At 62.1% G+C, this 57,671-nt stretch carries 54 protein-coding genes (1 of these 54 running past the window's edge); 35 read left to right on the top strand and 19 right to left on the bottom strand.

Annotated features, from left to right (window positions below; genetic code table 11):
- On the top strand, window positions 1-1,109 hold the 3' portion of the coding sequence (locus R4P64_RS26380) for a cytochrome P450 (RefSeq protein WP_172935398.1). Its footprint begins 262 nt before the window's first position; only the last 1,109 of its 1,371 coding nucleotides appear in the window; its start codon lies off the left edge, out of view; it ends in the stop codon at window positions 1,107-1,109.
- A gap of 6 nt (window positions 1,110-1,115) precedes the next feature.
- On the opposite strand, the gene adhP is transcribed toward R4P64_RS26380, so the two are convergent.
- Complete coding sequence (adhP, locus tag R4P64_RS26375) at window positions 1,116-2,156, bottom strand: alcohol dehydrogenase AdhP (RefSeq protein WP_172935399.1); 1,041 nt, start codon at window positions 2,154-2,156, stop codon at window positions 1,116-1,118.
- Between the two features lie 329 nt (window positions 2,157-2,485).
- Here adhP and R4P64_RS26370 point away from each other — a divergent pair, with 329 nt between their 5' ends.
- From R4P64_RS26370 to R4P64_RS26340, 7 genes are all read left to right on the top strand, one after another.
- Window positions 2,486-3,280: an SDR family NAD(P)-dependent oxidoreductase gene (locus R4P64_RS26370; protein ID WP_233365949.1), complete on the top strand. Its 795-nt coding sequence runs from the start codon at window positions 2,486-2,488 to the stop codon at window positions 3,278-3,280.
- A gap of 52 nt (window positions 3,281-3,332) precedes the next feature.
- A complete protein-coding gene (locus R4P64_RS26365) occupies window positions 3,333-4,250 on the top strand; it encodes a tyrosine-protein phosphatase (RefSeq protein WP_233365950.1) in 918 nt (305 codons plus the stop codon).
- Window positions 4,251-4,396: 146 nt separating this feature from the next.
- Window positions 4,397-4,981, top strand: a complete 585-nt coding sequence (locus R4P64_RS26360; RefSeq protein WP_172935402.1) for a biotin transporter BioY — start codon at window positions 4,397-4,399, stop codon at window positions 4,979-4,981.
- Complete coding sequence (locus R4P64_RS26355; protein WP_317823284.1) at window positions 4,978-6,084, top strand: AMP-binding enzyme; 1,107 nt, start codon at window positions 4,978-4,980, stop codon at window positions 6,082-6,084. The genes R4P64_RS26360 and R4P64_RS26355 overlap by 4 nt, the downstream gene beginning before the upstream one ends.
- Window positions 6,081-7,208, top strand: coding sequence for a thiolase family protein (locus tag R4P64_RS26350; protein ID WP_317823283.1), 1,128 nt, complete (start codon window positions 6,081-6,083; stop codon window positions 7,206-7,208). Before R4P64_RS26355 ends, R4P64_RS26350 begins: the two co-directional genes overlap by 4 nt.
- Window positions 7,209-7,218: 10 nt before the next feature.
- On the top strand, window positions 7,219-8,601 hold the full coding sequence (locus R4P64_RS26345) for an AMP-binding protein (RefSeq protein WP_317823282.1): 1,383 nt from the start codon (window positions 7,219-7,221) through the stop codon (window positions 8,599-8,601).
- Window positions 8,602-8,838: 237 nt separating this feature from the next.
- Window positions 8,839-9,660 (top strand): alpha/beta hydrolase, encoded by an 822-nt coding sequence (locus tag R4P64_RS26340; RefSeq protein WP_317823281.1) that lies wholly within the window; start codon window positions 8,839-8,841, stop codon window positions 9,658-9,660.
- 121 nt (window positions 9,661-9,781) lie between these two features.
- Here R4P64_RS26340 and murJ read toward each other — a convergent pair whose 3' ends face one another.
- Complete coding sequence (gene murJ / locus R4P64_RS26335) at window positions 9,782-11,368, bottom strand: murein biosynthesis integral membrane protein MurJ (protein ID WP_317823280.1); 1,587 nt, start codon at window positions 11,366-11,368, stop codon at window positions 9,782-9,784.
- Window positions 11,369-11,450: 82 nt separating this feature from the next.
- On the opposite strand from murJ, the gene R4P64_RS26330 reads away from it, so the two are divergent.
- Complete coding sequence (locus R4P64_RS26330; RefSeq protein ID WP_317823279.1) at window positions 11,451-11,822, top strand: hypothetical protein; 372 nt, start codon at window positions 11,451-11,453, stop codon at window positions 11,820-11,822.
- A gap of 93 nt (window positions 11,823-11,915) precedes the next feature.
- On the opposite strand, the gene R4P64_RS26325 is transcribed toward R4P64_RS26330, so the two are convergent.
- Genes R4P64_RS26325 through R4P64_RS26315 form a run of 3 tightly spaced genes read right to left on the bottom strand, consistent with a single transcriptional unit; the run spans window position 11,916 to window position 14,814 of the window.
- Window positions 11,916-12,605 carry a TetR/AcrR family transcriptional regulator gene (locus R4P64_RS26325; RefSeq protein WP_317823278.1) on the bottom strand — a complete coding sequence of 230 codons (690 nt, stop codon included), beginning with the start codon at window positions 12,603-12,605 and terminating at the stop codon, window positions 11,916-11,918.
- Window positions 12,605-13,423, bottom strand: a complete 819-nt coding sequence (locus tag R4P64_RS26320) for a Fic family protein (RefSeq protein WP_317823277.1) — start codon at window positions 13,421-13,423, stop codon at window positions 12,605-12,607. The genes R4P64_RS26325 and R4P64_RS26320 overlap by 1 nt, the downstream gene beginning before the upstream one ends.
- A complete protein-coding gene (locus R4P64_RS26315) occupies window positions 13,420-14,814 on the bottom strand; it encodes a putative nucleotidyltransferase substrate binding domain-containing protein (RefSeq protein WP_317823276.1) in 1,395 nt (464 codons plus the stop codon). The genes R4P64_RS26320 and R4P64_RS26315 overlap by 4 nt, the downstream gene beginning before the upstream one ends.
- A 199-nt stretch (window positions 14,815-15,013) precedes the next feature.
- On the opposite strand from R4P64_RS26315, the gene R4P64_RS26310 reads away from it, so the two are divergent.
- The 5 genes from R4P64_RS26310 to atzF are packed head-to-tail and all read left to right on the top strand — an operon-like array spanning window position 15,014 to window position 21,771.
- A complete protein-coding gene (locus R4P64_RS26310) occupies window positions 15,014-16,537 on the top strand; it encodes an amino acid permease (protein WP_317823275.1) in 1,524 nt (507 codons plus the stop codon).
- Entirely contained in the window at window positions 16,534-17,439 is a 906-nt protein-coding gene (locus R4P64_RS26305; RefSeq protein WP_317823274.1) for an urea amidolyase associated protein UAAP1, read from the top strand. Before R4P64_RS26310 ends, R4P64_RS26305 begins: the two co-directional genes overlap by 4 nt.
- On the top strand, window positions 17,436-18,089 hold the full coding sequence (locus tag R4P64_RS26300) for an urea amidolyase associated protein UAAP2 (protein WP_033234682.1): 654 nt from the start codon (window positions 17,436-17,438) through the stop codon (window positions 18,087-18,089). Before R4P64_RS26305 ends, R4P64_RS26300 begins: the two co-directional genes overlap by 4 nt.
- A complete protein-coding gene (locus tag R4P64_RS26295) occupies window positions 18,086-20,098 on the top strand; it encodes a 5-oxoprolinase/urea amidolyase family protein (protein ID WP_317823273.1) in 2,013 nt (670 codons plus the stop codon). Before R4P64_RS26300 ends, R4P64_RS26295 begins: the two co-directional genes overlap by 4 nt.
- A complete protein-coding gene (gene atzF, locus R4P64_RS26290; protein ID WP_317823272.1) occupies window positions 20,095-21,771 on the top strand; it encodes an allophanate hydrolase in 1,677 nt (558 codons plus the stop codon). Before R4P64_RS26295 ends, atzF begins: the two co-directional genes overlap by 4 nt.
- Window positions 21,772-21,799: 28 nt before the next feature.
- Here atzF and R4P64_RS26285 read toward each other — a convergent pair whose 3' ends face one another.
- Both R4P64_RS26285 and R4P64_RS26280 read right to left on the bottom strand, forming a co-directional pair.
- Window positions 21,800-22,228: a pyridoxamine 5'-phosphate oxidase family protein gene (locus R4P64_RS26285; protein ID WP_095886160.1), complete on the bottom strand. Its 429-nt coding sequence runs from the start codon at window positions 22,226-22,228 to the stop codon at window positions 21,800-21,802.
- Between the two features lie 57 nt (window positions 22,229-22,285).
- Complete coding sequence (locus R4P64_RS26280; protein ID WP_317823270.1) at window positions 22,286-23,584, bottom strand: serine hydrolase domain-containing protein; 1,299 nt, start codon at window positions 23,582-23,584, stop codon at window positions 22,286-22,288.
- Between the two features lie 175 nt (window positions 23,585-23,759).
- On the opposite strand from R4P64_RS26280, the gene R4P64_RS26275 reads away from it, so the two are divergent.
- Window positions 23,760-24,581 carry an acyl-CoA thioesterase gene (locus tag R4P64_RS26275; protein WP_033234679.1) on the top strand — a complete coding sequence of 274 codons (822 nt, stop codon included), beginning with the start codon at window positions 23,760-23,762 and terminating at the stop codon, window positions 24,579-24,581.
- Here the strand turns inward: R4P64_RS26275 and R4P64_RS26270 are convergent.
- Entirely contained in the window at window positions 24,575-25,186 is a 612-nt protein-coding gene (locus R4P64_RS26270) for a hypothetical protein (RefSeq protein WP_261984576.1), read from the bottom strand. The genes R4P64_RS26275 and R4P64_RS26270 overlap by 7 nt on opposite strands.
- 89 nt (window positions 25,187-25,275) lie before the next feature.
- Between R4P64_RS26270 and R4P64_RS26265 the strand changes: the two genes are divergently transcribed.
- Window positions 25,276-26,148, top strand: coding sequence for an acyl-CoA thioesterase (locus tag R4P64_RS26265; RefSeq protein ID WP_033234959.1), 873 nt, complete (start codon window positions 25,276-25,278; stop codon window positions 26,146-26,148).
- Complete coding sequence (pdxT, locus tag R4P64_RS26260) at window positions 26,145-26,750, top strand: pyridoxal 5'-phosphate synthase glutaminase subunit PdxT (RefSeq protein WP_033234677.1); 606 nt, start codon at window positions 26,145-26,147, stop codon at window positions 26,748-26,750. The genes R4P64_RS26265 and pdxT overlap by 4 nt, the downstream gene beginning before the upstream one ends.
- Here pdxT and R4P64_RS26255 read toward each other — a convergent pair.
- A complete protein-coding gene (locus R4P64_RS26255) occupies window positions 26,747-27,682 on the bottom strand; it encodes a hypothetical protein (protein WP_317823269.1) in 936 nt (311 codons plus the stop codon). The genes pdxT and R4P64_RS26255 overlap by 4 nt on opposite strands.
- Window positions 27,679-28,035 (bottom strand): GntR family transcriptional regulator, encoded by a 357-nt coding sequence (locus R4P64_RS26250; RefSeq protein ID WP_033234675.1) that lies wholly within the window; start codon window positions 28,033-28,035, stop codon window positions 27,679-27,681. The genes R4P64_RS26255 and R4P64_RS26250 overlap by 4 nt, the downstream gene beginning before the upstream one ends.
- Before the next feature lie 146 nt (window positions 28,036-28,181).
- On the opposite strand from R4P64_RS26250, the gene R4P64_RS26245 reads away from it, so the two are divergent.
- The 10 genes from R4P64_RS26245 (at window position 28,182) to R4P64_RS26200 (ending at window position 39,739) form a co-directional block, all read left to right on the top strand.
- On the top strand, window positions 28,182-28,937 hold the full coding sequence (locus R4P64_RS26245) for a YebC/PmpR family DNA-binding transcriptional regulator (RefSeq protein ID WP_045067518.1): 756 nt from the start codon (window positions 28,182-28,184) through the stop codon (window positions 28,935-28,937).
- 146 nt (window positions 28,938-29,083) lie between these two features.
- On the top strand, window positions 29,084-29,656 hold the full coding sequence (gene ruvC, locus R4P64_RS26240; RefSeq protein ID WP_033234673.1) for a crossover junction endodeoxyribonuclease RuvC: 573 nt from the start codon (window positions 29,084-29,086) through the stop codon (window positions 29,654-29,656).
- Window positions 29,653-30,249 (top strand): Holliday junction branch migration protein RuvA, encoded by a 597-nt coding sequence (gene ruvA, locus R4P64_RS26235; protein WP_033234672.1) that lies wholly within the window; start codon window positions 29,653-29,655, stop codon window positions 30,247-30,249. Before ruvC ends, ruvA begins: the two co-directional genes overlap by 4 nt.
- Window positions 30,246-31,343 (top strand): Holliday junction branch migration DNA helicase RuvB, encoded by a 1,098-nt coding sequence (gene ruvB, locus R4P64_RS26230; RefSeq protein WP_033234671.1) that lies wholly within the window; start codon window positions 30,246-30,248, stop codon window positions 31,341-31,343. Before ruvA ends, ruvB begins: the two co-directional genes overlap by 4 nt.
- A 138-nt stretch (window positions 31,344-31,481) precedes the next feature.
- On the top strand, window positions 31,482-31,829 hold the full coding sequence (yajC, locus tag R4P64_RS26225) for a preprotein translocase subunit YajC (protein ID WP_045067521.1): 348 nt from the start codon (window positions 31,482-31,484) through the stop codon (window positions 31,827-31,829).
- Between the two features lie 128 nt (window positions 31,830-31,957).
- Entirely contained in the window at window positions 31,958-33,688 is a 1,731-nt protein-coding gene (gene secD / locus R4P64_RS26220; RefSeq protein ID WP_233365966.1) for a protein translocase subunit SecD, read from the top strand.
- On the top strand, window positions 33,685-34,905 hold the full coding sequence (secF, locus tag R4P64_RS26215) for a protein translocase subunit SecF (protein WP_045067523.1): 1,221 nt from the start codon (window positions 33,685-33,687) through the stop codon (window positions 34,903-34,905). Before secD ends, secF begins: the two co-directional genes overlap by 4 nt.
- Window positions 34,906-34,907: 2 nt before the next feature.
- Window positions 34,908-36,641, top strand: coding sequence for an ABC transporter substrate-binding protein (locus R4P64_RS26210; RefSeq protein WP_095886165.1), 1,734 nt, complete (start codon window positions 34,908-34,910; stop codon window positions 36,639-36,641).
- Between the two features lie 35 nt (window positions 36,642-36,676).
- Entirely contained in the window at window positions 36,677-37,228 is a 552-nt protein-coding gene (locus R4P64_RS26205) for an adenine phosphoribosyltransferase (protein WP_045067526.1), read from the top strand.
- Window positions 37,229-37,324: 96 nt separating this feature from the next.
- Complete coding sequence (locus tag R4P64_RS26200; protein WP_033234665.1) at window positions 37,325-39,739, top strand: RelA/SpoT family protein; 2,415 nt, start codon at window positions 37,325-37,327, stop codon at window positions 39,737-39,739.
- A 51-nt stretch (window positions 39,740-39,790) separates the two neighbouring features.
- Here R4P64_RS26200 and R4P64_RS26195 read toward each other — a convergent pair whose 3' ends face one another.
- The 4 genes from R4P64_RS26195 to R4P64_RS26180 form a co-directional block, all read right to left on the bottom strand.
- Window positions 39,791-40,366 carry a hypothetical protein gene (locus tag R4P64_RS26195; protein WP_317823267.1) on the bottom strand — a complete coding sequence of 192 codons (576 nt, stop codon included), beginning with the start codon at window positions 40,364-40,366 and terminating at the stop codon, window positions 39,791-39,793.
- 16 nt (window positions 40,367-40,382) lie between these two features.
- Window positions 40,383-40,886 carry a flavodoxin domain-containing protein gene (locus R4P64_RS26190; RefSeq protein WP_317823266.1) on the bottom strand — a complete coding sequence of 168 codons (504 nt, stop codon included), beginning with the start codon at window positions 40,884-40,886 and terminating at the stop codon, window positions 40,383-40,385.
- Window positions 40,887-40,976: 90 nt separating this feature from the next.
- On the bottom strand, window positions 40,977-41,777 hold the full coding sequence (locus tag R4P64_RS26185; RefSeq protein WP_033234663.1) for a peptidylprolyl isomerase: 801 nt from the start codon (window positions 41,775-41,777) through the stop codon (window positions 40,977-40,979).
- Entirely contained in the window at window positions 41,777-42,649 is an 873-nt protein-coding gene (locus R4P64_RS26180; RefSeq protein WP_317823264.1) for a peptidylprolyl isomerase, read from the bottom strand. The genes R4P64_RS26185 and R4P64_RS26180 overlap by 1 nt, the downstream gene beginning before the upstream one ends.
- 166 nt (window positions 42,650-42,815) lie before the next feature.
- Here R4P64_RS26180 and R4P64_RS26175 point away from each other — a divergent pair, with 166 nt between their 5' ends.
- The 7 genes from R4P64_RS26175 to R4P64_RS26145 all read left to right on the top strand — a co-directional run bounded on the left by R4P64_RS26175 (window position 42,816) and on the right by R4P64_RS26145 (window position 50,124).
- Window positions 42,816-43,496 (top strand): MBL fold metallo-hydrolase, encoded by a 681-nt coding sequence (locus R4P64_RS26175; RefSeq protein ID WP_092808188.1) that lies wholly within the window; start codon window positions 42,816-42,818, stop codon window positions 43,494-43,496.
- A 16-nt stretch (window positions 43,497-43,512) separates the two neighbouring features.
- Window positions 43,513-44,784 (top strand): histidine--tRNA ligase, encoded by a 1,272-nt coding sequence (hisS, locus tag R4P64_RS26170; RefSeq protein ID WP_045067532.1) that lies wholly within the window; start codon window positions 43,513-43,515, stop codon window positions 44,782-44,784.
- Window positions 44,744-45,403 (top strand): hypothetical protein, encoded by a 660-nt coding sequence (locus R4P64_RS26165; RefSeq protein WP_411742709.1) that lies wholly within the window; start codon window positions 44,744-44,746, stop codon window positions 45,401-45,403. The genes hisS and R4P64_RS26165 overlap by 41 nt, the downstream gene beginning before the upstream one ends.
- Window positions 45,404-45,456: 53 nt before the next feature.
- Window positions 45,457-46,446, top strand: a complete 990-nt coding sequence (locus R4P64_RS26160) for a malate dehydrogenase (RefSeq protein WP_033234659.1) — start codon at window positions 45,457-45,459, stop codon at window positions 46,444-46,446.
- Window positions 46,447-46,675: 229 nt separating this feature from the next.
- On the top strand, window positions 46,676-47,380 hold the full coding sequence (locus R4P64_RS26155) for a TetR/AcrR family transcriptional regulator (RefSeq protein WP_317823263.1): 705 nt from the start codon (window positions 46,676-46,678) through the stop codon (window positions 47,378-47,380).
- A 25-nt stretch (window positions 47,381-47,405) separates the two neighbouring features.
- Window positions 47,406-48,572 carry an NAD(P)/FAD-dependent oxidoreductase gene (locus R4P64_RS26150; RefSeq protein WP_317823262.1) on the top strand — a complete coding sequence of 389 codons (1,167 nt, stop codon included), beginning with the start codon at window positions 47,406-47,408 and terminating at the stop codon, window positions 48,570-48,572.
- 181 nt (window positions 48,573-48,753) lie between these two features.
- Window positions 48,754-50,124: an HNH endonuclease signature motif containing protein gene (locus R4P64_RS26145; protein WP_317823261.1), complete on the top strand. Its 1,371-nt coding sequence runs from the start codon at window positions 48,754-48,756 to the stop codon at window positions 50,122-50,124.
- An 88-nt stretch (window positions 50,125-50,212) separates the two neighbouring features.
- Here the strand turns inward: R4P64_RS26145 and R4P64_RS26140 are convergent, their stop codons facing one another.
- The 3 genes from R4P64_RS26140 to R4P64_RS26130 all read right to left on the bottom strand — a co-directional run bounded on the left by R4P64_RS26140 (window position 50,213) and on the right by R4P64_RS26130 (window position 53,535).
- Complete coding sequence (locus tag R4P64_RS26140; RefSeq protein ID WP_317823260.1) at window positions 50,213-51,676, bottom strand: APC family permease; 1,464 nt, start codon at window positions 51,674-51,676, stop codon at window positions 50,213-50,215.
- 173 nt (window positions 51,677-51,849) lie between these two features.
- Window positions 51,850-52,863: a HEAT repeat domain-containing protein gene (locus R4P64_RS26135; protein WP_317540436.1), complete on the bottom strand. Its 1,014-nt coding sequence runs from the start codon at window positions 52,861-52,863 to the stop codon at window positions 51,850-51,852.
- A 15-nt stretch (window positions 52,864-52,878) separates the two neighbouring features.
- Complete coding sequence (locus R4P64_RS26130; RefSeq protein WP_317823259.1) at window positions 52,879-53,535, bottom strand: HEAT repeat domain-containing protein; 657 nt, start codon at window positions 53,533-53,535, stop codon at window positions 52,879-52,881.
- Window positions 53,536-54,527: 992 nt separating this feature from the next.
- Between R4P64_RS26130 and R4P64_RS26125 the strand changes: the two genes are divergently transcribed.
- Window positions 54,528-54,839: a MerR family transcriptional regulator gene (locus R4P64_RS26125; RefSeq protein ID WP_317823257.1), complete on the top strand. Its 312-nt coding sequence runs from the start codon at window positions 54,528-54,530 to the stop codon at window positions 54,837-54,839.
- Window positions 54,840-55,167: 328 nt separating this feature from the next.
- On the opposite strand, the gene R4P64_RS26120 is transcribed toward R4P64_RS26125, so the two are convergent.
- On the bottom strand, window positions 55,168-56,355 hold the full coding sequence (locus R4P64_RS26120; protein WP_033234652.1) for a zinc-dependent alcohol dehydrogenase: 1,188 nt from the start codon (window positions 56,353-56,355) through the stop codon (window positions 55,168-55,170).
- A 263-nt stretch (window positions 56,356-56,618) separates the two neighbouring features.
- Window positions 56,619-57,671: catalase (locus R4P64_RS26115; RefSeq protein ID WP_317823256.1), on the bottom strand; the 1,053-nt coding region annotated here is incomplete at its 5' end.

The following is a 57,671-nucleotide window of genomic DNA, read 5'->3' as shown; positions in this document are numbered from 1 at the left end:
TGTTCACAGCCGAAAATGACGAACCGAACTGGTCCAAAGCTCACGCGATCTTGATGCCCGGCTTCACACAAGCGGCGATGCGCAGTTATCACGACACCATGCTCGATGTCGTCAGGGAGATGGTCGGGGCCTGGGACCATGCCGATGCTCCCGTCGACGTGTCCGAGGAGATGAGCAAACTGACCCTCGAGACAATTGGCAGAGCAGGATTCGGCTATCGATTCAATTCCTACGATCGCGAGGATATCGATCCGTTTGTGACGGCGATGCTCGGAGCTCTGGAATACATTCAGCAGAAGGGCCTCCCGATTCCGGGCAGGGCATTATTCGACCGCCGACGCCGTCGCCGCCACACCGCGGACGTCGAATATCTGAACGCGGTGGTCGATCGAGTTGTCGAAGATCGGCAAGTGAACAGTGCCGATCGACCTGACCTCCTGACCTTGATGCTGGAGTCGGTCGACCCGGCCACCGGGGAAAGGCTTGATCCGGTCAACATCCGCTACCAGATCTTGACCTTCCTGGTTGCCGGCCACGAGACCTCGGCCGGCGCTTTGTCTTTTGCCCTGTGGCTGTTGTCCCAGCATCCCGAGGAAGCCGTAAAGGCTCGGGCGGAGGTTGACGCGTTGTGGCCGTCCCGGGAGATTCCGGCGGTCGAGTTCGATCAGGTGGGAAAGTTGCGCGCGGTACGGCGAGTGCTCGACGAAACACTTCGGCTGTGGCCGACGGCTCCGGGATATTTCCGCGAAGCCAAGGAAGACACTCTCCTCGGTGGGAAATACGCCTTCAAGAAGGGCGACTGGGTCATGGTTGTCCTGCAGCGCGTCCACTGCGACAAAGCCGTGTGGGGCGCGGACGCAGACGAATTCCGCCCGGATCGCTTTCTTCCCGAACAAGTCAGGGCGCGGTCCGGTGCCGCATACAAACCATTCGGCACCGGACCACGTGCATGCATCGGACGCCAGTTCGCGTATCACGAAATGCTCATGGCACTCGCAGTGATCCTGCATCGTTACGACTTCACAGCGGACCCGTCCTACGAACTCGAGGTTCAGGAGCAACTCACGATGCGTCCGCGAGGCTTTGCACTGACGGTTACTCGTCGCTAGTTCAGTTCAGGACTTGCCTGCGGTGTAATCGAGGACGATACGGCCGTCGATCTGACCGGCCTCCATGTCGGTGAAAATGCTGTTGATGTCCTCGAGCTTCCGAAGAGAATAAGTGGGTTTGATCAGCCCCCTGGCGAAAAAGTCCACAGCTTCGGTCATGTCCTTACGGGTACCGACAATCGAGCCACGCACAGTCAATCCCAAGAGCACTGTGGTGAAGATGTCGAGGGGGAATTTCTCGGGTGGGAGCCCGACCAGGGAGACGGTGCCGCCGCGGCGCAAACTGCCGACCGCTTGGGGGAAGGCGTGTGCGTTGACGGCTGTGACCAGTGCTCCGTGAACTCCGCCGCCGGTGAGGGCGCTGATGGTTGCGGCAGGATCATCCACTGTGCTTGCGTTGACGGTGTGTTCGGCGCCGTGTTTGGTGGCGAGTTCCAGTTTGGCGTCGTCGACGTCGACGGCAACCACGCGGAGCCCCATCGCGACGGCATACTGCACCGCGATGTGTCCGAGGCCGCCGATTCCGGAGATCAGTACCCATTGCCCTGGTCGTGTGTCGGTGACTTTCAGTCCTTTGTAGACCGTGACACCGGCACACAGGATCGGACCCACCGCGGAGAGATCAACCCCGGCGGGAATGATCGGCGCGTAGCGGGAGTCGACGAGCATGTACTCACCGAATGATCCGTCAACCGAGTAGCCACCGTTCTTCTGGTTGGGGCACAAGGTTTCCCACCCGGTTTCGCAGTACTCACATTCTCCGCACGCACTCCACAGCCAGGCGTTGCCGACAGTGTCTCCGACGCTGATCCGGGTAACCGACTCGCCAACCGAGATGACCGTCCCGACGCCTTCGTGGCCAGGGACAAACGGTGGCGACGGCTTGACCGGCCAATCGCCGTGCGCTGCATGTAAATCGGTGTGGCAGACACCGGAATACTCGACGCGAACCAAAGCTTCGAAGGGGCCTGGTTCCGGGACTTCGATATCGTCGATCGTCAACGGTTCGGTGAACGAATGTACAACCGCAGCTTTCATGGTGCCCATATCTGCACTACTCCTCGCATCAGTCGACTACTTCACGGGACGCAGAGTTATGGCTGGCGTGCGTCCGTCTTCATCATGGTCCCTTTCGCTCTGATGCGCGAAGGTTCGGGGAGAATCCCTGTGCGCAACACTGTGGCATGACTGCGAAACGCGCCTGCTTGGCCCGTTGGCGGTGTACGGCTATGCCTTACAACAGTTTCAAGTATCGCTGGGGGATCAGTTGCCGACAAACGTCGTTCCGTCCCGGTCAGCGGGCTGGGCGCTCTCGCTCCCCGAGCGGGCTCTGCACTATGACAGGCAGCCATTACACATGACGAGGTAGGAGAGCAATGGACATCGCGAAGTACGGGCCGTGGGCAGTAATTGCAGGTGGATCGGAAGGCGTGGGAGCGGAATTCGCCACCCAGTTGGCCGATCAAGGTTTCAACTTGGTGCTGTTGGCGCGCAAGGAAGGGCCACTCGCGGAAGCAGCTGATGCCAGCCGCGCTCGAGGCGTCGAGGTTCGCACGCTGTCGGTTGATCTCCTGGCTTCGGATGCACTTGATCGCATTCGGCAGATAACAGATGACATCGACGTCGGCTTGTTCATCTACAACGCGGGAGCCAACACCTACGGTCACGAATTTGCCACCGGCGATCTCACTCGATTTCAGTCCGTCATAGATTTGAACATCACCAGTCAACTGCTGCTCGTCCACCACTTCGGAGGTCGGCTCCGAGAACGCGGACGTGGTGGAATCTTGCTGGTGGGCTCGCTGAGCGGCTATTTGGGCTCGGCCCAGATCAGCGTTTATTCGGCGGTGAAATCTTTCTGCAGAACTTTCGCCGAAGGGCTGTGGCTCGAGATGCAAGACCATGGCGTGGATGTGCTCGAATTGGTTCTCGGCCTCACTCGAACCCCGGCTATGGCCCGCGCAGGTTTGAACATGGGCACACCGGGCCTTCGCATTTCGGACCCTCGCGATGTTGCCGCCCAAGGGCTTGCGAATATCGCCAACGGTCCCGTCGTAGTGGTGAAAGAGCACGAACAGGCGGCAATCAGAAATAGCGGCCACAATCGGGCCGAGTTGCTTCTGGCATCCCAGGCTGCGGCACGAAAGCTGCTTCCCCCGCCAACGGTCTAACCGCGGTTCATATCCGAAACTTCTTGTGCTCCTTGTGGAAAGGATTGATCAGATGTCATATCGCCCTACAGGCTTGCGTCGAGCGGCCCGAACGTGTGTTGCGCTCGCATCGGCTGGTTCGTTCGTGCTAGCCGGCGCAAGCGCTGCGACCGCGGCGCCGATTGATCTACCGTTCTCAGGATCGTCGGAACTCGGCTCGAGTGCGCCGGCTGCCGTCGTAGCACCCAGACTTGCATCGGTGGACAATTTTCGCGATGTGGCAGGTCGGGAAGCCGGTTACATCGGAACCGGCGGCCTGCATGTGCGCCAGGGAGTGTTCTACCGCGCCAACGCGATAACCCCGAGCGCCGAGGACCTCGCGACACTCGAGTCGCTCCATCTGACCGCGGTGTATGACCTGCGGACCGAGGCCGAGATCGCGGCGAACCCGAACACTCTGCCCAGCGGGGTTCGTTACGAGAAAATTCAGGTCCTTGCGGCTGATCCGAGCGGCGACGTCGCCTCCATTGCCACAAAAGAGCAAGCGCTGGCGTATGTCCAGTCCGGCTACCGGTCGACCGTCAGTGATTCCGTCTCCCGTGCCGGATTCGGTGAGCTGTTGACCCAGCTCGCAGATACCCCCGGTGCGCAGATTTTCCACTGCACCGCAGGCAAGGATCGCACCGGCTGGGCATCGGCGCTGCTACTGAGCATTGCAGGTGTATCTCGAGAGACGATCATGGAGGACTATCTGCTCACCAACGAGTACTCCGCGGCGTCGATCGACGCAAAGGTGGCTCGTATTGCCGCCGCAAAGGGTCAGGAGTACGCCGAGGTTTATCGGTTGCTCCTCGGGGTCGATGCCAGTTATCTGCAGGCGGCATTCGACGAACTGGACAACAACTACGAATCCTTCGACAGCTATCTCGTCGACGGACTCGGCTTGGACGTGGAAACGATCATCAAGCTGAAACTCAAGCTTCTGGTCTGAGTTCGCGTGAGAGGAAATGAAACCGCTGGGCGCGTGACCGATGTGATTGGTCACGCGTCCAGCAGTTTTATGTCGAATGCCGGGACTACTGGTGTAGTCGCAGACCTGCTATCTTGAACGTCGTTCAAGTATCTGAAGGAGTGGGCATGTCAAGTCTCGAGGGCGCCCAGGCGTCGCCGGTCGGCATTCAAGCAAGGGAAATGGCTCAGATCGCGGTGTTCGCGGCGCTGATCGCTGCATTGGGTCTTCCCGGCGCTATCTCGATCGGTATCAGCGGCGTGCCTATCACGCTGCAGACGCTCGGAGTTATTCTCGCCGGTGCGATCCTCGGTGCACGGAAAGGTGTTGCGGCAGTTGCCGTCTTCATGGCACTGACACTGATGGGATTGCCACTGCTGTCAGGCGGACGCACCGGACTCACTGCCCTCGCTGGGCCTAGCGCCGGCTACCTGATCGGCTGGATTCCCGCGGTACTGTGCATCGGCTGGCTCACTGCCAGGATCTTGCCGAAGTATCCGCTTGTGCTGGGTATTTTGATCAACGCGTTTGGCGGAATTGTTGTCGTGTATCTGTTCGGCACGGCAGGGCTCATCCTGCGAACCGACATGGGTATCGGTGCGGCACTGAGTACGAACGTGGCATTTATCCCCGGCGATGCGTTGAAGGTGGTTGTCGCGAGTGTTGTCGCCAAGGGGGTACACCGAGCATATCCAGGACTGATTCGTCGGTGATCGGAGCACTCGGGGGACACGGCGACCAGCGGGCGCTCGATCTCGGCGGCACAGTTCTCACCTATGCAGAACTGGACGCCGCCATCGAGCGATCGCCGCAGGCTGCCGTGTGTGACGCGTCGGCGCTGCCGGTGCTGGAAGCGCTGATCTGCATCTTTGCTGCCGCGCGGCGTGGAACCGCGGTGATCGTGGAGGATCCGGCGACGCGACCCGAGCGCGGCAAAATCGATCCGTCGTCGTTCCTGCTTGTTGCCACGTCGGGTTCCAGTGGCCGGCCACGTCCGCTGGCCAGGACAGCGGCGTCGTGGTTCGACAGCTTCCCCGAGTTCACTACCGTCACCGGCATCGAGGCACGCGATCGAGTGCTGATCACCGGGCCGCTCCACGCAACGATGCACCTGTTCGGCGCTGTTCATGCACTGTGGCGAGGCGCGTGTGTCACCGACGACCCGGCGGAGGCGACGGTTGTGCATGCGGTTCCCGCCGTGTTGCGCCGCGTTGTGCTCGAGGCGCCGCGTTTGCGGACCGCCGTTGTTGCCGGGACCATGTTGGACGACGGTGCCCGGTCTGCAGCGTCGAGGATTGAGATAGTCGAATACTACGGCGCTGCAGAGCTTTCCATTGTCGCTGCTCGGCGAGTGCCTGAAGCGATGCGTCTACTCGACAGCGTCGACGCCGAGATTCGCGACGGACTCTTGTTTGTCCGTTCGCCGTATCGAGTGCTGGGTGCGGCAGAGTGGTTTGGTGTGGGGGACAGAGCGATCCTCGGCTCGAACGGGGAGTTGACGATTCTCGGCCGCGGGGAGTTTGCGATCAACGTCGGCGGAACCACGGTCATGGCCGAGGACGTCGAGCGAACCCTGGAGTCAATGGACGGCGTCAGAGGCGCCGCCGTAATCGGTTCGCCGCATTCGGTTCTCGGAGAGACGATCACGGCTGTGATCGAGCACGACGACGCCGTCACTCTCCAGGCAATTCGTGCGCAGGCGCGGGCGTTGTTGGCACGAGAAGCCATGCCGAGTCGCTGGATCACCGTCGACGAACTGCCACGTACCGGTAGTGGCAAAGTCGCTCGAGGACGCGTGAAAGAGTTGCACTCATGAATTCCGCTCCTGTTCTGGTGGCCGCACGGCGAAGCCCGATCGGTAATGCAGGCCATGGATTTGCAGACCTCACAGCGACGGATCTCGCCGCCCCGGTACTCGGCGAAGTAGATGCTGTGCTGCGTCGATCCGGTATCGAGGCCGACGTGGACGACGTTATTCTCGGAAACTGCATGGGCCCCGGCGGCAATCCTGCTCGTATCGCAGCGCTTGCGGCCGGGCTGGGATTCTCGATCCCGGGCGTCACCGTTGACCGTCAATGCGGTTCGGGCCTCGATGCGGTCATGCAGGCCGCGCTGCGCGTACGCAGTGGAAACGACACGCTGATCCTGGCGGGTGGCGTCGAATCCGCCAGTACTGCTCCGTGGCGATACTGGCCGCCCACTTCGGGCGGTGAACTGACGCGATACACCCGGGCGCCGTTTGCTCCGCAGGGCTTTGCCGATCCCGATATGGGTTGTGCGGCAGATGATCTCGCGCGATTGCGTGGCATCAGCCGTGAGCGCCAGGATGCGTATGCAACGCGTTCGCACACGCTCGCGGCAGCGTCGGATTTCTCGTCCGAAATTGTGCCGATCGGCGCCGTCGCCGCTGACCAGCGGATTCGTCGCGGCATGACCGAAGTACGGTTGGCGAGGCTTCGTCCAAGTTTTGGGGTCGACGGCACCGCAACGGCCGGGAACTCGTGTGGCATCTCGGACGGCAGCGCAGTGCTCGCTGTGACGACGGCGTCACTCGCGCAGGGAATGCCGGCGCTCCGAATTCTCGGCACAGCTGTTGCCGGGTCCGATCCGGCATTGCCGGGACTCGGGCCGGTTCCCGCCATTCGCTCGCTGTTCGCAAAAACCGGAATCGGTGCGCCCGACCTGGGTATTGTCGAAATCACCGAGGCGTTTGCCTCCGTAGTCCTGGCAGTATCGGACGAACTCGGACTCGACGAATCCATCATCTGCCCGCAAGGCGGGGCAATTGCGATGGGCCATCCGTGGGGTGCTTCGGGAGCTGTTCTGTTGGTGCGCTTGGCAAGTCAGATGCTCGCCGACGGCGGCCCGGAACTGGGGCTTGCAGCATGCGCAATCGGCGGCGGTCAGGGCATTGCGATGCTGGTCGAGCGTGTTTCGTGAGGCTGCAACGATGAGCGAACTTCTGGCGGAACGAATTGCTCGACGAGTTCGCAGCAATCCGTCGACGGTCGCAGTTGTCTCGTCGCGCGACGAGATCAGCTACGCCGATTTCTGGGCGCGGGTGTGCCGGGTCGCCGCGGGACTGGCGTCGATGAACCGAGTTGCGGTACTGCCGACCTCGGACGTCGAATCGTTGGTGGTTGTCGCGGCTGCGATGCGGACGGGTACCAGTGTGGTCCTGCTTCATCGCCATCTGCTCGGGCCGCAGTTGGCGCGGGTGCTCGAGCTGTCCGTTCCCGGAGCCGTTGTCGCGGAATCGAAGCAGCACAGGCGGTTGCGCAGGCTGGGGTTCTCGGGTGAACTTGTCACCGCGGTTGATCTCGAAAGTGACGGGGCGTCGAATCAGGCTTCGGCCGAGTCCGAACTGTTGATCGGTGTCACGTCGGGCACTACCGGCGAGCCGAAGCTCTTCGTCCGAAATCAGTTGTCCTGGGCACGAACTCTTGATCGATCGGATGCCGTGTTCGACGTCGGTGTCGGAGATCGAGTGTCTGTACCGGGCGTCCTCGACCACACCCACTTTCTGTACGGGGCGCTCCATGCGCTCACCCGCGGTGCCACTGTCGATCTCCGTGGCGCGGAAACAGCGGTGAAAACGGTTGCAACCCATCTGTATTCGGTTCCCACAATCGCCTGGGACCTCGTGCGATCAGGCATCGGCCCGGTCGACTGTGTCCGTGAAGTGATCTCGTCGGCCGCTCGGTGGCCGCGTGCCGGGCGTCATGCGCTGCAGGCGATATTGCCGAATGCTTCGTTGGTGCACTTCTACGGCGCATCGGAATTGAGTTTCGTGTCCTTCGATCGAGGGCTCGGTGACCTCGACGAGTTTTCGGCCGGCGAGCTGTTCGACGGCGTCGACGCCGAGATTCGCGACGGACTTGTGCATGTGAAGAGCGACATGCTGTTCGACGGCTATCTCACCGAAACCGGGGTGGTAAACGGCCCGGTCGACGGGTGGATGACCGTCGGTGACAGAGGGCACGTGGAGGCCAGGCGTCTGCAATTGCTCGGTCGTGAGAGCGAGATGCTGATCCGTGCGGGCCTCAAAGTGGAACCAGCGGCCGTCGAAGCGGCATTGACCTCACTGCCTGGGATTGCCGAGGTCGCGTGCATCGGTGTTCCTGACGCACGCATGGGGGAGGCCCCGGCGGTCGCGATTGTTGTCAGCGATCAAGGTTTGCACACCGACACGATCTGGCGGCATTTGAGAACAACCCTTCCCAGTCCGAGTATGCCGGTGCGAATTCTCCGAGTCGATCAGTTGCCGCGCACTCCGCGGGGAAAGCTCGATCGCTCCGCTCTTGCGATTACTCTCACGGAGTCAGAACGGTAGATCACACCGGGCTTCGGCGGTTTCGCGTGGCTGTGGATTGGGATGTGGCAGACAATTTAGTCGTGCACATGAAGACTGGACGCTTGTAGATCACGTGGCGTTCGACATTTGTAGGAAAAGTTGTCGATCTTTGTCTCTAGTGTCGCCGGTGTGGGCATCCGTAGCGTCAGGGAGGTCGGACAGTCGGCACGTGCACGCTTTCAGATCTCCTTCCATCACACGAGAAAAGAGCCAAGGATGCCGTACATCACCACCTCTGACGGAACCGAGATCTACTACACGGAGCAGGGCGCCGGCCAACCCGTACTACTGAGCCACGGGTGGCCACTGAGTTCCGACGCGTGGCAAGTCGAGCTCAAGTTGTTCGCGGACGCCGGGTACCGGGTCATTGCGCATGATCGTCGTGGCCACGGCCGCTCGTCGAAGACCTACACCGGCAACGACATGGACACGTACGCTCGCGACCTCGCCGAGCTCGTTGAAACCTTGGACCTGAAAGAGCTTGTAGTCGTGGGTCATTCGACGGGTGGCGGTGAAGTGGTACGGTACGCGGCGCAGCATGGAAAAGGCCGTGTGACAAAGGTGATCACCGCCGGCGCGGTCCCACCGATCATGGTCAAATCGGACGAGAATCCCGAAGGCACGCCCATCGAGGCGTTCGACGGAATCCGCGCTGGTGTGCTGAAAGACCGGTCGCAGTTCTACAAGGATCTGAGCGAGTCGTTCTACGGCGCAAATCGTGACGGCGCTGAGGTCTCGCAGGGTGCAAAGGATGACTTCTGGCGACAGGGAATGTTGGTGAACCTTGCGGCAGCATACGACTGCGTCAAGGCATTCTCGGAGACGGATCAGACGGCGGACCTCCAGGCGATCGACGTACCGATGTTGATCGCGCACGGCGACGACGATCAGATCGTTCCCATCGCCGCTGCTGCCGAACAGTCTGTCAAGCTCGTCAAGAACGGCACCCTCAAGGTGTATCCGGGAGCCCCGCACGGCATCTACGGCGCATATCAGGATGCCCTCGACCAGGACATTCTCGCGTTCATCAAGGGCTAGCGTCGTGCATTGGTGGCCCCGCACGGTCAGACCCGAGCGGGACCACCTTTGCACTAGCCGTCCGAGTCCCCGGCGGGTAGCGCCGTACCACGTCAGTTCGGTGGGTGCGGTGCCTGCTTTCTCAACGATTGAGCAGGGCCTTGGCGGTGCGGACTTCGGGGATGCCGATCTTTGTGGCTGTGACGAGGAATGTCGGTGCTCCGAGGACGAGTACGGCGACCAGTGATGCTGCTGCGGCCGTGCGAGGGTTGTCGATCAGTTGGTGTGAGGCCCAGACTGTGATGACGCAGACCCCGCCGGCGGCTATCGACGCCCATAGCACCTTCGAGAATGTTGCACGCACTGTGTGGAAGCCGAGCAGGCCGTAGCGGTGACGCAACACGAAGTGCCCGCTGATGGCACCGACGACGTAGGACAGTGAACTTGCGACCGGCAGCATCACCACGATCACCTGGTTTGGTAGACATGCGAGAGCGAGTGCAACGACGGAGACCTTTGTGACCACCATTGCGGCGTTGATCAAGGCTGGCGTGCGCATGTCATTGCCGGCGTAGAAGACCCGCAGTTGCAGCATGACCAACGCGAACGGCGGAAGCCCGAATGCCGACAGTGCCAGCGCCACACCGATAGTGCGAGCGGAATCGACGTCGACGCGTCCGACGAACATTACCGTGGTCAGTATCGGCCCGAGAAGGGTCATCGCGACTGCGGCGGGGACGAGCGCAACTACCGAGTACCGGGCAGCGCGGCCCATGTCGGTGACCAGAGCGTCACGGTCCCCGAGCGCCACCGCGCGGGAGATGCGCGGCATGAGCACGGTCAGCAGGGACACCCCGAGGATGCCGTACGGCACCTGGAACAGCAGGTCGGCGTACGTATAGGTCGAGACTCCGCCCTGGCTGAATGCAACTCTGAGCACGAACGTGACCCCTGCCTGACTGATCGCGACATACAGCAGCACCCAGCCGAGCAGCCTTGCCCCGACGCGGACCGGGCGCCATGTGTACGGCACCGGGCGTACCCGCCAACTCCACCGGAATCCGGTACGACGCAACGCGGTCACCGTCCACACAGCCTGTCCCACGATGCCGATCGTTGTCCCGATACCTAAGACGAGAACCTGTGCGGTGGTCATCGTCGACGGCAGCAACGTCACAGGTCCCGGTATCGCAGCGAACACCACGACCATCGCGAGCACGATCACGTTGTTGACCACCGGCGCCCAGGCCGCCGGCGCATAGCTTTCGCGGATATTCAGCACGGCTGTCGCGGTCGCTGCGATCGCGTAGAAGAAGATCTCGGGCAACAGCAAGTACGCCAGCGCGGTTGTCAGCTGTGTCTGTTCCGTATCCGACACCAAGGCGGCGACGAGGAACGGGGCGCACGCCACCGCTACGGCGGTGATGACAGCGGCGCCGAGAATCGTCGCCAGCAGCAGGCGTTGGGTGAAAACCCGCGAATAGGTTCTCCCGCGGAGTCGTGCCCTTGCCAGAACAGGGATCAGGACGCTGCTCATCACGCCGCCGAGGAGCAGTTCGTACACCATGTTCGGCATGCTGTTCGCGCCGTTGTAGGCGTCACCGACCACAGCAGTGCCTAGCACCGCGGCCAATGCAAGGGTGCGGATAAAGCCGGTCGCGCGACTTGCTGCGGTCGCCACCGCGACCGCACCGGTTGTACGCGCGAATCCGTTTTGAGAAACCGCCATTCGACCATCGTGCCCTAACGTCGCTCATCGAGGAGGCTGTGCAAGCGCGGCACTGTCGACGAGCCGTAGGTAGGGTGTGCCGGTGATCATCGCCGTCGAAGGGCCTAGTGCCGCAGGTAAGACCACGTGGTGCCGAGCCAGTCGCAGGCGGTTCGTCGCTGAATACAGCCCGACGGGTCAGGAACCGGACGGATCCGACGCTATGGAACAGGCGGCATACTGGGCGCGGGTGAATGCACACCGTTGGATGCAAGCGTTAGCGCTCGAGGATGCGAGTAGTGACGCGATATGCGACAGCGATCCGCTGAAACTGCACTACAGCTGGTATCTGGCCGCTGTGGGGGTGGAACCGATTACCCGATTCGAGCACGAGTTCGCCGCAGTTCGGCAGATGTTTGCACAGCGTCGACTCGGATTCGCAAATTGGCCGGGTCATTCACGGTTTCCCCACTGAGGGTGACATCGCCACGCCGGCACAACCGCGCCCGAATCGTTACGACCTGAACTTGCTCGACAGATTGCTCGACGAACTTCCCACAGTGGCGCACTAACGTTGTCCGCCTGAGTACTCGTCAAGAAGTGCCGTTGTACGAGAAGCAAGTTCGGTGGTCGACCCTGTCCACCCCAGGATCCGGATCGAGGCATCAGCGATCACCTCCGGCGAAGGTGAGGCACTGGAACCTTCCGCTTCAGCGTCCGACCTTGTGTTGATCACGGTCTCGACGAGACGGAACGGTAGTTGCGCGATCTGGAGATCGACTTCGCGGTCAGGATTGATCTGGACCAGCGAGTCACGGGCGAATGCGGTGTACAGATCCATGAGTGTGCCGCGTTGAGCTCGGAACGGTTCGAATCGTTCGGTCCGTAGCTCCGGTAGCAGGTAGAGGGCACCAAGGTTCCATCGCGAGTTTGCGAGTTGCTGCGCGTCGAACCAGGTCAGGGCGTACATACGCACTGCGGCGGATTCCGGGCTCTCGCGCATGTCTTCCGCAAAAGCCAAGGGGGAGGTGACTGTCCCGACAAGCAGCGCGGTCAGCAGGTCGTCCTTGTTTGCGAAGTGGTGGTAAAGCGACGCCTGCCGGATGCCCACCGCATCGGCGATCATTCGGGTCGACGTACTGGTGAAGCCTCCGGTAGTGAACAACTCGGCCGCGGCATCGAGAATCTCATCGCGTGCCGTTGCTCCGGGACGCTTGCGTGTCGACAGCCGTGGGCGGCCGGCTCCGGTTGTGGTCATCACACCATCCTTCCATCACTGCGGTCTACGAGTGCGCGCCGCAACACGGGAATCATGGGTCGCGGCGACGGTGCGCCGGTGCGGCGAAAGGGAGACGAATCACGAGAGGCGGCAACCCATTCCGCCGCATCGATACCCGACAGGTCGAGGAGGAACCCGGTCGAGCTTACGAGTTGGTGCAGGAGCAGGGTGCCGGTACGGCCGTTTCCTTCTCGAAACGGGTGCGCGTGGTTGTAGGTGACATAAACAGTGGCCAGCGCGTAGGCCAGGCGTCCGCGGTCCGCGCGGTGCCAGTCTGTCCCGGCAACCGCGATCTCGACTTCACGCAGATAACGGCCGATCGTCCCGACCGGCGCGAAACCGTCACCGTTCTTGGTGATGTCGACGATGCGTTGCTGCCCCGCCCATCCGAACACGTCACCGAACACACGCCCGTGCAACCCGAAGATGTACTCGGCGTCCACCTGGCGCGGAGTCGGCGCTTGTTGCAGATGCGCTTGGAGCAGGCGGGCTGCGGTCGCGGCGTACTCGACGTCCCGAAGCTGGGTCCGGTCTCTGAATCCGAAGTTGTTGCGCAGCACAGAAGTCCCGGTGACCAGGTACGGACGAGGTAGCGCCAGTCGTAACCTCCGACGCGGGACCGCGCGCGTCGACGCGGCACTACGGTGGCGTTCGATGAAGTCCTCGTACGGGAAGGTGCCGACGGCCAGCGCGTCCAGATCGGTGAGGTCGTCGCCAGTAGGCTGCCATCCCTCGAGTCGCTCAGCAGCCACAGTCTGACGAACCGCGTGCTGCTGAGCGGCAGTCAATTCCGTCATGCCGGCGGCCCCGTGTATGCGAGTTTCCTTTGTATCCCTGCGATCTCGCGGACGGCGCTCGCGAGCAGACTCCGGTAGAGGGGCGTCAGCGAGTCCAGTGCCAGGACGTCGGTCGGGGTCTCGCCTCGCTCGATCTGCTCGCACTGATGCCGTAGCCGGATCTGAGCCAGCACGTCGAACGACTCGGCGAGCATCGTCGCGTCGTCGTCGGGCAGGATGCCCGAGTTCGCTGCCGTTCGCAGTCGCACGGTGGTTGACGGGTCCGCGCAGCCTGCGGCAAGCCCAGCCCACCGCGCGATGTTCACGATCGGCATCACGCCTTGTGCTTTGATGTCGACGGAATCGGTGCGGCGGGTGAGACGCTCGCGCAGTGAATGCATCCGCGCCTTACCTTCGACTGCTTCCTTGAGCAGCAGTCGTAGTGCATCGGGTTCGAGTCGCTCGGATACGACGGGGGACAGAGCAAGTTGGTGGTCGCCGAGCGCGACGCGACTGTCGGCGAGCAGTGACACCATGACGATGCCCTGATCGGCGTAAGGATCGGCGAGCCAGCCGTCGAGCCCACGCAGCCAGTCGGATTCGGAACGCGCGAACCGCGGGCTCGACGCTACCGCCCCGTTGGCGTCCGAGGGGAGTCCGCAGCGCTCCAGTAATCCGTGCACCCGCTTTCCGTACGCTGTTTCGCGGGCCTGCTGTTCGGGACTGTTGTCGCCGGTCCAGATCAGGGCACTGTCCACGTCGGAGCTTGGCATGGCCTCGCGGCGGGCGATGCTGCCGAGTGAGAGCCAGGTTGAACCGGGATGGCCTTCGGCGAGCAAGCTCGCGGCTCGGGTGACGGCGGCGTCCATGAGTACCGACGCGATGGCGCTGACGTCGAGCGCCGCTACGCGCGCTCGCCAGAGTCCCACTGCAAGCTCCGGTATCCGTGCTGTCGCAGCTACGAGTTCGTCGGCGTCGGCGGACTGAGAAATTGTGCTGCGCACCAGAAAGCCGCTCCGAGTTGCGGTGGCGAACAGATCCGCGTCCTCGACCACACCAAGAACGTCGCCGCGAGCGGACAGTACCGGCAGGTGCCGCACGCCGCGTTCGAGCATATCGAGCAGCACGTCCGCGCCGAGCCGGTCAGCGTTGGCCGTGTGTACGGGAGTGGTCATCACCTCGGAAACGGGGGTGGTAGTGCCGAGTCCGGCCGCGACGATCCGCCGTCGGAGGTCTCCGTCGGTGAAGATGCCCAGCGCATTCCCGCGGATGGGGATAAGTACGTACCGTCGGCCGGCTGCAGTCATGGCGCGGGCAGCGTCTGCGGCGGTTGTCTCAGGCGCGCAGGTCAACGCAGGACCACGCAACAACTCGCCTACCGGGAGCATCGATGGATCGCGGACGACATTCATGGCCCTTATCTAATGCTGTACCGCCCCGTCGGGTGTCACCGACTACCCGCGTGAGGGTTCGGAAACGTTCCGGTAACCGATGTCATCGACTCGCAACGCAATCGCTACACAGCGAAACATGAGAGACACCAGTAGGGAACGGGAGCGCAGAAAACTGTCAACTGACAGGAATACAGCCCCCAGGCCCCCAGGAGAATCAATGACGATCGCGGCACCTAAGCCCAGCGACGACAACGACCTCGCCGAGTTCGGCTACGAGCAGCAACTGCACCGCTCGCTCGGCAAGTTCGCGTCGTTCGCGGCGGGCTTCTCGTTCGTCTCCATCCTGACCACGATCTTCCAGTTGTTCGGACTCGGCTTCAGCTTTGCCGGACCGGCATTCTTCTGGACGTGGCCCTGTGTGTTCCTGGGCCAGTTCATGGTGGCGCTGAGCTTCGCCGAACTTGCTGCGCGGTATCCGATCTCAGGCGCCATCTACCAGTGGTCCCGGCGGATGGGCGGCGAGATCATCGGGTGGTTTGCCGGATGGTTCATGATCATCGCGCAGATCGTTACCGCCGCTGCGGCGGCGATCGCCCTGCAGGTGGTGTTGCCAAACGTGTGGAGCGGATTCCAGATCGTCGGCGAGGACAGCTCGCTGACGTCCTCGAGTGGCGCGACCAACGCCGTACTGCTCGGTTCGGTGCTGTTGGTGCTCACGACCACGATCAACTGTGTTGGTGTGAACTGGATGTCGCGTATCAACAACATCGGCGTGACCTGCGAGATCATCGGTGTTATCGCGGTGATCGGCATGTTCTTCACCCACGCCCAGCGTGGCCCGCAGGTGGTATTCGACACCGGCGCCGCAGGCAGCGAGCCCGGCTACATCTGGGCCTGGATCGTCTCGGGATTGATGGCCGCGTACGTCATGGTCGGCTTCGGCTCGGCAGGCGAGCTCGCCGAGGAGACCCGAAATCCGCGTCGCGTCGCACCGCGCACCATTCGGTTGGCACTGTCGGTGTCTGCTCTTGGTGGTGGCCTGATGATCGTCGGCGCGCTGATGGCAGCGCCGAGCCTCACCGACGGTCGGCTCGCAACCGAAGGCCTGCCGTACGTGCTCGGCGCAATCCTGAGCTCCCCGTGGGGCACCCTGCTGCTGATCGACGTCGCTATCGCGGTATTCGTCTGTACCCTCGCGATTCAGACCGCTGCGTCCCGGTTGATGTTCTCCATGGCCCGCGACGGCCGCCTGCCCGCATCGAAGACCCTCTCGAAGGTCAACGCCCGCACCGGAACTCCCATCGCGCCGTCCGTCCTGATCGGTATCGCTTGCATCCTGGTGCTCGCGGTCAACGTCGGGAACTCGGCAATCTTCACGACACTGTCGAGTGTGTGCATCGTGCTGATCTACCTCGCCTACCTGATGGTCACCGTTCCGCTGGTGCGTCGACGGTTGCAAGGCTGGCCGCACGGAGATGTCCAGTACGACTCCGAAGGTCGAAAGCTGTTCTCACTGGGCGTCTTCGGCGTCCCGGTCAACATCGCGGCGGTGCTGTACGGAGCTGCAATGGTGATCAACCTGTCCTGGCCGCGCGCCGAAATCTTCAACCCGTCCGGTGACATGCCGATCCTGCAATGGGCCGCCCCGATCACCGTGATTGCCGTCGTCCTGGTTGGTGCTCTCTGCTACCCGCGCGGCAAAACCGTTCCGAACCCCGTCACGATTGGAGCTACGAAGTGACCACCACCGACACTGCCACCGGCACCACAACAGCCGCCCGCGAGCACGCCCGCTCACAGGCCGGTGCGATCACCGACGCGATGCCCGTCCTTCCCGCCTCCAGTTGGCCCACGCCGCCGGCCGGTATCGACGCTGACCGGCTCACCTGGGCGGAGACCGTGCCCGGCGGCCGCTACACCTCGAAGGTGCTGGCCCGCGGCACGCGGCTCCGATTGCGTGACATCGCCGGCAGTGCCTGCGCGAACCTGCTGCTCTACCGGGCTGACGCTCCGCACGAGCGGCTCAACATCGCCGATACCGTCAAGGTTCCGTGGCAGGCGTACCTGAGGGTGGGGCATCCGCTGCTCTCCGACCAGGGACGGGTGCTGGCCACCGTTGTGGCCGATACCTCCGGTCACCACGACGCGTTCTGCGGAACCACTTCACTGGCTACGAACACAGCCAAGTACGGCGAAGGATCCGTCCATTCGGGTGCGCCCGCGGGCCGGGAACTGCTGACACTGGCTGCCGCCAAACATGGTCTGACCGCGCGTGACCTGCCGCCGGTGCTGACGCTGTTCCACGGAGTGCGCGTCGAGTCCGACGGCGGACTCATCAGCACCGGAAATGCCGGCGCCGGAACAGAGCTGGAGCTGCTGATCCATCTCCCGGTGATCGTGCTGATCGCCAATACCGCACACCCGCTTGACCCGGCCACCACGTTCGGCACCACCTCCCTCGAGGTAGTGGCATGGACGGCACCCGAGGATCTGGAGGCTCTGCCGAACAACGATCCCGAGTACCGCCGCGCAGTCCTCAACACCGAGGACGCCTGGAACGCCGCCAAGCCCGTCAATGAAGCACAGCCCGTCAATGAAGCACAGCCAGTCAATGATGCACAGCTCGGAAGGGACGCCAAATGACCACCGCCGTAGACACTCCCGCTCTTGTCCCCGGAGCCGTGATCCTTGATGACACTGTCGGCGCCCGTGGACCCTGGTCCGCGATCGTTCGGGCCGGCGACGTCCTGACCATCGTCGACCTGCACGGCAATCAAGCCGTCGACTCCCTCTTCTATGCTGCCGATGATCATGCTGTTCGGTATTCAGCTGCCGCAACCGTTGCAGCTCAGCGCAATCTGTTTCTCACGACGGGGTCCGTGCTTCGCGCCGACGACGGAACAGCTCTGATGACGCTTGTCGGTGACGAGGTCGGCAACCATGACACCGTCGGTGGCGCGTGCTCGCAGGAGTCGAACACCCTGCGCTACGGCCACCACACCAAGCATCAGCACGCGTGTGTCGAGAACTTCCTGATCGAGGGAGCCAAGTGGGGCCTTGGTAAACGAGACTTGGTCTCCAACATCAATTTCTTCATGAATGTTCCGGTCGACGCGGACGGCACACTCGGCATTGTCGACGGGCTCTCCGCGCCGGGTAAGCGCCTCGCCCTGCGCGCTGAGATCGACACGCTTGTACTCGTATCGAACTGCCCGCAGATCAACAACCCCTGCAACGGTTTCGACCCCACAGAGGTACGGATGATCGTGACCCGTCCGGAGGAAGAGCGATGACCGAGATCGCCGTTCAGCGCCCCGGTATGTTGAGCACCGTCCAGGACTGGCCAGGTCGCGTCGGCTACTGGCAGATCGGCGTGCCCCCGTCAGGCCCGATGGACGACCTGTCCTTCAGGCTCGGCAACGAAGCACTCGGGAACGAACCGGGAGCCGCCGGGCTCGAATGCACGATGGCCGGACCAGCACTGCGATTCGCCGAGGCCACCGTCGTGTGTGTCACGGGCGCACCTGCCATTGTCCGAGTGAACGGACTGCAGGTCCGGGCCTGGGCGCCGGTGCAGGTTCCCGCCGGCGGTGTCCTCGACGTCGGGGCGACAACAGGTCCGGGACTACGGATCTACGTGCTGGTCCGCGGCGGGATCGACGTGCCCGACTACCTGGGCAGCGGAGCGACGTTCACGCTCGGCAAGTTCGGCGGTCACGAGGGGCGGACGCTACGCGAGGGTGACGTGTTGAGCTGCGGAGCGGGGCCATGCAACCCCGATGCCGCCCAACCAGTTCCGATGGAACACGTACCGGTGATCGGTGGCCGCTGGGAGATCGCCGTTACCGAGGGTCCACACGGCGCACCGGAGTTCTTCACCCGCAACGATATCGACACGCTGTACGCCACCGACTACGAGGTGCACTTCAACTCCGATCGAACGGGCGTCCGGTTGATCGGTCCGCAGCCTGATTGGGCGCGCAACGACGGCGGCGAGGCCGGACTGCACCCCTCCAACATTCACGACAACGCCTATTCGGTTGGCGCACTGGACTTCACCGGTGACACCCCCATCCTGCTCGGGCCGGACGGTCCGAGTCTGGGTGGATTTGTCTGCCCGGTCACCGTCGTATCCGCGGAACGGTGGAAGCTCGGCCAACTGAGCCCCGGCGATACGGTTCGATTTGTGCCGATCCGCGCCGATCGTGCCGCATCGAAAGGTCAACTGGGCCTGAGTCGGCGCGCGAGCCTGCCGGCAGTGTTCAGCGACGGCGGCGACGGGGACGACGGAGTGATCGCCCGCCGCGACGGCAAGACTGCGGTGACGTATCGCCGCTCTGGCGATGACAACGTTCTTGTCGAATACGGGGACATGACGCTCGACCTCGCGCTCCGGGCGCGGGCGCACGCGCTGCATCAGCGTCTCGAGGCAGAGAAGCCGGCTGGGCTACTCGATCTCACCCCCGGCATCCGGTCGCTGCAGGTGCGCGTCGACCCTGATGTGCTTCCGGTGTCGAAGCTGATGGGTTTGCTCGCCGAAGCTGAGGAACAGATCCCGGATTCGTCCGAACTCGTGGTTCCCAGCCGATCGGTGCGGATGCCCTTGTCCTGGGACGACCCGTCCACCCGCGAGGCGATCAAGCGGTACATGCACGGTGTTCGTGCCGATGCGCCGTGGTGCCCGTGGAACATCGAGTTCATTCGGCGCATGAACGGGCTGGATTCGGTCGCTGACGTCTTCGACACGGTCTTCGACGCCGAGTACCTCGTCCTTGGACTCGGCGACGTCTATCTCGGTGCGCCGGTTGCCACTCCGCTCGACCCGCGACACAGGTTGGTCACCACCAAGTACAACCCGGCACGTACCTGGACGCCGGAGAACGCGGTCGGTATCGGCGGAGCGTACCTGTGCATTTACGGCATGGAGGGGCCAGGCGGCTACCAGTTCGTGGGACGCACCACCCAGGTGTGGAATCACCGTTATCCCGAGAAGTCCGGACCGTTCGAGGACGGTACGCCCTGGTTGCTACGGTTCTTCGACCGGATCTCCTGGTATCCCGTCGAGCCGGACGAGTTGCTCGAACTGCGCGCCGAGACGGCGGCAGGTGGGCCCGGCGGCGTGCAGATCACCGACGGCAGTTTCTCCCTCGCCGAACACGAGCAGTTCCTGATCGACAATGCGGACTCCATTGCGGCATTCCGTGCAACCCAGGCAGTCGCGTTCGGCGCCGAGCGGGACGCCTGGTCAGCTGCGGGTGAGTTTGCCCGCACCACAACAACAGTCAAGGAGGTAGCCGCGTGAGCGCGACCGAGCGGGTATCGGCGGCATATCGGTCGATCGACAGCGTCGACCGGCCGGAGATCTGGATACATCTGCGCCCCGAGGTCGACGCGATGGCCGAGGCCGCGCGCGTCGATGCCTCCACCGCTGACCTGCCGCTACGAGGTCTGGTGCTCGCAGTCAAAGACAACGTCGACGTGGCAGGCTTACCCACCACCGCCGGATGTCCCGAGTTCGCCTACACACCCGCGGTCGACGCGGCCGCCGTTTCGGCTCTGCGGGCGGCGGGCGCAGTAGTGCTGGGTAAGACGAACCTCGACCAGTTCGCCACCGGACTGGTCGGCACACGCAGCCCCCACGGCGCTGTACGCGACTCGCGTCGGCCGGAGTACATCTCGGGTGGCTCGAGTTCTGGATCCGCGGTAGCTGTTGCGCTCGGGCTGGTCGACATCGCGATCGGTACCGACACCGCAGGGTCCGGCCGTGTTCCAGCAGGTCTGCAGGGCATTGTCGGCATCAAGCCGACCGTCGGGGTCGTCTCGACCGAGGGAGTGGTCCCGGCGTGCAGTTCCTACGATTGCGTGACCATTTTCGCCGCGGATCTGGCCGGCGCCGAGTCTGCGATGGCCGTGATGGCATCAGGCGCACCGGGCCGCCAGTGGCCGAGCGACGTCCGGTTGGCCGCGCCGCCGCGGCCACGCGTCGCAGTTCCAGCTGTGTTGCCCGGACTCGACGAGCAGTGGGCGGCAGCGTTCGGAGCAGCTGTCGAACAGCTGCGGGCTGCGGGTGCCGAGGTAGTCGAGATCGACCTGACGCTTTTCCTCGACGCAGCGAAGCTGCTGTACGACGGTGCGCTTGTCGCTGAAAGATATGCGGCGGTAGGCGAATTCGTCGACGCGCACGCCGATGCGGTGGACCCGACGGTACGTTCGATCATTGCGCCGGCCGGAGTCATACCGGCACATCGACTACTCGCGGACCGGGAATTGTTGGCGCAGTTGCGGAACCGGGCGATGAAGGAGCTCGACGGACTCGATGCCCTCATGGTGCCGACGGCCCCGGAACATCCGACGATCGCCGAGGTTGCGGGCGATCCGATCGGCGTGAACTCCCGTATGGGCACGTACACCAACTTCTGCAATCTCTTCGACCTGGCAGCTGTCGCGGTTCCTGCCGGTAGGGCAGGCAATGCGCAGTTCGGGGTGACGGTGCTGGCGCGTGCGTTCGAGGACGGCGTCGCTGCTGACATCGCGGCGATGGTGAATGGCGACCAGGCAACCGGATGGACTTCAGCGCCCGCGGACACGGTCGAGCTGGCAGTATTCGGCGCTCACCTGCGCGGTCAGCCGCTCGAGCATCAACTAACCGGACTCGGTGCCCGCTGGTGTGGGCCGGTAGCCACCGCTCCGCGCTACCGACTCAGTGCGCTGGACACCGCGCCACCTAAACCAGGATTGATCCGGGTGACAGAGGGCGGCGTGTCGATTGTGGGGGAGCGCTGGCAACTCACTCCCGCCGCGCTCGGCACATTTCTCGCGGCACTGCCGACGCCGATGATGCTCGGATCGGTCGAATTCGACGACGGCAGTTGGGGAACCGGGTTCGGCTGTGACCAGGAGGCAGCGTCCACGGGCAAAGACATCAGCGAGTACGGAGGCTGGCAGGCTGCGCTGTCGGCCGGGGCGGTGGGCTGACCTGGCTAGTGGTGCGTTTCGATTGCGCTCAGTTCTGGTTGTGATCGAATTTCACGGCGCGGCCGGTAATTTCGGATGCGGTGATCTCGACAACGTTGTACTTGGGCGTCGGAATCCAGGACCGCAACCCCAATTCGTCGATCTTGGCGGTTTCGGTGAACGACGTGATGACACGCGCGGTTCCGCGTACTACGACGCTCCATCCCTGTTCTGGGCCAACGTGATCGGCTTCGAACAGAACGCGATCGTTGATGGTCAGTTCGACGAGTTTGGCTCCCTCCGCGGTGCGGAAGTAGATGTGGTTGTCATCGACCACGTAATTGACCGGGAAAATGTCCACGTGTCCGGAAGCTCCGACCACAATCCGGCCCAATGTGGCTTGGCTCAGCAGCTTCCAGCTTTCTTCGGCTGCGAGTACGGCGACTGGTGAGTTCGAGGAGAGATCGTTGGCGGTCATGTCTTATTTTCTCACGCGAGAGGGGACTAATCGGGCGAGTTGGACGAAGATCACTAGTCAGCGGGTCGGTGTTGGCGCCGCGGGTACCGCCGCGGGGTCACCGCCGGGTACGCCGCCCCCGCCGTAGAAGGTGGGAATGATGCCCTTGGCCAGAACCAGCGCCGATCCCTCACCGCTCGGTACCGTCGCCAGGTTGGTGGCGATCACAATGGTGAGGTCGGTGTTCGGGTCGTGGGCCATGAATGACATGAATCCGGGAATCTGGCCGTCGTGGCCGATCAGGGCAGGTCCGAAGCGTGCGATGCCCAAACCGTAGCCGGCGGCCGAGGGATTGCTCGGATCAGTCGGTTGAATGCTGTCGAGGCGAATCTTCTGCATGTCGTCATTCAGCAACCCGCCGCCGACAAGGGCTTTGACGTAGGTAGCCAGATCTCCGACCGTCGAAATTGCGCCGCCCGCCGTCCACGTCCAGGACGGGTTGGCATCGGTCTCGTTGTTCGGCTTCAAGGTGCCGGCCAGCGCTGCGCTCAGTTCTGGTTCGGGTAGTGCGAAGGTGTCGATCGTAGAGACATTGGTGCCGAAGGAATAGCCCTGCGGATGGGGGTCGGGGATCGAGGAATCGGTTGCGGCCGGTAACGACGTGTGTGTCAGCCCGAGGGGTTCGTAGATGCGCTCCTGGAATGCTTGTGCCGCAGTCATATCGGTGAGTTTTTCGATGAGCAGGCCGAGCAGCACGATGTTGGTATTGCTGTACTCGAACTTCTCGCCCGGAGCAAAATCGACGGGGTGGGAGAACGCGATGGCCAGCAATTCCTCCGGTGTCCACGCCTTCTGCGGGTCGTTGTCGAGCGTCGCGTTGAATTGTGGGTCGAAGGAATAGCTGTACAGCCCGCTGTGCATGTCGGATAGCTGCGCAATGGTGATCGTGTCGCCGTTGGGCACCCCGTCGATGTACTTGCCGATGGGATCGTCCAGGCTGAGTTTTCCTTCCTGCACCAACTGGAGAATGACCGTCGACGTCATGGTCTTGGTATTGCTTCCGACGCGGAAATAGTCGTTCAGTGACATCGGTTTGTCCTCGCCGATGACCTGTGTGCCGAATGTCGCGGTCCAGTCGCCTTGTGTCGGCGACGAGATCAGCACCACTGCGCCGGGAATGACGTTGTCTTTCATCAGTTTCTCGATGGTCGGCTGCAAGGTTGCCGCATATGCCGGAGCTGCGCCATTGCTGGTTGACGTGACCTGAGTCTGCGACACGTCGGAGGAATCCGTCACCTCCGACGAGGTGCCGCACCCGGTCAGGGCGACGAGGCTCATCGTCAAAGCGACGGCTGCTGTTGTGCTGTGACGGCGCATGGGTTCTCCCGGTCTGCGATCGCGAATTCAGCTGTAACTTGAATCGTAAAGAACGACCGTGTCCGTTTTAGGTGTTTCGCGTGTCTGCGCTGGTTGAATTCGCTGAATTTGTCCACCATCAGGCATTGTGTGACTGTCGGTGAGAATTCGGCGGATGCGGAGAACGGGAGTAGCGATGGCGACGATCGAAGAAATTCTGGAACTGGAACGCCTCGAACGCGACATTTTCCGAGGGATAATTGCGGAGACCACGCTGCCCCGAACATTCGGTGGGCAAGTGGCAGGTCAGGCACTTGTCTCGGCCGTGCGTACCGTTGATCCGGAATTCTTGGTTCATTCCCTGCACGGATATTTTCTCCGACCCGGAAACCCGAAGGAGCCCACTGTCTTTCTGGTCGACCGCGTGCGCGATGGCAGATCTTTTGCCACACGACGGGTGACAGGAATCCAAGACGGGCAGGCGATCTTCACGATGTCGGCGTCGTTCCACGTTCAAGACGAGGGCATCGAGCACCAGGACGAGATGCCGCCTGTGCCCGACCCTGAGACGCTGGGCCTGGCCACCGACTCCGACGACGGCGAGACCGCGTGGCTGGCTCGCGAATGGGCAGACTGGGACCTGCGGCTCGTCCCACAAGCTGATATCAGCAAGCGTCCAGGCGCCGCGGCTCAGCAGCAAGTGTGGTTCCGCTCGCGGGAGGCACTACCGGATGACCCGGTCTTCCACGTGTGCGCCCTCGCGTACATGAGCGACATGACCTTGCTGGGATCCTCTCGTATCCCGCACAAGGACACACCAATGCAGGCCGCATCGCTCGATCACGCAATGTGGTTCCTGCGCCCGTTTCGGGCGGACGAGTGGTTGTTGTACGACCAGACCTCGCCGTCGGCCGGGTTCGGTCGCGCGCTGACTCAGGGACGGATTTTCGACCGGCGCGGAAACATGGTCGCCGCGGTGGTTCAGGAAGGTTTGACGCGTCACCTTCGTACTCAGTAGACGCGAACGGCAGGTCGAGCGGGGTGGTCGTAACGCACGTCCAGATCGATCCGGTCGGTCACACCACCCTGATGCTCGAGTAGCGGGTCGACGGTCCACAGCTGTGCAGGCGGTGTGTGCCGCCGGATCGCCGCCTCGGACATGTTCAATCGGACGGTGACGTCGAAGTCGAGACCGCGGCCAAGCAGCATCGGTCCGGCGACAATGATCACCGTTCGCTCGTGAACGGTTCGGCGGGATGAGCGTGCCGACCGGTCTGCTGTCTCGTCCCACAGTTGGGGAAGCCACGTCCGACGCGCCCGCGCCGCCGTCACGACTTCACGGTCCAGAGCGTCGTAGTCGAACCACATCGTTCGATAACTCAGCGGATCTTCGTGCCCGAACTCGAGCCGCAACGACGCCGGCCGCACGTAGTCGTGAAGAGAGACAACAGCACTCGGACGTTGCCGCGCCTGCGCGGCAACACCGATCAACTCGGCTAGTTCGACCGGCCGAGCGCAATCAGCACCGTCCAGCGCCACCACCGCAACTGTCGGGTGTGATTCACACAGCGATACAACCTGTTCGGCCAGGGCCTGCGGGGTCGAGGGGATGAAGGCGTTCACACCACCATGGTGCCGTGTGCGGGCGGCGAACCGATAATGTGAACCCGTTGCCCGCCGGCGCTGTCGGCCTCTACTCTGCCGGAGGACACATGATTGGTATCGAGGAGATCCTCGAGCTCGAAACGCTGGAAAAGGATATTTTCAGAGGGGCAGTTCACCCCACTGTCATGCAGCGCACCTTCGGTGGACAGGTAGCCGGCCAGTCTCTGGTATCCGCAGTCAGCACCGTTGACGAGCGCTTCCACGTGCATTCGTTGCACGGATATTTTCTGCGGCCGGGTAATCCCAAGATTCCCACGGTGTATCTCGTGGACCGGATCCGTGACGGGCGCTCGTTCTGCACACGCCGGGTGAACGCCGTCCAGGACGGGAAGACGATCTTCTCGATGTCGGCGTCGTTCCACGTCGAAGACCAGGGCATCGAGCATCAGGACCGGATGCCGAATGTCCCGATGCCGGAGGAACTGCCGGACCCGTTGACCATTCCCGATTTTGCCGGAACACCGCTTCACGAGGAGTGGCGGAACTGGGATCTGCGAATCGTGCCTGCAGACGTTGCGAACTCGGCACCGGATATGCCTGCGCAGCAGCGGGTTTGGATCCGTTACCGCAACACCTTGCCGGATCGCCCACTTCTGCACATCTGTACCTTGGCCTATCTGAGTGACATGACGCTGCTCAACACCTCGAATGTGCCGCACAAGGACGTCAAGACGCAGAATGCCTCACTCGATCATGCGATGTGGTTCCTGCGTCCGTTCCGGGCCGACGAATGGTTGATGTACGACCAGACGTCGCCGTCGGCCGGGTTCGGGCGAGCGCTGACGCAGGGGCGCATTTACGATCGAAGCGGCAATATGGTGGCAGCGGTAGTCCAAGAAGGCCTGTCGCGGATAGAACGCGAGCCCTCGGTTAGTGAAGACCCCTCGGGTAGTGAAGACAAGGTAGGAACACAGGCATGACTCGTCCGTTGATCGGCGTACTCGCACTCCAGGGTGATGTGCGGGAGCACCTTGCTGCCTTGGCGGATTCGGGGGCGGACGCCGTGGGTGTGCGCCGTCCCGAGGAACTCGACAAGGTTGACGGCATCGTGATTCCCGGCGGTGAATCGACAACGATGAGCCGGCTTTTGCAGGTTTTCGAACTGCTCGAACCGCTTCGCGAACGGCTTCGCGGTGGGTTGCCTGCCTACGGTTCGTGCGCCGGCATGATCTTGCTGGCCAGCGAGGTGCTCGACACCCGGCCCGATGCCGAGCACCTCAATGCTATTGATATGACCGTGCGCCGCAACGCTTTCGGACGTCAGGTCGATTCGTTCGAATCGGACCTCGAATTCGAGGGCATCGTCGGAGATCCTGTCCGGGCCGTGTTCATTCGCGCGCCGTGGGTGGAACGGGTAGGCCCGGGCGTCGAGGTTCTTGCCCAGGTGCCGGCGGCAGCAGGCGAAGCTGCCGGCCGGATCGTGGCTGTTCGGCAAGGTTCGGTGATTGCGACGTCGTTCCATCCGGAGGTGACGGGGGACCGTCGTGTGCACGAGCTCTTCGTCGACCTGGTTCGGGGCTAGATTTCGCGAGCGCCAGCCTGTTGGACGAGTGAATTGAGGAGTCGGACACCATCTTCCGGGTGGTCGACGGTGACGGCGAAAACGCGCCCGGTCTCGAGCGTGAGCACGATTGCCTCGCCGGAGCGCAGTGTCACCGCCGTGCCGCGTGGAGTGATGCGATAGCCGTATCCACCCCACTCAAGCGGCCGGATGGCGTCGGCCGACGCGGACTTCACTCTCGAGATGGCAATCTTCTTCCACCGGATGCCCCACGAGCTGATGCTCAGTCCGGAATTATCCACGCGGACCGTGACGGACGCGAAAGCTGCTGTCATGACGGTGGCGGCGAGCAGGATGACAGCTACCCACCAGTCGGAATATGCGGCGGTGCCGACCGTGAGTGCTGTCAGACCGGCGGAGAGGACCCACGGCCAGACGCTGTGTGCGCGGCCGATCCACGCTGCGCGTTCGGTGGCAGTGAGCGGTGTGTCCAGCGTCGGGGTGGGGAGCAGCGGTTCGACATTGGCTCCGCCCCGTGAGGTGAGCGCCCAAGCGGCGATTCCCGTCATTGCCGCAGCGATGGGAAGAGCTATCCACCACCCGATACGTGCGTTCTCCGGGGCGCCGGCGTCGAGGGTCAAGGCAACGCTGAGGATCCAGATCGTCGCTGACGTCGCGGCTGCGGTGGCTGTGACGGACAACAGCAGGGGAGCGGAGTCGCCCGCACGAAGCGCCGTGACCGCGGCAACGACGGAGGCGATCAACGACACCACCAGTGTGATGGCGAAGAACGTTGTGGTTGTGGCGAATCCGTCCGGCGTCGATCCGGACCAGTGACTGGCGACAGTGTGCGGAAGCTGATCGCCCCACAGTAGGCGTGCCACGATCAACACCGCCGTGGGGATGAAGGTCAACGAGGCTGCGGTCCAGAGCCGGAGCTTGCTGGTCGTCATTGTGTGCTGGTCTCCTTGATGAGGTCGAGCATGTGGGCTGTGTCGAGACCCAGATTGCGGGCCTGGCGGACAAACTCTCGTGCTGATTCGTGGAGAGCTGTTGCGCCGGAATCGAACTCGGCGCGGATGACGGCGCCGCGCCCGCGTCGTAGATCGATGAGGCCCTCGTCGCGCAGCGCCGCGTACGCACGCAGAACGGTGTGCAGATTGACGTCAACCGACTCGGCGAGTGCGCGAGCGGACGGAAGTCGATCACCGGGGCCGACCTCGCCGCGGATGACGGCCCCGCGCACTCCGGCCGCAATCTGATCGGCGAGTGGCGTCGCCGAGGCGTGATCGATGCGAATCAACATGTTTGCATTCTATGCAAACAATCTCGTGTTTGACGAATTAGTGTGCGGGGGATGCAGCATGTGGTGACGTGGGACGGGTAACATCGTCAGAGCTGAAAGAAGCGCATTCGGCGTGCGCAACACAGCAGGAAAGGGGCTTGAATCGCATGAGCGGCCACTCAAAATGGGCCACCACCAAGCACAAGAAGGCTGTGATCGACGCACGTCGTGGCAAATCCTTCGCGAAGCTGATCAAGAACATCGAGGTGGCGGCACGAACCGGCGGTGGCGATCCCACGGGCAACCCCACGTTGTTCGATGCCATTCAGAAGGCTAAGAAGACGTCTGTCCCCAACGACAACATCGAGCGTGCGCGCAAGCGCGGCGCAGGTGAAGAAGCTGGCGGCGCGGACTGGCAGACCATCATGTACGAGGGCTACGGGCCCAACGGTGTTGCTGTGCTGATCGAGTGCCTGACCGACAACCGCAACCGTGCAGCTGGTGAAGTTCGTACCGCGATGACGCGCAACGGCGGCAACCTTGCCGATCCGGGTTCGGTCTCATACCTGTTCGCTCGCAAGGGCGTCGTGACGCTCGAGAAGAACGGGCAGTCCGAGGACGACGTGTTGATGGCAGTACTCGATGCCGGCGCAGAAGAGGTCACCGATCTCGGCGAGACCTTCGAAATCGTCTGTGAGCCACAGGATCTTGTCGCGGTTCGCAGCGCTCTGCAGGAAGCCGAGATCGACTACGACTCCGCCGAAGCCGATTTCCGTGCATCCGTAGAGGTTCCGCTGGACGTCGACGGCGCCCGCAAGATCTTCAAGCTCGTCGACGCGCTCGAGGATTCCGACGACGTGCAGAACGTCTACACGAATATCGATCTGTCCGACGAGGTGCTTGCAGCACTCGACGCCGACTAGGTCGACGCTGAACTAGTTCGACGCAGCCATGCTCAACCCGGCCGTGACGGTAATCGTCGCGGCCGGGTTGCGTGTTGATGTCGGCAGTTCGCCCGTACACCGCTAAGCTATCGAACAGCTGTTCGGTGTGGAGAGGTGTGACAAAAGTGCGCGTGCTCGGAGTGGACCCTGGCTTGACCCGTTGCGGGTTGGGTGTGGTCGATGGGAGTAACGGCAGAGTTGTGCGTCCCATTGCCGTCGACGTGGTGCGTACGCCTGCTGACATGGACCTCGGACCTCGCTTGCTCCGAATCTCGGATGCGGCGGAACTGTGGATCGAGCAGTACAAACCTGACGTCGTTGCCATCGAGCGGGTATTCGCGCAACACAACGTCAGTACGGCAATGGGGACGGCGCAAGCCGGTGGTGTCGTTGCGGTTGCGGCCACGCGCCGTGGCATTCCCGTGTTCTTTCACACGCCCAGCGAGGTGAAAGCGGCTGTCACCGGGAGCGGAACTGCAGACAAGGCGCAGGTCACCGCGATGGTGACTCGAATCCTCAATCTCAAAACCGCTCCGAAACCCGCCGACGCGGCGGACGCACTCGCGCTGGCGATCTGCCACTGTTGGCGGGCACCCATGATCGAACGAATGGCGCGCGCCGAGGCAATGGCTGCGGAACAGATGCGTAAGTATCAGGCAAAATTGGCCGAGACCACGAAGAAGGCAGGTTCACGATGATCGCGTCGGTTCGCGGCGAGGTACTCGACATAGCTCTCGATCATGCGGTTATCGAGGCTGCGGGTGTCGGTTACCGCGTCAACGCAACGCCGGTGACGCTGGGTGCGTTGCACCGGGGGAGTGAGGCGAGGCTTTTCACGACGATGATCGTGCGTGAGGATTCGATGACGCTCTACGGTTTCTCCGATCTCGAGTCCAAGGATCTGTTCAGCCTTCTCCAGACGGTGTCGGGCGTCGGCCCTCGCCTGGCGATGGCCACGCTTGCGGTACTCGAGCCGGATGCGCTGCGGCGAGCGCTCTCGGAGGGCAATCTCACCGCGTTGACGAGAGTGCCTGGCATCGGAAAACGTGGTGCCGAACGCATGGTTGTGGAACTGCGAGACAAGGTCGACGCAGTACCGACGACCGCCGGGGTGTCGGGGGCAGTCGCAGCAAATGCGATCCGTGATCAGATTGTCGAGGCCTTGGAAGGGCTCGGGTTCCCGCTCAAGCAAGCCGAACAAGCCACGGATTCCGTGCTCGCGGAAACACCCGCCGCAACTACGTCCGTCGCACTTCGATCCGCTCTCTCCCTGCTCGGTAAAACTCGATGAATTTCGACCCGATCGACGACTTCGACGACGAATCCCAGGTCAGCGCCGAATTGGTGGCGGGGGACGGCGAGGTCGAGGCAAGTCTCCGGCCCAAGAGCCTGGACGATTTCATCGGTCAACCGCGCGTGCGCGAGCAATTGCAACTGGTACTCACCGGGGCAAAGATGCGCGGCGGAACACCCGACCACATTCTGATGTCCGGACCGCCCGGACTCGGCAAGACGTCGATGGCGATGATCATCGCGGGTGAGCTGGGTTCTTCACTGCGGTTGACGTCAGGTCCGGCTCTCGAGCGGGCCGGTGATCTTGCGGCGATGTTGAGCAATCTGGTGGAGGGTGACGTTCTCTTCATCGACGAGATTCATCGGATCGCCCGTCCCGCCGAGGAAATGCTGTACCTCGCGATGGAGGACTTCCGAGTCGACGTCGTGGTCGGCAAGGGTCCAGGTGCTACTTCGATTCCGCTGGAAGTCGCGCCGTTCACTCTCGTTGGGGCGACCACCCGATCCGGCGCCCTTACCGGTCCGCTGCGAGATCGGTTCGGGTTCACCGCGCACATGGATTTCTACGAACCCGATGAGCTGCAACAGATTCTGATGCGATCGGCGGGCATCCTCGGCGTGAATCTCGAAGTTGATGCCAGTGCCGAAATTGCTCGACGCTCGCGAGGGACTCCGCGTATCGCCAACCGGTTGCTGCGGCGAGTGCGAGATTTTGCCGAAGTGAGGGCAGATGGGATCGTGACGATGGAGGTCGCCCGCGCCGCTCTCGCCGTTTACGACGTCGACCAACTCGGACTGGATCGTCTCGACAGATCTGTGTTGAGTGCGCTCGTGCGTTCATTCGGCGGCGGCCCGGTGGGAGTGTCCACCTTGGCGGTTGCGGTCGGTGAGGAACCGTCGACTGTCGAAGAGGTGTGCGAGCCGTTCCTGGTTCGCGCCGGCATGATCGCCAGGACCCCGCGCGGTCGTGTTGCCACTGCTGCAGCCTGGAAACAGCTCGGCATGACGCCGCCACCGGACGCCGCTGCAGGTGGTATCGAGGTTCGCGCCAGGGAGCCACAAGCATCGTTGTTCGACCCGGACGCGGAGTGATTTCGCGTTGTCGGAGCCTCCCGTTAGTGGCGAACTGTCGGGTTTCCTAAGGAACTAGTGGCACACTGGTGTCTTGCGTAGGTCCATCCGGGGCCCGCGTGGCGAAAAACATGCTACAAAACCGAGGTTGATCAACACATGTCGAGTTTGCTTTTCCCCCTCCTGATCCTCGCACTGCTGGTGCCGATGTTCCTGGGCATGCGCAAGCAGAAGAAGGCCATGGCCGCGACTTCCGAGATGCAGGATTCGTTGCAGGTGGGCGACCGTGTGCAGACCACGGCCGGCCTGTACGCGACCATCACGTCGTTGGACGACGACACCGTGGAACTGGAGATTGCGCCCGGCGTCGTCACCACCTGGTCGCGTCTGGTTATCCGCGAGCGTGTCAGTGATGTCGTCGAGGATTACAGTGACGACGAAGACGCGTCTTCCGAGTTCGAAGAATCGGCGACTGACACCGAAATCCGACTCACCAAGGATTCCTGAACGCAGTCACGTCGTGACCCTGCTCTAGAGTTACTGTGTAGTTAACGCATCGCCGCACGTTCGAACGGCGCAACTCGAGCGGTCGTGGACCGCTCACGTCCGGCACCTAATGAGGAGACTTAAAGATCGTGGCACCTTCCACCGGAACGGTGCATCCAGCCCGCTACCTAGCCCTGTTCGGGGTCCTGGTCGTGGCGCTGTATGCACTGGTGTTCTTTACTGGCGATAAATCGGCCACACCGAAGCTCGGTATCGACTTGCAGGGTGGAACGCGTGTCACGCTGACTGCGCGCACGCCGGACGGCAGCGCGCCCAGTCAGGACAGTCTGAAGCAGGCTAAGGAAATCATCGAGACCCGCGTCAACGGGCTCGGCGTGTCCGGATCCGAGGTACTCATCGACGGTGACAACCTCGTCATCACGGTGCCAGGCGACGACAGTGCACAGGCGCGGTCGTTGGGTCAGACGGCTCGCCTGTACATCCGTCCGGTGACCGGATCGATCGATGTCGCCACTCGCGACGCCAACCGCACGACGGTCGCTCCCGGCACCGAAACGCCGGCGGCAGAAACACCGGCAGCAGAGGCGCCCGCAACGGAGGCACCGGCCACACAGGCTCCGCAGAACCGCCCGTTCCCAGCACAAGAACCGGCAACCAGCGAACCCGCTCCCACATCGGAAGCAGCGCCAACAACAGAGCCGGCGGCACCGGCCGCTCCGAGTGACTCCGCCGACGCCAGTGACGCCGCCGCAGCCGAGATCGCTGCTGCGCGCGCGCTGCGTCAGAGCACCGATCCCACGGTTCAAGAGCAGGCCGTCGCGAATCTCGACTGTTCGGTAGCCGATCCGCTGCGTGGCAACGACGACCCGACCCTTCCGCTCGTCGCATGCTCCCAGGACGGTGCGTACATCTACCTCCTCGGCCCCTCGATCATCGACGGCCAGGAAATCTCCGACGCGTCGTCGATATTCAACTCCCAGCAGTCTCGCCACGAGATCAGCCTGTCGTTCAAGACCACGGGCAGCAACACCTGGGCACAGTTCACCGCGGCAAACATCGGCAAGCAGGCAGCCTTTGTCCTCGACTCGAAGGTTGTCAGCGCGCCCACGATTCAAGGCGCAACGCCCGCTGGTAGCGCCACCTCGATCACCGGCAGCTTCACCGCGGAAAGCGCGGAGGAACTGGCGAACACACTGAAGTACGGTTCGCTGCCGCTCTCGTTCGCGGCTTCGGAAGCCGAGACAGTATCGGCGACGCTCGGACTGGCGTCTCTGCAAGCAGCGTTGATCGCGGGCGCAGTCGGCCTTGTTCTCGTGCTCGTGTACTGCCTCGTCTACTACCGAATGCTTGGCGTGCTGACCGCGCTGTCGCTCGTCCTCTCGGGAATCATGGTGTACGCCATCATGGTGCTGCTCGGCCGGTATATCGGGTTTACCCTCGACCTCGCCGGCATGGCAGGTCTGATCATCGGTATCGGTATGACAGCCGACTCGTTTGTCGTATTCTTCGAACGCATCAAGGACGAGATGCGAGAGGGCCGGAGCTTCCGTTCCGCAGTACCCCGTGGTTGGGCCCGTGCCCGCCGCACCATCCTCTCGGGCAACGCCGTGAGCTTCATCGCGGCCGCCGTTCTGTACCTACTGGCGGTGGGCCAGGTGCGCGGATTTGCGTTCACCCTCGGCCTGACCACCATCCTCGACGTCGTAGTTGTCTTCCTCGTGACGTGGCCTCTGGTTCATCTGGCTTCCCGTTCGGCGTTCTGGTCCAAGCCCAGCGTCAACGGATTGGGAGCAGTCCAAGAGGTAGCCCGCGAACGTAAGGTTGCCGCCGCTGCGTCGGCTAAGGAGACACGAGCATGAGTGAGTCCAACAACAACTCTGCCGAAAATTCCTCGGCGGACCGCGAAGCACGTTCCGTAACAGCAGATTCCGGGGTCGACCAGGCCTCGATGCCGAAACATAGTCTGCTGTCGCGTCTGTACACCGGCACCGGCGCATTCGAGGTGGTCGGCAAGCGTCGGTTCTACTACGGCCTGACCGGCGCGTTGGTAGCGATCGCACTGCTGGCAATGCTGATCCGCGGTTTCACGTTCGGTATCGATTTCGAGGGCGGATCGCGCATCCAGTTCCCGGCCGGAGACGGCGTCGAGACATCGCAGGTCGAAACTGTGTACTCCGAAGCACTCGGTTTCGAACCGGTCAGCGTGCAGACGGTGGGTTCGGGTTCGAGTGCTACCGTGCAGATTCGCTCGGAAACGCTCGATGCGCAGCAGATCGTGACGCTCCAGAATGCACTCTTCGACGAATTCCAGCCCGAGGACAGAAACGGTAATCCGTCCCGCGATGCCATCAGCTTTGCCGATGTGAGCGAGACGTGGGGTGGCCAGATCACCAAGAAGGCTCTGCTCGCGCTGATCGTCTTCCTGGTCATCGTGAGTATCTATATCGCGATTCGTTTCGAGAGAGACATGGCGGTAGCCGCGATCATCGCGCTGTTCTTCGACATCATCGTGACCGCGGGTATCTACGCGCTCGTCGGATTCGAAGTCACACCTGCGACGGTGATCGGTCTGCTCACCATTCTCGGTTTCTCGCTGTACGACACCGTCGTCGTGTTCGACAAGGTGGAGGAGAACACGAGAGGCATCCTGCATCTGACGCGTCGCACGTACGGTGAACAGGCGAACCTCGCCGTCAACCAGACGCTCATGCGCTCGATCAACACAACGGTCATCAGTGTGTTGCCCGTGATTGCCCTGATGGTGGTCGCGGTGTGGATGCTCGGCGTCGGAACGCTCAAGGACCTGGCCCTCGTCCAGTTGGTCGGCATCGTCGTTGGCGCCTACTCGTCGATCTTCTTCGCGACCCCGCTCCTCGTGTCGATGAAGGAACGATGGGGACCTGTGGCCGTTCACACCCGCAAGGTTCTCGCTCGCCGGGCTACGCTTGCCGAAAAGGGTCTCGGTGCCAAGACCGCAGAGTCTGTCGGTGCCGGAGCATCGGTAACGCAACGTGCCGCAGTTGCTCCCGCGCCTGGCGCTCGGCCGACCGGAAAGCGGAAAAAGAAGGCTCACTGATCATGCTCCAAGCGAGGCGAGCAGTAGTTCGCTCACTGTCGTTTGTTGCTGCCACCGCGGTGGTCACAGGTTCGTTGGCGGCCTGCTCGGAGGACGACACCGAGCAGGCTCCGTCCATCGGATACGCAATCGACAACACGATCACCACGTACAACGGCAACACGACGGCCGGGGCCGTCTCAGGAACGATGGCGGCGCTCAGTCGGGTGCTGCCTGGCTTCACCTTCACCGGGCCGGTCGGCGCTCCGGTATCGGACACAGACATCGGTACCGCGGCGCAGTTGCCTGGTGAGGCTCTGACCGTGTCGTACACGCTCAATCCCTCGTCCGTGTACTCCGATGGTGTTCCGCTGACCTGCGACGACCTGGTTCTCACATGGGCCGCGTCGAGTGGCCGATTCACGAAAACCGTCGACGGCGCGGACGTGCCGATGTTCGATGTAGCCAACACGTTGGGGTACTCCGATATCGACCGGGTGCAGTGCCAGCCCGGTGCAAAAGACGCGACCGTCGTGTTCAAACCCGGCCGCGCGTTCACCGAGTGGCGTTCCCTGTTCGGGGCGACGGCACTGATGCCGTCGCACATCGCGATGCAACGCGCCGGCGTGCCAGACCTGGTGTCGGCCGTGAATTCGGATGACACCGAGGCACTGACGAAGATCGCCGATTTCTGGAACACCGGGTGGAACATGACGCCCGGTCAGTTGGATACGTCGGTATTGCCGTCCTCGGGCCCGTACCGAGTCGAGGACTACACCGAAGACGGTGGGCTGGTGCTGGTCGCCAACGAGCGGTGGTGGGGCAATGCACCGGCCACTGACCGCATCGTGGTCTGGCCCCGTGGAGTGGACCTCACCAAGGATGCTGTCGACCAATCGATCGAAGTGATCGACGTCGGTTCCGGTTCGGCCGGGGACCTCAGCGCGCTCTCCGGTTTCACCAGCGAGCAAATCCCGTCGAGGTCCATCGAGCAATTCATCTTGTCGACGTCGGGGGTTCTGGGCGACGAAGCAGCCCGGCGGGCATTCGGGCATTGTGTGCCTCGGTCGACGCTGTTCGATCAGTACGGAAGCACGCCCGACGCGCCGGCGGTCGGCGTCGGATCCGGAACGGTGGATTCGCGTCTCGTAGTCCCCGATTCGTTGGTGTACAGCGATGCCGCGGCGACCGACGGTAATCGATACAGCGCAGCGGACGTCGCAGCCACCAAGGTCTCGTTGTCCGAGGCCGGATTGGATGCGTTGACCGTGCGTGTCGGGTACCTGGCTCCGGATCCGGTGCGGTCCCAGATCGTGGCCGACGTGAAGGCGGCGTGCGAACCTGCCGGAGTCACGATCGAGGACGTCAGCTCCCCGGATTTCACACCGGACGCACTGCGCACGGGTGGCGTCGACGCGGTCCTGGCCGGCACCGCCGGTCAAGCGGGTGCAGCGGGCATGGCGGACATGATCGACGCGCGCGGCGCACTGCGGTCGGGTAACTCCTCGAATTTCGGTGAATACGGAAATGCGCGGGTCGATCAGATTATCGACCAGTTGGACACCGATCCTGCAATAGCTGCGCAATTGGGACTGTCGGTGGAGGCGGAGAACATCCTCTGGACGCAGGTGCCTACTATTCCTCTGTTCAATCAGGTGCGAACTGTTGCCGTCGCTCAAGGAATGAGTGCCGTGGTGGCCAATCCGACTCGATCGGCCAGCGGCTGGAACATGGACAGATGGGTATTGCGTAGATGACGATTTCGAATGAAATCAGTGTGGGTGGGACAAGGATGACGTCAGACGAATTGAAGGCAGTGCATCTGGCCGCGTCGGATGCCGTAGTCCGGTTGACACGGTGGGCCGACAATTTCCCAGGTCCGGGTGTGCGTTTTGCAGACCTGACGCCGGTGTTCGCGGACGCCGAAGGTTTCAGTGCTGTTCTCGACGGTTTGATTGCATGTGCGCCCGATGTGGACACGATTGCGGCCGTCGACGCGCGTGGTTTCCTGCTCGGAGCCGGTGCTGCCGCTCGAATGGGCGCCGGTGTGGTTGCCGTGCGCAAGGTGGGCAAACTGCCGCCACCTGTTCTCTCACGTTCGTACAGCCTCGAATACGGGTCGTCGACGCTCGAGATTCCGGCAAACGGGTTCGATCTCACCGGACGGAATGTTCTGGTCATCGACGACGTTCTGGCAACCGGAGGGACATTGGAAGCAGCCGTGCAGTTGGTGGAACTGGCCGGCGCCACCGTCGTCGCGGTGGCCGTGGTGCTCGAGATCGAAGAACTCAGGGGCCGTGATCGGTTCGTAAAGTACCCGCTGACGTCCCTGGTCAAGGTCTGAGTACTAAAGTTGGCTCCTGGGGGTCTGGTAGACCTCCAGGGCAATTTCCCGTTACAGGGCGGTTGTCTAACCAACTCGGTGGTAGGAGGTGGCGACATGACGTCGAATCTTGATCGATCACAGAACTCGGGTGCAGTGTCGCAGGAATCGGGTACCAACCCGGCTCCGGATACGACACCATCGAAGTCCGGTGCTCCGGACGACAGTTCCGCTTCGTCGCAAACAGCAGGCAATCGGATCGGTCAGAGTGCAGCCGTACCGGCGTCGGCGTCTCGCCGCGTTCGAGCTCGCCTTGCTCGGCGCATCACGGGGCAGCGTAATGCCACCATCCGCCCGGTTCTCGAGCCGCTGGTCAGTTTGCATCGTGAGCTGTACCCGAAGGCCGATCTGGCGCTTCTCCAGCGCGCGTACGACGTCGCGGAGGAACGACACTCCAGTCAGCGTCGTAAGTCCGGCGATCCCTACATCACGCACCCGCTGGCTGTCGCGAGCATCCTCGCCGAGTTGGGGATGGACACCACCACATTGGTGGCCGCATTGCTTCACGATACGGTTGAGGACACCGGTTACTCGCTCGAAGAATTGACGCGCGATTTCGGCGACGAAGTTGCGCACTTGGTCGACGGCGTCACCAAACTCGACAAGGTTGTCCTGGGCACCGCCGCCGAGGGCGAGACCATCCGCAAGATGATCATCGCGATGGCGCGTGATCCCCGGGTGCTGGTCATCAAGGTTGCCGACCGCCTGCACAACATGCGGACCATGCGCTTCCTGCCGCCGGAGAAGCAGGCGCGCAAGGCTCGCGAAACTCTCGAAGTTATTGCACCCCTTGCTCATCGGCTTGGAATGGCGACAGTCAAGTGGGAACTCGAAGACTTGTCGTTCGCGATCCTGCACCCCAAGAAGTACGACGAGATCGTGCGTCTGGTTGCCGATCGCGCGCCGTCGCGGGACACCTACCTGGCGAAGGTGCGGGCCGAGATCAACTCCACGCTGTCCGCGTCGCGGATCAATGCGGTGGTTGAAGGACGGCCAAAGCACTACTGGTCGATCTATCAGAAGATGATCGTCAAGGGCCGCGACTTCGACGACATCCATGACCTGGTCGGCGTCCGCATTCTGTGTGACGAGGTCCGTGACTGTTACGCGGCAGTCGGTGTTGTGCATTCACTGTGGCAGCCGATGGCGGGGCGGTTCAAGGACTACATCGCACAGCCGCGGTACGGCGTGTATCAGTCGCTGCACACCACGGTCGTGGGTCCGGAGGGCAAGCCCCTCGAGGTCCAGATTCGTACGCAGGACATGCACCGGACGGCCGAGTTCGGTATCGCCGCGCACTGGCGGTACAAGGAGACCAAGGGCAAGCACGCCGGCGACATCGCCGAGGTCGACGACATGGCGTGGATGCGCCAGCTACTCGACTGGCAGCGTGAAGCGGCCGACCCGGGGGAGTTCCTCGAGTCGCTGCGCTACGACCTTGCCGTCAAGGAGATCTTCGTCTTCACCCCCAAGGGTGACGTGGTGACCTTGCCTGCAGGTTCGACGCCGGTCGACTTTGCGTACGCCGTGCACACCGAGGTGGGCCACCGCTGTATCGGTGCCCGCGTCAACGGACGTCTGGTCGCCCTCGAGCGCAAGCTCGACAACGGTGAGGTGGTGGAAGTCTTCACGTCGAAGGCGGCCACCGCAGGCCCCAGCCGTGACTGGCAGTCCTTTGTCGTCTCCCCGCGGGCCAAGGCAAAGATTCGTCAGTGGTTCGCGAAGGAACGACGCGAGGAAGCTCTCGAATCCGGTAAGGATCAAATCGCCAAGGAAGTACGACGCGTCGGACTTCCGTTGCAGCGCTTGATGAATGCCGAGTCGATGAGCACGATCGCGAACGAGCTTCGGTACCCGGACGTCTCGGCGTTGTACACCGCGGTGGGTGAGAGCCAGGTCAGTGCGCACCACGTCGTACAGCGTCTGGTGGCTCATCTCGGCGGCGTCGGCGCAGTCGAGGAGGAACTGGCCGAACGGTCGACACCGTCGAACATGCCGGTGCGTACTCGCAGTACCGGCGACTCCGGCATCCTGGTTCCCGGTGCTCCGGGCACGGTGGCAAAGCTTGCCAAGTGCTGCACACCGGTGCCTGGCGATTCCATTCTGGGGTTCGTCACGCGCGGCGGCGCGGTCAGTGTTCACCGCACGGATTGCACCAACGCCAATTCGCTGCACGACCAGTCCGAACGGATCATCGACGTCGAGTGGGCACCGTCCGCGTCGTCGGTGTTCCTGGTCGCGATCCAGATCGAGGCGCTCGATCGTCACCGCTTGCTTTCCGATGTGACCAAGGCGTTGGCAGACGAGAAGGTCAACATCTTGTCTGCGTCGGTCAACACGTCCGGTGATCGAGTTGCCATCAGCAAGTTCACCTTCGAGATGGGTGACCCGAAGCATCTCGGCCACGTTCTCAACGTGGTCCGCAATGTGGAAGGCGTGTACGACGTGTATCGAGTGACGTCGGCGTCGTAGTTCTCTCACACCGACTGGCGCCGAGCAGATTCCCTGCTCGGCGCCAGTCGCTTACGTGCGCCTGGAAGGTCTTGCCGCTGCAGCGATTCCGGCGTGCCAGCCGGGAGCCCGCCCGCCGCGCGGTGGCTCGATTCCGGAAAGGTCGACGCCGCATCGGGTCAAGACCCAGGCCACAACGGAATTCGAGTTCCACATGTCACCTACGCCGACGGCATACCGTCCCCAGACGAAGGTGGGAACCGTTCGAATCTCGTCGAGGATCTGCTCGGCAACTGCCGAATCCGCCGATAGACGCAGCGGACTCTCGACGGCTTCCTCGATATCGTCGACCGTTCCGTTCCGCCAACAGTGCACTTCGTACCGGAAGTACTTCGATCTACCTGCCCAGTGCGCGCCGACCGGACCTTCCGCGACAACACCGCGATCGGGTTCCTTGTGCTGCCACACCGGAGTCATCTCGATCGAATAGACGTTGGGCGGCACTGTGATTCGCAGCGCGCAATGGTAAAGCGGCACCGGTGTTCGATGAGCGAACCAGGCGCTCAACCGTTCGTACACAATGCCGTTGAAGCGCACCACATGTCCGCCAGCGCCGAGCGGAAGCCAATACAGATCTACGGCGGTCACGTGTGTCCTTCGACCTTCACCGATCCGGGTGGGCGGCGAGGGTCGAGCAGATGCTGTCGGCCCAAGCGGCGATGTCGTCCGGCGATCGGAAATCGCCTTCGGTCGCTTTTGCCGCTCTGGTCGCAATGCGCTCGGTGAACGAGAGCACCGACTGATCGAGTTTGCCGCCGAACATGTGGTGCTCAACAGCCCACGGTGTGTTGATCCACTTGAGATTGTCGGCATTGTCACCAGGGGTGATTGGGCCGCTGGAGAACAACCACACCGGACGCTTCTGCAGGGCATCGAGATCGCGGTCCACCAGACGGGTCGCGTCCTTGAGCCATTTCCCGAGGTAGATCGCGCTGCCGAGAACGACTGCGTCATAGCCGTCGACAGTGTGGACGTCGTGGGCTTTCTTGACATCGACCTGAGGCTCGATATTTCGTGCCCGTAACCCCGAAGTAATCGCGCGGCCTAACTGCTCACCGATTTCGGCAGTCGATCCGTGCTTGCTCGCTGTTGCGATCAGAATCCTCATGCAGTGATGATCCCGCTTTGTCGGTGATACAAAACGGAAAAGGGCGATACGAGAGGAATCTCTCGTATCGCCCCTTTTTGTGCTGTCAGATCAGGCGACTACTGCTGTTTCGATGGTGATCGGGGTGTTCGGGGCACCGCCGCCGGTGGCTCCCATGCTTCCGTCGTCACCGTCGGCGGCGATCTTCTCGATGGTTGCAAGACCGGCCTCGTCGATGGTCCCGAAAACGGTGTAGTCGGGCGGGAGCAGTGAATCGTCGTATACGAGGAAGAACTGGCTACCGTTGCTGTCCGGCTGTGATGAATGAGCCATGGCCAGAGTGCCGCGCGGGTAGACGACCGGCAACGACAGCGCCGGATCGTTCTCGGCGTACACGGTGGTCGGGTACTCGTTGGCAAAGCCGAATCCCGGTCCGCCCGTGCCCTGGCCCGAAGGATCTCCGCACTGGAGGATCTGCAGGCCCGGGCTGGTGACGAGGCGATGGCACGGGGTGTCGTCGAAGTACTTCTGCTCGACCAGGCTGACCATGCTGTTGACGGTGCACGGGGCGGCGGTGCGGTTGAGTTCCATACCGATCGGTCCGGCGGTGGTGGTCAACTGGACGTTTACGGTGCCCTCGGCGGGGACGCCGGTGGAAGTCGGTGTGTCAACCGTCTTGGCTGCACCCGCCGCCGGGGCATAGGTGCAGTCGACCGTGGCACCAGCAGGCGCCGGAACGGCGGGCAACTGTTCGAACTGCGACATGTCGAGTGGTGCTGACTTCGTGGTCGACTTCGCGCTCGCCTGAGTGCTCGACGACGCGGAATCGGACTCGGAGTCGTTACTGGAACACCCAGCGAGGACGAGGGCGGTGACGCCGACGGCCGCGATCAGAAGGGACGTGCGTTTCATCAGTCGATCCTTACAGTCTTGATATCGGTGGTGAGGTTCGGCGTGCCGTCGCCCTCGGGCGCGCTGCCACCCGCCGCGATCTTGTCGAGCGTCGCAAGCCCGGTTTCGTCGATCGTGCCGAATACGGTGTAGTCAGGCGGGAGCTGTGAATCGCCGTAGACGAGGAAGAACTGGCTACCGTTTGTGCCGGCCCCGGCGTTGGCCATCGCGATCATTCCGCGGCTGTACGTCACCGGCATCTGAGCGGCCGGGTCTGCGGCGTCGAAAGCAGTGGTCGGGTACTCGTTTTCGAAGCGGTAACCGGGTCCGCCGCTACCGGTGCCCGACGGGTCGCCGCACTGCAAGACCTGCAATGAGGGGCTCGTCGTCAGGCGATGGCATGTCGTGGCGTCGAAGTAGTTCTGACCCGCGAGGCTCACAAAGTTGTTGACCGTGCACGGCGACTTCGTTCCGTCGAGGACGAGGCCGATATTTCCCTGCGACGTCTCCATGCTGATGCTCGGCGTCGCGTCCGGCGCCGTGGTGGGGATGCCGTCCGCGCGCGGCGGGTTGTTCGGCTTGGATGCCGGCGCAGCGTCAGTCGGGTAAGCGCACGAGACGGTCTCTGCCAACGGCGTGAGCAAACCGGCAGGCATGGCGGCGGCAGTCTGCTCAGACGTCGATGTGGCGTCGTCAGCGGTGTTCTCGGTGCTGCTGTCGTCACCTCGGGTGAGCAGGACGATCCCGGCGACGACGGCAACAGCCACGACGACACCAGCAGCCGTGTAGACGATTGTCATTTGCTTGCGCTTGCGCGCCCGCTCGGCGCGGCGTTCGAGCTGGCGCTCGAGCTTGCGTTTTGCCGCCTGGCGGCGCTGCTCGTTACTCGGCACTGCTGGAGTCCTCCATATTCACGGGTGGAACTGCGTCTGGTCGGTATAACTTCAGTTGTCGGAAAGTCTCCCACTGCAACCTGAGAACTTACTGGCGGGGCAGCAGCTTTAGGCTGTACGTGACACCGTGTTGCCTGATTCGCCCTTCGAAGAGGAGTTACCTCAAGTGCTCGTGACTGGTTTTCCGGCCGGGATGTTCCAGACCAACTGCTACATACTCGCTCAGGACGATGCCTGCGAGTGTGTGGTGATCGATCCGGGTCAGGACGCTGCTGAGCCGCTGTTCGAGTTTCTCGACTCCAAGGACATGTCGGTGACGGCCGTGCTGCTGACGCACGGGCATCTCGATCACATGTGGTCTGCGCGTGAGGTCTGCGAGCGGTACTCGGCGCCGGCCTACATTCACCCGGATGATCGCTACATGCTCACCGATCCTGCCCGGGGAATCGGTCCGACGATGAAGGACTTCATCAAGGACATGTCCTTCGTCGAACCGGACGAGGTCATCGAACTATCCGACGGGGACTCGTTCGAGCTCGCCGGAATGTCCTTTGCGGTCGATCACACCCCGGGCCATACGCAGGGATCTGTTGTCTTCCGCACCCAGGCGGGTACTGCAGAAGGTCCAGTCGATCTGGCTTTCACAGGCGACACCCTGTTCCAGGGCTCAATCGGGCGAAGTGACCTTCCCGGTGGCAACCATGAACAATTGCTCGATTCCGTCGCGAAGAAACTTCTGATTCTCGACGACGCGACAGTCATCCTCCCCGGGCACGGCGACAACAGTTCGATCGGCGCCGAAAGAAGCTCCAATCCGTTTCTCGTTGGACTCAGCGGACAGAAATAAGGAAAAGTAACCACTCGTGAGTAAAGCCAGCACCTTCTCTGCACCCAAGGGCGTCCCGGATTACGTTCCGCCGCAATCCGCCGAATTTGTTGCCGTCCGTGACGGATTGACGCGCGCCGCACGTCTGGCCGGATACGGCCACATCGAATTGCCGATCTTCGAGGACACCGCACTGTTCGCCCGCGGCGTTGGCGAGTCGACCGACGTCGTCAGCAAAGAGATGTACACGTTCGCCGATCGCGGCGATCGTTCCGTGACTCTGCGCCCTGAGGGCACGGCCGGAGTCATGCGCGCCGTGATCGAGCACAACCTCGACCGTGGCACGCTTCCCGTCAAGGTCAGCTACGCGGGCCCGTTCTTCCGCTACGAGCGTCCGCAGGCGGGTCGCTACCGTCAGCTGCAGCAGGTGGGCGTCGAGGCCATCGGTATCGACGATCCGGCGCTCGACGCCGAGGTCATCGCCATTGCCGATGCCGGGTTCCGTTCGTTGGGACTCGACGGCTTCCGTCTCGAGATCACCTCGCTCGGCGACGACACCTGCCGCCCGCAGTACCGTGAACTGCTGCAGAAGTTCCTCTTTGCGCTGCCTCTCGACGAAGAAACCCGTCGCCGCGCCGAGATCAATCCGCTGCGCGTCCTAGATGACAAGCGTCCCGATGTCCGGGCGATGACGGCAGATGCGCCGCTCATGCTCGATCACTTGTCGGACAGCTGCAAGGCGCACTTCGACGAGGTCCTGAGCCACCTCGACGCGTTGGGTGTTCCGTACGTCGTCAATCCGCGCATGGTCCGTGGCCTCGACTACTACACGAAGACGACGTTCGAGTTCGTCCACGACGGTCTGGGCGCGCAGTCCGGTATCGGCGGCGGCGGTCGATACGACGGTCTGATGGAGCAGTTGGGTGGACAGCCGTTGTCCGGCATCGGTTTTGGTATCGGTGTCGACCGCACGGTGCTGGCACTCGAAGCTGAGGGCAAGTCCGTCGCTCCGCCGGCGCGCGTCGATGTGTTCGGCGTGCCGATGGGATCCGAAGCGAAGGGTAAGTTGGTTGCCATTGCACATCAGTTGCGTGGCAATGGCATTCGTGTCGATCTGGCCTACGGAAACCGTGGCGTCAAGGGGTCGATGAAGGCTGCCGACAAGTCCGGTGCGGCCTTTGCGCTTGTCCTGGGTGAGCGTGAACTCGAAGAAGGTGTTGTTGTCCTCAAGCACCTCTCGACGGGTGAGCAGGAGTCGGTTTCGCTCGATGAAATCGTCGACAGGCTCGGGACTCTCGTTGTCTCGTGACGTAGAACCGGTTTCGCTTGATCTTGTCCCGATCGCGCTGATTGCGCCGAGACTCAAGCGGATTGCCGTCGCGGTGATTGTGCTCGGTGTTGTGGTCGGCCTGGTCGTGAGCGTCTTTGCCTCGACGACGGTGGCGCTGCTGGTCGGCTTCGTCATCGCCGTTCCGACGTCGCTTGCGATCTTGATGACCTTGCGTCGACACATCACGTTGTACGGCAAGAAGATTCGGGCGCAGGCGGGTTTCCGCACCGGTGAGGTCGACGCGGCGGAGGTGGTCACCGCCGAGCTCATGGTGCGCACGGGGCGGATCAGCGAAGTCAGTATGAAGTTGACCGACGCGCGATCCAGCGTGCGAATTCCCCTTGCTCTCTACACCGCAGGGGGAGGGCGCGAGCTGGAAATCCTTGCGCTCCGCAAGCTGGCCGACGCCTTGGCATCGAGCGAGTTGGTGCCGGCAGCAGCCTTGTCGTCGGTACTGATCGAGCAACTGCGCGCGGAAGCGCGCGGTGCCGGTTTGGCGGAGCGGCCACTGTACCGGGCAGTGGAGCTGGTGAGCGCAACGGGAAGAGTGCCGAGAACCACACTCACGGACCACGAAGTGGCGGGTTTGCTGGACTAGCGTGGAAGTCGTTCGCAGAAGTGAAAGCAGAACGGCAAGTGGAGGAGTCGGCAATGAGTGTTTCGCCAGTAACCGTCACGGTGACCGGAGCGTCGGGTCAGATCGCCTACGGATTACTTTTCCGGATCGCTGCAGGTGACATGCTCGGACCCGATGTTCCGGTTCGCTTGCGACTGCTCGAAATTCCTTCTGCCGTGTCCTCTGCCGAGGGGGTGGCGATGGAACTCGAAGACGGCGCATTCCCGTTGCTGGACTCCATCGACATCACCGACAATCCCGACGTTGCGTTCTCCGGCGCAAACGTCGGGATGTTGGTGGGCGCTCGACCGCGCAGCAAGGGCATGGAGCGCGCCGATCTGCTCAGTGCCAACGGCGCGATCTTCACTGCACACGGCAAAGCGATCAACAACAATGCGGCCTCCGACGTGAAGCTGCTGGTGGTGGGCAACCCCGCCAACACCAATGCGCTGATCGCGATGAACAACGCTCCTGATGTTCCGAACGTACGCTTCACAGCTTTGACCAGGCTCGATCACAATCGCGCCATTGCGCAGGTGGTCAAGAAGACCGGTGCGGCGGCAGCGTCGGTTCGAAGGGTATCGATCTGGGGTAATCACTCCGCGAGCCAGTACCCGGACCTGTCTCACGCGACGGTCGCGGGCAAGCCGGCGCTCGACGTGATCAATGACCGCGAGTGGGTAGAGAACGATTTCATCCCGACGGTGCAGGTGCGGGGTACGGCGATTATCGCGGCCCGTGGATCGTCGTCAGCGGCGAGTGCGGCAAGTGCGTCGATCGATCACGTCCGCGACTGGGTCGGCGGAACGGCCGAGGGGGACTGGGTGTCGATGGCGGTTCCGTCGGATGGTTCGTACGGCGTTCCCGAGGGCTTGATCTCGTCGTTCCCCGTCACGTGTGCCGGTGGCGAGTACAGCATCGTTCAGGGGCTGTCGATCGACGAATTCTCGCGCGCTCGCATCGATATTTCGGTGAACGAGCTGGAACAAGAACGAAACGCGGTGCGCGAACTCGGGTTTGCCTGAACCGGACTCGGGCCCAAATTAGCGGAGCCGTTTGCTGTCGCAGCGCTCGGTGTGGTTCCGCCGCGTCGCGCGCTGATTGTGCCCCCGCGCGCCTGATCGATGCTGCGGGGGCTCATTTGTGCTGCGGGAGTGAACTGGTTCGTACTGCGTGGTGGAGAAACTGCGACGCTTTCCAAAAAGAGATATGACGAACATGTTCGTAACGAACATGTTCGTGTAGAGTTTCGGTATGTCAACTCCCAACCGCAGTCGCCGTGAGCGGCCGGCAAAACCCGCGCTTTCTCGCGAGGGGATCATCGCCGCAACTATCGAGATCGTGCGCGCCGAGGGGCTCGAGAAGGCAACCATGCGTCGTGTCGCGCAAGCACTCGACACAGGTCCTTCCGCGTTGTACGTCTATGTCGCGAACACTGCCGAACTGCATGGCGGCGTCCTCGACGAACTCGTTCGGACGCTGGAAGTGGCATCGGACGGAGACTGGCAAGATCGGCTGGTGACGCTACTGCGCGACTACGCGGACGTTCTGTTCGCGTTCCCCGGTTTGGCAAGATCGGCACTCGTGCTTCGTCCGTCTGGCCCGAATTCGCTCCGGATATTCGATCGGGTGCTCGGGCTGTTGATCGACGGCGGGGTTGATCCTGCGCGTGCGGCCTGGGGTGCTGATCTCCTTCTCCAGAATGCCACCGCGGCCGCCGCCGAGCACAGCACTCCCAGTCCGAGCGACATCGACGCATCCGTTGATGACGAGGCCGCGTGGGAAGGCCTTGTGCGCGCGGTTCGAACTGCCGACCCCAAGGAACTTCCCAGCATCGCCGAGCACGCCGATGCGATTCTCGCCGGCGCGCCCACCGAGCGCATGACGTGGTCGATACGAGCGCTCATTGCCGGTATCGCGGCCACTCCGACATCGTTCACGCACCATGAATTGTCCTGACTGAAACTACTTTTCGAGGAGAACCATGACTACTCACTATCCCATTGCGATCATCGGTGGGGGACTCGGTGGCCTCATCGCTGCCCGCGTCCTCCATGTTCACGGCATCACGTCGGCTGTGTTCGAACTCGAGCCCAGCCGCAGCACCCGAGTGCAAGGCGGCATGCTCGATATCCACGACCACAACGGCCAGAAGGCCATACGCGCCGCCGGTTTGTGGGAACCCTTCTGCGCGTTGATTCACCCTGGTGGCGAAGCAATGCGCGTACTCGATCACGCCGGAACAATCCTTCGGGAAGAGGTTGATGGCGGCACTCTCTCGCGACCCGAGGTAGACCGCGGCCACCTCCGCGACATGCTCATAGATTCTCTACCCGACGAGGCTATTCATTGGGGGCACAAAGTCACCCGAATCAGTCAGGTCGAGGGCGTTGCCGGTCGCCACGAGGTTTCCTTTGCGGACGGTGGGAGCATCACTACCGACCTCCTCATCGGTGCCGACGGCGCCTGGTCGAAAGTCCGGCCGCTCGTCTCCGACGCCTGGCCGACGTACAGCGGGATCTCCTTCATCGAAGCGGACCTGCTCGACGCCGATGAACGTCACCCCTCGGCGGCTGCGGTGATGGGCAGCGGCATGCTTTTTGCATTCCGCGGAAACATCGGAATCCTGGGCCACCGCGAAAGTGATGGGAGTCTGCACAGCTATTTGGGTGTCCGTGCCGATGAGAACTGGATTGACACTATCGATTTCACTGATGTTCCCGCGGCGACGAGTGCGATTCTCCGATTGCTCGACGGATGGGACAACTCCCTTCGTGACTTGATTGCGCGTGCCGACACCGGCTTGACTCCGCGCCGCATCTTCGCCCTCCCCATAGATCATTCCTGGAAGCGCGTCCCTGGCGTCACGCTCCTTGGTGACGCCGCGCACGTGATGTCCCCATTTGCAGGAGAAGGCGCGAATCTTGCGATGTACGACGGTGCGTTGCTCGCCCTGGCAGTCAGCGAACACTCTGGTGACGTCGAATCTGCGCTCGCGGCCTATGAAGCAGAGCTATTTCCGCGAGCAGCCAAGGCTGCTGCCGAATCTGCCGAGAGCCTCGAAATTCTCTTCAGTGAGAATTCGCCGCAGGGGTTGGTAGACATGTTCGCCGGCTTCGACGAGCAGGATGCTGCGGCGGCGACAACGTGACAGAATCTCAATTGCTTTCGGTCATTTCGGGGTAACAAGCCAAGTCGCAGTAGCAGCCTCCTTGTCGAATATTGCTGTGCATCAATGACTCTCGAGTGAATATTTTTGGAACCAGTCCGAAATGCCTCTTGAATCGAATGGTTGTTCGAGTATAATTGGGGTCACGGGTGGGGAGGCCTTGATGACTACGGTTAGCGATTTTGTTTCGGTGGGGGATGTTGTTGCCGGTTCGGCTGTGGGTGTGCGGGGCAGGTTGTGGCGATTGCGACCGGCTGAGGTTCGGGACGTTGCCGTCTGTGCGTCTGCGGAGATTCTTCGGTTGGAAGCGATTCGGGTTGCGGCAGTGGATGAGTTGGCACTCAATTCGGACGAGCAGGTGCTGTGCTACCGCGGTGTTGGTCGCTGGTTGGCGGCGAATACGATGCTGCAGAACGCGGCCGGTAACAAGATCGCTGCCCTCGGTGCCGCTTTGCGGGGGTTCCCGGATATTGCTGCGCAGTTCGAGGCCGGTGATCTCTCGCTCGATCATGCGGCAATGATCGCCTCGTTCTGCGAATCTCCACCAAAAGGTATGCCCGACAGGGCGTTACCGTCCTGCATGAAAACCCTTCTCGCTGCCGCATCCGGGGTCGAGGCGACCACCATCAAACTCCGCTACGCGATTGCAGTTCTGGAGCGGATTTTCGAATCCGACCAGGCGCCGCCCGGTGAGGATGATGACCTCAATGTCTTGCGGATTGCTCCGACGCTCAACGGTCGGGTGGCGATCAAGGGTGATTTCGATGCACTCACTGGTGAAATGTTGTTGTCGGCTCTGTCGGGTTTGTCGATGCCGAAACCGGCTGCTGACGGGACCCCGGATCAGCGGTCGGCTGCCAAACGCACCGCCGACGCCTTCACGGAATTGATTCGCCGGTATCTCGACAATGCCATGACCGGTGTTGACGGGGGCCAGCGTCCGCACGTGAATGTGCATATCACCGCGAAAGACCTTGCCGAGCATCGCGAATGCGCGACCATGCGCAGCGAAACCGCATCGGATGATGGCGAGTTCTACGGTAGTGCATTCGATGGCGACGAGCCTGATGTCGAGGATCTTGATGTCGGGTACATGCCGTGGATGGGGCCACTGAGTGTGAGCCTGACCCGGATGCTTGCGTGCGATTGCATGCTCTCGACAGTGTTGATGGACGGCGACGGCGCACCGTTGGATGCGACACCGCACAAACGCCTCGTCACACCGGAACAACGCACGGCGCTGATCGCCCGGGACAAAGGCTGCGCCTTCCCTAACTGTGATGCCGTACCTGCTTGGTGCGACGCGCACCATATAAAACCGTGGTCGGTGGGCGGTCTGACGGTGATGGACAACCTCACCCTCCTCTGCCGTAGCCACCACCGGTTGATCCACAGCACCAGCGGGTTCCGCGGCATCTGGGAAATCAAGATGGGCGATGATCACAAACCGTGGTTCATCCCACCAGCTGCGATCGACCCGAAACAACGACGCCGACGCTCCACAACCCGTCAAGGACCAGTGCATCGAGACTGAAAACGGTTCCACCGGAACTGAATACCGTGTGCAAGCTTCGCATCACCGACAAAGACGATGCGAAGCCCACACGCATGCGCCGGTTCAACTAGATTTCGAAAGCATCCTCGAGTCCAGGCTCGTTGTTCAGTGTCTCGGGTTTCAATTTGAGTAGATAGCAGAAGTACATCGCTCCTACTGTGATCAAGCCGGTCACCACCAATACCGGGGTCAAGGTTCCCGACGCAATCAGTACGAATAAGCTGAACAGTATCCACACGAGCGCGGCAATCGCGATCGGCAACTCGAAGCAGCCGAGGTCGAACGCGCCCGGCTTGTGATCGAGTCGCCTGCGTACGGCCAGATAGAGGACGATCGTCATGCCGTAGAGGAGGAACGGAATGATCGTTGATGCCAGGATCAATTCGAGCAATGCGGCACCTGGTAGTGCGATCATCAAGACGACGCCGATGACAAGAACCAGTATGGTCGCCGGGATCGGTGTCTTGGTACGAGGGTTGACTCGCCGCATCAGTCGGTGCGCAGGGAAGCGTGCATCGCGTGACATCGCAAAAATTATTCGTGACACTCCAGTCATCACGACCAGTCCGGCGGCAAAGAACGCTAATGATATCGCTACCAACAATATTCGCTCCACCACGGGACCAAGTTGATCTCGCATGATCGCGGCAACCGGTGAGCCGCTTTCGGTTATCTGGGGGATGTCGTCGATGGCGACGGTCAGGGCGATCAGGAAGAACATTCCCAGAATCCCGGCTGCCACTACCGATCCGACGATTGCGCGGGGGACACTCCGAAACGGGTCTCTGGCCTCTTCAGCCATGTTCGCTGCGGCGTCGAATCCCTGGAGCGTGGCAAAACCCAGAATCATCGCAGCCATCACCCCGCCGCCGACGGCAAAGTAATCGGGAGCGCCTTCGGTGATACCACGCGATGTGAGGTTGTCGGTTGTGCCGTTTCCCGTCACCACCACAGCAACGATCAGCGCAATGCCGAGCACCACAACAATCGCCAATTCGACACCTACAGCGGCTGAGTTAACCAGTGCGACAATCCGTGTCGAGGCAATGGCGAGCACAGTCTGAATCAGCAGAATGACTACGGTGATTACTCGTGCCGTGTCCTCGTTCGGTTCCATGTTGAGCAGGGGCATGAGGCACTGACTGGCAAGCGCATCGTCGATTGCGCTCACACCGATCGCCAACGCCCAGACTGCCAGCCAGCCGAATACCCAGCCCACTTTGGGGTTCGCCAGCCGCGACGCCCATTGGTAGGAAGACCCGCTGAGCGGAATGCGGGCTGCGAATTGCGCGTAAACCAACGCCACCAGGATTTGCCCGCATACTGCCACGACCCACAACCAGATTCCGACTGGTCCTGCGTTGGCAAGGACGGAATCGAAGGTTCCGAAGATGCCGATTACCACGGAGATGAACGCAAACGAGATCGCGAACATCTGGAATGAGTTCAGAGTTCGCTTCAGTTCGGGTTCGTAGCCGGCGCGTCGTGAGACATTGTCCGCGGTTGGGTCATCTGCCAGCGACTTTGTCACCGTGGTGACCTCGTATCTCTGAAGAGGTGTCTCGAAGACGTTCTTCGCAATCCCACGCTAACGCAGGTGGCGCGCGGGAGCCGGCCGCTTCCCCGGAATAACCTGGATAAACGTGCTTTGGGCCAGGAATATGTTGTGGGGCTTTGTTTTCACCGCATCTCGGCAACTAGCGGTTAACGCTGTCTATGCCTGCGCTCGTGGGTGGATAAAATCGCAGCCGCAGTGGCCGCGATCGTTCGATCGTTGTCCTGGGTCAGCCGGGCGAGAGCTCCGAGTGCTGATGGACCGGGAATCTCCGCAAGCGCCTGAGTAATTCGCAACCGCGTCGGTGCATCGGCGATGCTGTCGAGCGTGGTCTGCATCTGATCGACGATGGTGTCGGGTGATGGCGAGACGTCCGTCAAGATGCCTAGAACTTCGGCAGCCTCGACGTCGAGCTGGCCTGTCAAGACCATTTCGAGGAGGGCAGGGATCGCGTCGACGCTTCCCCGAGCGCCGAGAGCGAGAGCCGCGCGTGAGCGGACGGTGGTGTCGGAATCCTCGAGTGCTTGTCTCAGATGTGTGGTTGCCTCCGAGGTGTGTACGGCTGCAATTGCGGCAACGGCGCGGCGTCGGACGTCGACCTCCTGAGACCGGAGGCCGACGGCGAGATTTGTGACTCCCTGACCGGCGGCCCTGGCCAACGACCACTGGAGCGCGCCGGCGACATTGAGGTCGTCTTCCGTCAATGCAGCCTCGACCAATGCGTCGATGGGCAACGACGCATTGCCCTCCTGATTCAGGATTGCTTGTTGACGGCGGGCAGCAAACTCCGACTCGAGCGCACGCAACAGGGTGACCATTCGTAAAACGTCCTCCCACTCCGACGGTGCCGTGGCGTCGACGCGTTCGAGTTTCGTGAGCAGTTCCTGTTCGGCAGCGATGCGCTGGCGCGTGTGTTTGATGAGATCACCCACCAGATCGGCGGGAGCAAAATCGGGCTCGTCCAGGGCGCGTCTGGTTTCGTCCAACGAGAGCCCGAGCGTCCTCAGGCTCTCGACATGGAAGAGCCGGCGGATGTCGTCGGCTGAGTACTCGCGGTAGCCGCCGGACGTGCGGCCGGTGGGCTCCACCAGGCCCAAGGCGTCGTAGTGACGCAACATTCGCGTACTGACACCGGACTGCCGCGAGACTTCGCCGATCAACATCTTTACTCCTGTTCACTACGTGTGCGGCCCGACGATAGCTACACGCTGCGCCAATTCCACTGCGAGGGTGAAGCCACTGTCGGGATCCAAGTAAAGCCGCTTAGTTGCAACTGCATGTGCGCGAACCTTTGGATCAGGACTCGTCGCAGCCGCGTCGAGGATCGGTAGGACGGAATCTCCGAGACTCACCAGCGCCCGGCTGAGGCTGAGGTGCATGTCCGTGTCGCCTCGTCCGAGTTCAGTGGCCAGATCAGCCGCAAGCGCGGCCTCGTCACCTGGTCGTACGAGTGCCACAGCCGCCCGCCACGCGCTGCGCGCGACCTCGTCGTGGTCGTCATGCAGCAGTGCTATCACGGCAGGCCAGGAGTCAGGGTCCCCGATCTTGGACAGGGTGTGCAGCGCCTGGCTGCGAGCCTGGACGGAGTCGGATTCGAGCTCGCCGGTCAGTCTCGGCACTGTCACTTCGGCGGGGAGTCGGCACAATGCCCATGTAAGCATGTCGCGGACAAAGAAATCCGGTTCAACAGCGCACCGATCGACAAGGGCTTCCATCAAGCCCGGATCACCCCGGGTACCTAGAGCGAGTGCAGCCCGAAGCCGGTCCGACGAATCCGCTGCAGCCAGCGCGTCGACGAGATGGGTATTCGACCCACCGTTATTGGTTGTGTTCATGACAACCACCTCCTTCGTCGACCATTTGAGTGCTTGTCACTGTGTCAAGGTCAAGCCCGTTGTCGGTAGTCGTTGATGACCGTGGTGGAAAACCTGTACGACGGTCATCTGGCTCCAGATTCGAGTTGTTCGACGGCCGGCATTCTCGGCGCGAAATGCGTGCAGAGGTCGCGTACGCACTTGAGGCAATGAATGCACTCACGTAGTCCTGCAACGGAGCGATGGAAAACTGCGCGAGCCGGTAGTGATAGTTATCGAAGCGACGGCAATCGAGCACTACAGCGCGGGTTGACTACTGACGCTGATGGCCTCGTGCCTGGCACTCTCAACTTCGCGTGGACATTGGGGGGTTATTGTCGCGAGATGGTCGCGCGGTCGCCGGTTCGCGTCGAGCACCTCGTCGACCGACGACATAGACGCTCGGAGTTCCGCTTCGAGGCAGGTTTTGGCTTTGGTCGAGGTTGGAGATGATCGCTTGCGTGTCTGCCGCGCCGTTCGGTCAGTTGGGTCGACCGTTTAGTTGGGTGATTGCCGGCAAGGGGTTGCGGAGTCTAGGTTCTGCTGTCTCACTGTTCTGCTGTCTCACTACTGAAAATTTCAGCGGTACTCGACTTGTGAGTTGCCCCGAACTTACAGTTAATCATTAGCTGCGGCCGCGGAATTTGATTTGTGACGGAAATTGAGCGGAGCTTCTGCACTGTCTGAGCGTCCAGGGCGAATCACCGATCAGAGACAGTCTCTTGCAGTGCAAATTGCCCTGATCTGTTGGGAAACGAGAGGTGTGCGTCCATCAACAATGGCGTGATGTCGGTTACGATTTCTCGATGTTAGTTCTCCCTCTGGTAGCCGAATCTGCTTGCCGAGGTGGATAAGGCGGAAGCGTGGATGATTTGTCTCTCTGGCTGCAAGGAATCTGTATCTGCTGGTCGAGATTCTTTAATGTCGGATGCTAAAATCGGCGTAGTGCCCAGGTATCCGTGAGGAGGTGTGCAGTGGCGTTGGAGTCTCAGTCGCATTCACTGCGCGGTGTTTACGGGATCTCGGTGATGTCGGAGCTATCCGGAGTCGGGCCTCAGACGTTGCGTTTGTACGAGCGGCGGGGGTTGTTGACGCCTACTCGCACTGGTGGTGGAACGCGTCGGTACAGCGAGTCAGATTTGGAGACTTTGCGTCGTATTACCGGGTTGGTCGATGACGGGGTCAATTTGGTTGCTGTGCGGTTGATTCTTTCGCTCGAGGCGGAGAATTCGGTGCTTGCGGCGCGGATTGCTCAGCTGAGTGAATCTGCCGACAGCCTTGCTTGATTGAACACGCGATTTGCTGGAAGTCTGCGTCTGCAACGATCTTGTTTTCTTCGGACACAAGGATTTTCGTCGTTATGTCGGCCGCGTCCGTGAGCGGTGGTTGTGCGGTTCGGTAAGAAACTCCGTCGATACGCGGTCGGTGCGGGATTGAAAGAACCGCGGACCGCCCGTGTTCGGGTGAAATTCTGGCGTCGGATGCCGGTGGGGGAGCTTTTGATCGATTGTGGCCGGAAACGCCCCACCGCGTGAGTCTGCGAGGTGGGGCGTTTCCAGACTGTGCGACCACCTACTGCGTGACATGCGAAGCCGAGCAGGTGCTCGCAGGTTGCTACAGGTGAGGCTTCAGTTGAATCTTGACTGCTCCATCCTGCTTCTTCTGAAAGATCTCGTACGCGTGCGGTGCCTGTTCCAATGGCAGTTGGTGGGTGGCGAAGGTGTCGACTCCGAGGGGGTCGTCGTCCGTCAGGAGCGGAATGATGTCGTTGACCCACTTCTTGACGTTGGCTTGGCCCATTCGCAGTTGAATCTGCTTGTCGAACAAAGTCATCAGAGGAAGTGGGTCGATCTTTCCGCCGTACACGCCGATCACCGAGATCGTTCCGCCGCGTCGGACGATGTCAATTGCCGAATACAACGCGCCTAAACGGTCGAGACCGGCGGTGCGCATTGCCGGTGCGGCAATCGCGTCGGGAAGTAGTCCGATGAATTGCTGCGCGAGCTTCGCGATTGGCGACCCGTGAGCCTCCATGCCGACAGCGTCGATCACGGAATCCGTTCCGCGGCCGTCGGTGAGAGCGCGGACGGCGTCGCCGATCTTGTCGCCGTAGTCGTCGAGGTTGAGTGTTTCAACGCCGCGCTTTTCCAGGCGTGCGAGGCGTTCGGGTACCCGGTCGATGCCGATGACTCGAAACCCTTTGTGTTGAGCAATGCGAGCGGCCATATCTCCGATCGGTCCGAGGCCGAGGATCGTCACGGAACCACCCGGTGGCACTGCGGCGTACTCAACCGATTGCCAGGCCGTCGGCAGCACGTCGGAAAGGTAGACGAAGCGTGAATCGTCAGGTCCTTCAGGTACTTTGATATGAGTGAACTGCGCTTGTGGGACCCGCAAGTACTCAGCTTGTCCGCCTGGTACCGAGCCGTAAAGTTCGGAGAATCCGAACAATGCCGCGCCGGTGCCTTGGTCACGGACCTGCGTCGTTTCGCACTGCGTGTACAAGCTGGAGTTGCACATGAAGCAGTTGCCGCATGAAATTTGGAAGGGGATGACGACACGGTCACCGACTTCGAGATCAGTGATGTCGGATCCGATCTCCTCGACAATCCCGATGGGCTCGTGACCGAGGATGTCCCCCGGGTTCATGAACGCGCCCAAGGTCTCGTACAGGTGTAGGTCGGATCCACAGATGTTTGTGGTGGTGACTTTGATGATGGCGTCGGTGGGTTCGACGATGGTGGGATCGGGAACTGTTTCGACGCTGATCTTCCGCTTACCTTGCCATGTAACTGCGCGCACGTTGATCGACCTCTTCTCGCTGGAATGTTGTCGCCGTTCGCCTGCCCTAAACGACTGAAGTGCAAACAAAATCGGCCGGGCCATCAGTGGCTCGTCACGTGCCCTGGAGTCTCCAGGGCTATGGGTTTACGTGGGGAACCATCCGCATGTACGAAGAAGAACGACGGAGAATGGCTCCTCTGCAGTTACAGAACTGATCTTCCTCGGCGGTGCAGCGTGACTGCCGATTTCGGCCGCACCGGGAGCCGCTCACTGACAACTTGTCAGAGTCGGCTCCATACTCGATGCGACTTGAGCAGTGTGACCACTTGTTCAAGTACCGATACGCTGTCCTCGCCGGTCACGACGCCGTCCGCCGCAGTGAGTTCTGCGGTTTCGAGAAGTTCCGTCGCGTCATTCCATGCGCCGATGGCCTTGCCATGGCGGAACATTTCCGAGAGGAGAATGTCCAGGCGCGGGTCCGCCGGTACCCCTGCGAGTAGAAGTGCGTCGAATTCGATCGATCGTGCAGTGTCGAAGGTACGCGAGACGGGGACAACGACCGAGTCCGAGACCAATTCACCGCCGTGGGGGCCGATCACCAATGGCACCATTGCGTCGGCTGCTATAGCTGACACCGCTGCGGTGACCGCGGCGAGATCGGAGTTCTCATCGGCGACGATGCCGATCACCCGGCCGGTGACCGGCCACTGCGCGCCGACCTGCGATAGAGCAGGGCTAGGCATCGGTGCGTCGTCGAACGGGACGGACGGCTTCGGGGCCGGGAGGCCGAGCCCGGCGGCGACTCTCGCGCACAGGTCGGGATCGATGTTGGCGATCACATCGAGGGCTCGTTCCTTGATCGTTTGTTCGTAGCACTTTCCTAGTTCGAAGGTGTATGCCTGTGCGACATGGTCTTGTTCGATGACAGTGAGACTGCTGTAAAACAGACGCGCCTGTGAGTAATGGTCGTCGAATGTGGCTGGTGTGCCGCGAAGTTTCGTACCGGCCTCGAGCGCTACCGGTACTTCGACGAACGCCCCGACTTCTGCGCCGGCCATGAAGGGACAGCCACCGTCGAGGGAGTTCGGCTTGTAGGGGGCGACACCGGAATGTACTGCGCTTTGGTGCATTCCGTCGCGGAACGTGTCGTTGACCGGTGCGTGTGGGCGGTTGATCGGGATCTGACCGAAGTTGGGTCCACCCAGCCGGCTGATCTGGGTGTCCAGGTAGGAGAACAGGCGGGCCTGTAGTAGCGGGTCGTCGGTGACGTCGATACCGGGCACGAGGTGCCCTGGGTGGAAGGCGATCTGTTCGGTTTCGGCGAAGAAATTGGT

Source organism: Rhodococcus sp. IEGM 1366 (assembly GCF_033142425.1).
GTDB classification, from domain to species: Bacteria; Actinomycetota; Actinomycetes; order Mycobacteriales; family Mycobacteriaceae; genus Rhodococcus_F; species Rhodococcus_F globerula.
The sequence above is the reverse complement of the archived record's forward strand: the minus strand, read 5'-3'. Positions and strand labels throughout refer to the sequence as shown.

Excerpts from the sequence above, each read along its gene's own strand:
- R4P64_RS26275 (WP_033234679.1), top strand. The coding sequence starts at position 23,760 with ATGGCGACGATCGAAGAAATTCTGGAACTGGAACGCCTCGAACGCGAC.
- R4P64_RS26250 (WP_033234675.1), bottom strand. The coding sequence starts at position 28,035 with ATGTTGATTCGCATCGATCACGCCTCGGCGACGCCACTCGCCGATCAG.
- R4P64_RS26130 (WP_317823259.1), bottom strand. The coding sequence starts at position 53,535 with ATGAACACAACCAATAACGGTGGGTCGAATACCCATCTCGTCGACGCG.
- R4P64_RS26310 (WP_317823275.1), top strand. The coding sequence starts at position 15,014 with ATGACGATCGCGGCACCTAAGCCCAGCGACGACAACGACCTCGCCGAG.
- R4P64_RS26210 (WP_095886165.1), top strand. The coding sequence starts at position 34,908 with ATGCTCCAAGCGAGGCGAGCAGTAGTTCGCTCACTGTCGTTTGTTGCT.
- R4P64_RS26160 (WP_033234659.1), top strand. The coding sequence starts at position 45,457 with ATGAGTGTTTCGCCAGTAACCGTCACGGTGACCGGAGCGTCGGGTCAG.
- R4P64_RS26350 (WP_317823283.1), top strand. The coding sequence starts at position 6,081 with ATGAATTCCGCTCCTGTTCTGGTGGCCGCACGGCGAAGCCCGATCGGT.
- R4P64_RS26340 (WP_317823281.1), top strand. The coding sequence starts at position 8,839 with ATGCCGTACATCACCACCTCTGACGGAACCGAGATCTACTACACGGAG.
- secF (WP_045067523.1), top strand. The coding sequence starts at position 33,685 with ATGAGTGAGTCCAACAACAACTCTGCCGAAAATTCCTCGGCGGACCGC.
- R4P64_RS26255 (WP_317823269.1), bottom strand. The coding sequence starts at position 27,682 with ATGACGACCAGCAAGCTCCGGCTCTGGACCGCAGCCTCGTTGACCTTC.
- R4P64_RS26325 (WP_317823278.1), bottom strand. The coding sequence starts at position 12,605 with ATGACCACAACCGGAGCCGGCCGCCCACGGCTGTCGACACGCAAGCGT.
- R4P64_RS26285 (WP_095886160.1), bottom strand. The coding sequence starts at position 22,228 with ATGACCGCCAACGATCTCTCCTCGAACTCACCAGTCGCCGTACTCGCA.
- pdxT (WP_033234677.1), top strand. The coding sequence starts at position 26,145 with ATGACTCGTCCGTTGATCGGCGTACTCGCACTCCAGGGTGATGTGCGG.
- ruvA (WP_033234672.1), top strand. The coding sequence starts at position 29,653 with ATGATCGCGTCGGTTCGCGGCGAGGTACTCGACATAGCTCTCGATCAT.
- R4P64_RS26365 (WP_233365950.1), top strand. The coding sequence starts at position 3,333 with ATGTCATATCGCCCTACAGGCTTGCGTCGAGCGGCCCGAACGTGTGTT.
- R4P64_RS26245 (WP_045067518.1), top strand. The coding sequence starts at position 28,182 with ATGAGCGGCCACTCAAAATGGGCCACCACCAAGCACAAGAAGGCTGTG.
- R4P64_RS26135 (WP_317540436.1), bottom strand. The coding sequence starts at position 52,863 with ATGTTGATCGGCGAAGTCTCGCGGCAGTCCGGTGTCAGTACGCGAATG.
- R4P64_RS26320 (WP_317823277.1), bottom strand. The coding sequence starts at position 13,423 with ATGACGGAATTGACTGCCGCTCAGCAGCACGCGGTTCGTCAGACTGTG.
- yajC (WP_045067521.1), top strand. The coding sequence starts at position 31,482 with ATGTCGAGTTTGCTTTTCCCCCTCCTGATCCTCGCACTGCTGGTGCCG.
- adhP (WP_172935399.1), bottom strand. The coding sequence starts at position 2,156 with ATGGGCACCATGAAAGCTGCGGTTGTACATTCGTTCACCGAACCGTTG.
- ruvB (WP_033234671.1), top strand. The coding sequence starts at position 30,246 with ATGAATTTCGACCCGATCGACGACTTCGACGACGAATCCCAGGTCAGC.
- R4P64_RS26345 (WP_317823282.1), top strand. The coding sequence starts at position 7,219 with ATGAGCGAACTTCTGGCGGAACGAATTGCTCGACGAGTTCGCAGCAAT.
- R4P64_RS26150 (WP_317823262.1), top strand. The coding sequence starts at position 47,406 with ATGACTACTCACTATCCCATTGCGATCATCGGTGGGGGACTCGGTGGC.
- murJ (WP_317823280.1), bottom strand. The coding sequence starts at position 11,368 with ATGGCGGTTTCTCAAAACGGATTCGCGCGTACAACCGGTGCGGTCGCG.
- R4P64_RS26300 (WP_033234682.1), top strand. The coding sequence starts at position 17,436 with ATGACCACCGCCGTAGACACTCCCGCTCTTGTCCCCGGAGCCGTGATC.
- R4P64_RS26360 (WP_172935402.1), top strand. The coding sequence starts at position 4,397 with ATGTCAAGTCTCGAGGGCGCCCAGGCGTCGCCGGTCGGCATTCAAGCA.
- R4P64_RS26165 (WP_411742709.1), top strand. The coding sequence starts at position 44,744 with ATGAAATCGTCGACAGGCTCGGGACTCTCGTTGTCTCGTGACGTAGAA.
- R4P64_RS26200 (WP_033234665.1), top strand. The coding sequence starts at position 37,325 with ATGACGTCGAATCTTGATCGATCACAGAACTCGGGTGCAGTGTCGCAG.
- R4P64_RS26155 (WP_317823263.1), top strand. The coding sequence starts at position 46,676 with ATGTCAACTCCCAACCGCAGTCGCCGTGAGCGGCCGGCAAAACCCGCG.
- R4P64_RS26280 (WP_317823270.1), bottom strand. The coding sequence starts at position 23,584 with ATGCGCCGTCACAGCACAACAGCAGCCGTCGCTTTGACGATGAGCCTC.
- R4P64_RS26185 (WP_033234663.1), bottom strand. The coding sequence starts at position 41,777 with ATGAAACGCACGTCCCTTCTGATCGCGGCCGTCGGCGTCACCGCCCTC.
- R4P64_RS26295 (WP_317823273.1), top strand. The coding sequence starts at position 18,086 with ATGACCGAGATCGCCGTTCAGCGCCCCGGTATGTTGAGCACCGTCCAG.
- R4P64_RS26265 (WP_033234959.1), top strand. The coding sequence starts at position 25,276 with ATGATTGGTATCGAGGAGATCCTCGAGCTCGAAACGCTGGAAAAGGAT.
- R4P64_RS26205 (WP_045067526.1), top strand. The coding sequence starts at position 36,677 with ATGACGTCAGACGAATTGAAGGCAGTGCATCTGGCCGCGTCGGATGCC.
- R4P64_RS26370 (WP_233365949.1), top strand. The coding sequence starts at position 2,486 with ATGGACATCGCGAAGTACGGGCCGTGGGCAGTAATTGCAGGTGGATCG.
- R4P64_RS26145 (WP_317823261.1), top strand. The coding sequence starts at position 48,754 with ATGACTACGGTTAGCGATTTTGTTTCGGTGGGGGATGTTGTTGCCGGT.
- R4P64_RS26315 (WP_317823276.1), bottom strand. The coding sequence starts at position 14,814 with ATGAATGTCGTCCGCGATCCATCGATGCTCCCGGTAGGCGAGTTGTTG.
- R4P64_RS26190 (WP_317823266.1), bottom strand. The coding sequence starts at position 40,886 with ATGAGGATTCTGATCGCAACAGCGAGCAAGCACGGATCGACTGCCGAA.